Source organism: Klebsiella sp. Q2 (genome assembly GCF_009900705.1).
Classification (GTDB): Bacteria; Pseudomonadota; Gammaproteobacteria; order Enterobacterales; family Enterobacteriaceae; genus Klebsiella; species Klebsiella quasipneumoniae.
On the sequence record NZ_JAAABE010000006.1, the window covers coordinates 288358 to 344896 of the forward strand.

General features: G+C 59.1%; 55 protein-coding genes and 2 pseudogenes (2 of these 57 running past the window's edge). 40 read left to right on the forward strand and 17 right to left on the reverse strand.

Features of this window, described 5'->3' with window-relative positions:
- The 3 genes from GT756_RS21920 to GT756_RS21930 form a co-directional block, all read right to left on the reverse strand.
- On the reverse strand, positions 1-85 hold the 5' portion of the coding sequence (locus tag GT756_RS21920; RefSeq protein WP_004886440.1) for a PTS sugar transporter subunit IIA. The gene continues 338 nt to the left of window position 1, outside the view; only the first 85 of its 423 coding nucleotides appear in the window; its start codon is at positions 83-85; its stop codon lies off the left edge, out of view.
- A 99-nt stretch (positions 86-184) separates the two neighbouring features.
- Complete coding sequence (locus GT756_RS21925) at positions 185-2950, reverse strand: sigma 54-interacting transcriptional regulator (RefSeq protein ID WP_160125063.1); 2766 nt, start codon at positions 2948-2950, stop codon at positions 185-187.
- A gap of 99 nt (positions 2951-3049) precedes the next feature.
- Entirely contained in the window at positions 3050-3880 is an 831-nt protein-coding gene (locus GT756_RS21930; RefSeq protein WP_160125064.1) for a GNAT family N-acetyltransferase, read from the reverse strand.
- Between the two features lie 32 nt (positions 3881-3912).
- Here GT756_RS21930 and GT756_RS21935 point away from each other — a divergent pair, with 32 nt between their 5' ends.
- Positions 3913-4446, forward strand: a complete 534-nt coding sequence (locus tag GT756_RS21935) for a GNAT family N-acetyltransferase (RefSeq protein ID WP_004886433.1) — start codon at positions 3913-3915, stop codon at positions 4444-4446.
- A gap of 29 nt (positions 4447-4475) precedes the next feature.
- Here GT756_RS21935 and GT756_RS21940 read toward each other — a convergent pair whose 3' ends face one another.
- From GT756_RS21940 to GT756_RS21960, 5 genes are all read right to left on the reverse strand, one after another.
- Positions 4476-5486: an Ldh family oxidoreductase gene (locus tag GT756_RS21940; RefSeq protein WP_017899114.1), complete on the reverse strand. Its 1011-nt coding sequence runs from the start codon at positions 5484-5486 to the stop codon at positions 4476-4478.
- Positions 5487-5497: 11 nt separating this feature from the next.
- Positions 5498-7099, reverse strand: coding sequence for an APC family permease (locus GT756_RS21945; RefSeq protein WP_065802801.1), 1602 nt, complete (start codon positions 7097-7099; stop codon positions 5498-5500).
- 15 nt (positions 7100-7114) lie between these two features.
- Complete coding sequence (locus GT756_RS21950) at positions 7115-8719, reverse strand: aldehyde dehydrogenase (NADP(+)) (protein ID WP_065802802.1); 1605 nt, start codon at positions 8717-8719, stop codon at positions 7115-7117.
- Positions 8720-8733: 14 nt separating this feature from the next.
- A complete protein-coding gene (locus tag GT756_RS21955; protein WP_064151050.1) occupies positions 8734-9654 on the reverse strand; it encodes a dihydrodipicolinate synthase family protein in 921 nt (306 codons plus the stop codon).
- A gap of 151 nt (positions 9655-9805) precedes the next feature.
- Positions 9806-10630 carry an AraC family transcriptional regulator gene (locus tag GT756_RS21960; RefSeq protein ID WP_017899117.1) on the reverse strand — a complete coding sequence of 275 codons (825 nt, stop codon included), beginning with the start codon at positions 10628-10630 and terminating at the stop codon, positions 9806-9808.
- A 310-nt stretch (positions 10631-10940) separates the two neighbouring features.
- Between GT756_RS21960 and GT756_RS21965 the strand changes: the two genes are divergently transcribed.
- Genes GT756_RS21965 through GT756_RS21980 form a run of 4 tightly spaced genes read left to right on the forward strand, consistent with a single transcriptional unit; the run spans position 10941 to position 14497 of the window.
- Positions 10941-11888, forward strand: a complete 948-nt coding sequence (locus tag GT756_RS21965) for a 4-hydroxyproline epimerase (protein WP_004204193.1) — start codon at positions 10941-10943, stop codon at positions 11886-11888.
- Positions 11885-12994, forward strand: coding sequence for an FAD-binding oxidoreductase (locus tag GT756_RS21970; RefSeq protein WP_064189456.1), 1110 nt, complete (start codon positions 11885-11887; stop codon positions 12992-12994). The genes GT756_RS21965 and GT756_RS21970 overlap by 4 nt, the downstream gene beginning before the upstream one ends.
- The gene (locus GT756_RS21975; RefSeq protein WP_004204189.1) at positions 12991-13254 is read left to right on the forward strand and encodes a (2Fe-2S)-binding protein; all 264 of its coding nucleotides are present in this window, start codon (positions 12991-12993) and stop codon (positions 13252-13254) included. The genes GT756_RS21970 and GT756_RS21975 overlap by 4 nt, the downstream gene beginning before the upstream one ends.
- On the forward strand, positions 13235-14497 hold the full coding sequence (locus GT756_RS21980; protein WP_074195281.1) for an FAD-dependent oxidoreductase: 1263 nt from the start codon (positions 13235-13237) through the stop codon (positions 14495-14497). Before GT756_RS21975 ends, GT756_RS21980 begins: the two co-directional genes overlap by 20 nt.
- A 3-nt stretch (positions 14498-14500) precedes the next feature.
- Here the strand turns inward: GT756_RS21980 and hpaR are convergent, their stop codons facing one another.
- Positions 14501-14941, reverse strand: a complete 441-nt coding sequence (hpaR, locus tag GT756_RS21985) for a homoprotocatechuate degradation operon regulator HpaR (RefSeq protein ID WP_002887503.1) — start codon at positions 14939-14941, stop codon at positions 14501-14503.
- A 64-nt stretch (positions 14942-15005) separates the two neighbouring features.
- On the opposite strand from hpaR, the pseudogene GT756_RS26010 reads away from it, so the two are divergent.
- The 17 genes and pseudogenes from GT756_RS26010 to GT756_RS22065 all read left to right on the forward strand — a co-directional run bounded on the left by GT756_RS26010 (position 15006) and on the right by GT756_RS22065 (position 30637).
- Positions 15006-15170: pseudogene (locus GT756_RS26010) on the forward strand (hypothetical protein).
- 57 nt (positions 15171-15227) lie between these two features.
- A pseudogene (locus GT756_RS21990) lies at positions 15228-15839 on the forward strand (fumarylacetoacetate hydrolase family protein); the annotation flags it as partial.
- Between the two features lie 17 nt (positions 15840-15856).
- Positions 15857-16621 carry a fumarylacetoacetate hydrolase family protein gene (locus tag GT756_RS21995; RefSeq protein WP_004204184.1) on the forward strand — a complete coding sequence of 255 codons (765 nt, stop codon included), beginning with the start codon at positions 15857-15859 and terminating at the stop codon, positions 16619-16621.
- Entirely contained in the window at positions 16618-18084 is a 1467-nt protein-coding gene (hpaE, locus tag GT756_RS22000; RefSeq protein WP_064178547.1) for a 5-carboxymethyl-2-hydroxymuconate semialdehyde dehydrogenase, read from the forward strand. Before GT756_RS21995 ends, hpaE begins: the two co-directional genes overlap by 4 nt.
- A 1-nt stretch (position 18085) precedes the next feature.
- Complete coding sequence (gene hpaD, locus GT756_RS22005; protein ID WP_002887492.1) at positions 18086-18943, forward strand: 3,4-dihydroxyphenylacetate 2,3-dioxygenase; 858 nt, start codon at positions 18086-18088, stop codon at positions 18941-18943.
- A gap of 9 nt (positions 18944-18952) precedes the next feature.
- Positions 18953-19333: a 5-carboxymethyl-2-hydroxymuconate Delta-isomerase gene (locus GT756_RS22010; RefSeq protein WP_160125065.1), complete on the forward strand. Its 381-nt coding sequence runs from the start codon at positions 18953-18955 to the stop codon at positions 19331-19333.
- 108 nt (positions 19334-19441) lie between these two features.
- On the forward strand, positions 19442-20245 hold the full coding sequence (gene hpaH / locus GT756_RS22015; RefSeq protein WP_004204180.1) for a 2-oxo-hept-4-ene-1,7-dioate hydratase: 804 nt from the start codon (positions 19442-19444) through the stop codon (positions 20243-20245).
- 10 nt (positions 20246-20255) lie between these two features.
- A complete protein-coding gene (hpaI, locus tag GT756_RS22020) occupies positions 20256-21053 on the forward strand; it encodes a 4-hydroxy-2-oxoheptanedioate aldolase (protein ID WP_017899125.1) in 798 nt (265 codons plus the stop codon).
- A 21-nt stretch (positions 21054-21074) separates the two neighbouring features.
- Entirely contained in the window at positions 21075-22433 is a 1359-nt protein-coding gene (hpaX, locus tag GT756_RS22025) for a 4-hydroxyphenylacetate permease (protein WP_004204177.1), read from the forward strand.
- Between the two features lie 9 nt (positions 22434-22442).
- Positions 22443-23333: a 4-hydroxyphenylacetate catabolism regulatory protein HpaA gene (gene hpaA, locus GT756_RS22030; RefSeq protein ID WP_004204176.1), complete on the forward strand. Its 891-nt coding sequence runs from the start codon at positions 22443-22445 to the stop codon at positions 23331-23333.
- Between the two features lie 223 nt (positions 23334-23556).
- Positions 23557-25119: a 4-hydroxyphenylacetate 3-monooxygenase, oxygenase component gene (hpaB, locus tag GT756_RS22035; RefSeq protein ID WP_002887473.1), complete on the forward strand. Its 1563-nt coding sequence runs from the start codon at positions 23557-23559 to the stop codon at positions 25117-25119.
- Between the two features lie 19 nt (positions 25120-25138).
- Complete coding sequence (locus GT756_RS22040; RefSeq protein ID WP_064189454.1) at positions 25139-25651, forward strand: 4-hydroxyphenylacetate 3-monooxygenase reductase subunit; 513 nt, start codon at positions 25139-25141, stop codon at positions 25649-25651.
- Between the two features lie 295 nt (positions 25652-25946).
- Positions 25947-28097, forward strand: a complete 2151-nt coding sequence (locus GT756_RS22045; protein WP_004204173.1) for a carbon starvation CstA family protein — start codon at positions 25947-25949, stop codon at positions 28095-28097.
- A gap of 110 nt (positions 28098-28207) precedes the next feature.
- Positions 28208-28411, forward strand: a complete 204-nt coding sequence (locus GT756_RS22050; protein WP_004204171.1) for a YbdD/YjiX family protein — start codon at positions 28208-28210, stop codon at positions 28409-28411.
- 11 nt (positions 28412-28422) lie between these two features.
- Complete coding sequence (gene yjiA / locus GT756_RS22055) at positions 28423-29379, forward strand: GTPase (RefSeq protein WP_094334268.1); 957 nt, start codon at positions 28423-28425, stop codon at positions 29377-29379.
- A gap of 392 nt (positions 29380-29771) precedes the next feature.
- Positions 29772-30317 carry a YfaZ family outer membrane protein gene (locus GT756_RS22060; protein WP_004204167.1) on the forward strand — a complete coding sequence of 182 codons (546 nt, stop codon included), beginning with the start codon at positions 29772-29774 and terminating at the stop codon, positions 30315-30317.
- A complete protein-coding gene (locus GT756_RS22065; RefSeq protein ID WP_004204165.1) occupies positions 30317-30637 on the forward strand; it encodes a hypothetical protein in 321 nt (106 codons plus the stop codon). The genes GT756_RS22060 and GT756_RS22065 overlap by 1 nt, the downstream gene beginning before the upstream one ends.
- A 48-nt stretch (positions 30638-30685) precedes the next feature.
- Here the strand turns inward: GT756_RS22065 and GT756_RS22070 are convergent, their stop codons facing one another.
- Positions 30686-32056 carry an NAD-dependent succinate-semialdehyde dehydrogenase gene (locus GT756_RS22070; protein ID WP_101839052.1) on the reverse strand — a complete coding sequence of 457 codons (1371 nt, stop codon included), beginning with the start codon at positions 32054-32056 and terminating at the stop codon, positions 30686-30688.
- Positions 32057-32215: 159 nt separating this feature from the next.
- On the reverse strand, positions 32216-33130 hold the full coding sequence (locus GT756_RS22075; RefSeq protein ID WP_043522348.1) for an Rpn family recombination-promoting nuclease/putative transposase: 915 nt from the start codon (positions 33128-33130) through the stop codon (positions 32216-32218).
- A gap of 215 nt (positions 33131-33345) precedes the next feature.
- On the opposite strand from GT756_RS22075, the gene GT756_RS22080 reads away from it, so the two are divergent.
- From GT756_RS22080 to GT756_RS22115, 8 genes are all read left to right on the forward strand, one after another.
- The gene (locus tag GT756_RS22080; RefSeq protein ID WP_146412493.1) at positions 33346-34161 is read left to right on the forward strand and encodes an AraC family transcriptional regulator; all 816 of its coding nucleotides are present in this window, start codon (positions 33346-33348) and stop codon (positions 34159-34161) included.
- 47 nt (positions 34162-34208) lie between these two features.
- Positions 34209-34871 (forward strand): LysE family translocator, encoded by a 663-nt coding sequence (locus tag GT756_RS22085; protein ID WP_049092928.1) that lies wholly within the window; start codon positions 34209-34211, stop codon positions 34869-34871.
- Positions 34864-36156, forward strand: a complete 1293-nt coding sequence (locus GT756_RS22090; protein WP_023319661.1) for a DUF445 domain-containing protein — start codon at positions 34864-34866, stop codon at positions 36154-36156. Before GT756_RS22085 ends, GT756_RS22090 begins: the two co-directional genes overlap by 8 nt.
- 53 nt (positions 36157-36209) lie before the next feature.
- Positions 36210-37457, forward strand: coding sequence for a multidrug efflux MFS transporter MdtM (gene mdtM / locus GT756_RS22095; RefSeq protein WP_167878480.1), 1248 nt, complete (start codon positions 36210-36212; stop codon positions 37455-37457).
- Positions 37458-37482: 25 nt separating this feature from the next.
- Positions 37483-37722, forward strand: coding sequence for a DUF2164 domain-containing protein (locus tag GT756_RS22100; protein ID WP_004204157.1), 240 nt, complete (start codon positions 37483-37485; stop codon positions 37720-37722).
- A 96-nt stretch (positions 37723-37818) separates the two neighbouring features.
- Positions 37819-38970, forward strand: a complete 1152-nt coding sequence (locus tag GT756_RS22105) for a double-cubane-cluster-containing anaerobic reductase (protein ID WP_049116146.1) — start codon at positions 37819-37821, stop codon at positions 38968-38970.
- 9 nt (positions 38971-38979) lie between these two features.
- Positions 38980-39747 (forward strand): putative 2-hydroxyacyl-CoA dehydratase activator YjiL, encoded by a 768-nt coding sequence (gene yjiL / locus GT756_RS22110; RefSeq protein ID WP_004204155.1) that lies wholly within the window; start codon positions 38980-38982, stop codon positions 39745-39747.
- Positions 39744-39998: a DUF3343 domain-containing protein gene (locus tag GT756_RS22115; RefSeq protein WP_004204154.1), complete on the forward strand. Its 255-nt coding sequence runs from the start codon at positions 39744-39746 to the stop codon at positions 39996-39998. Before yjiL ends, GT756_RS22115 begins: the two co-directional genes overlap by 4 nt.
- On the opposite strand, the gene GT756_RS22120 is transcribed toward GT756_RS22115, so the two are convergent.
- From GT756_RS22120 to GT756_RS22135, 4 genes are all read right to left on the reverse strand, one after another.
- Positions 39995-41059, reverse strand: coding sequence for a DUF2955 domain-containing protein (locus GT756_RS22120; RefSeq protein WP_004204153.1), 1065 nt, complete (start codon positions 41057-41059; stop codon positions 39995-39997). The two genes, GT756_RS22115 and GT756_RS22120, sit on opposite strands and share 4 nt — an antisense overlap.
- Entirely contained in the window at positions 41049-42116 is a 1068-nt protein-coding gene (locus tag GT756_RS22125) for an HlyD family secretion protein (protein WP_004204152.1), read from the reverse strand. The genes GT756_RS22120 and GT756_RS22125 overlap by 11 nt, the downstream gene beginning before the upstream one ends.
- Before the next feature lie 6 nt (positions 42117-42122).
- Positions 42123-42587 carry a MarR family winged helix-turn-helix transcriptional regulator gene (locus GT756_RS22130; protein WP_004204151.1) on the reverse strand — a complete coding sequence of 155 codons (465 nt, stop codon included), beginning with the start codon at positions 42585-42587 and terminating at the stop codon, positions 42123-42125.
- 163 nt (positions 42588-42750) lie between these two features.
- Entirely contained in the window at positions 42751-42915 is a 165-nt protein-coding gene (locus GT756_RS22135) for a DUF1127 domain-containing protein (RefSeq protein ID WP_004204150.1), read from the reverse strand.
- A gap of 177 nt (positions 42916-43092) precedes the next feature.
- Between GT756_RS22135 and GT756_RS22140 the strand changes: the two genes are divergently transcribed.
- The 6 genes from GT756_RS22140 to GT756_RS22165 all read left to right on the forward strand — a co-directional run bounded on the left by GT756_RS22140 (position 43093) and on the right by GT756_RS22165 (position 52479).
- Complete coding sequence (locus tag GT756_RS22140; RefSeq protein WP_004204148.1) at positions 43093-44505, forward strand: PLP-dependent aminotransferase family protein; 1413 nt, start codon at positions 43093-43095, stop codon at positions 44503-44505.
- A 216-nt stretch (positions 44506-44721) separates the two neighbouring features.
- Positions 44722-45888, forward strand: coding sequence for a restriction endonuclease (locus GT756_RS22145; protein WP_023319655.1), 1167 nt, complete (start codon positions 44722-44724; stop codon positions 45886-45888).
- 63 nt (positions 45889-45951) lie between these two features.
- Complete coding sequence (locus tag GT756_RS22150; RefSeq protein ID WP_160125066.1) at positions 45952-47571, forward strand: class I SAM-dependent DNA methyltransferase; 1620 nt, start codon at positions 45952-45954, stop codon at positions 47569-47571.
- The gene (locus GT756_RS22155; RefSeq protein WP_126065895.1) at positions 47561-48904 is read left to right on the forward strand and encodes a restriction endonuclease subunit S; all 1344 of its coding nucleotides are present in this window, start codon (positions 47561-47563) and stop codon (positions 48902-48904) included. Before GT756_RS22150 ends, GT756_RS22155 begins: the two co-directional genes overlap by 11 nt.
- 95 nt (positions 48905-48999) lie before the next feature.
- Positions 49000-52263, forward strand: coding sequence for a type I restriction endonuclease subunit R (locus GT756_RS22160; RefSeq protein ID WP_160125067.1), 3264 nt, complete (start codon positions 49000-49002; stop codon positions 52261-52263).
- A gap of 12 nt (positions 52264-52275) precedes the next feature.
- On the forward strand, positions 52276-52479 hold the full coding sequence (locus tag GT756_RS22165) for a hypothetical protein (RefSeq protein WP_231792818.1): 204 nt from the start codon (positions 52276-52278) through the stop codon (positions 52477-52479).
- A gap of 63 nt (positions 52480-52542) precedes the next feature.
- On the opposite strand, the gene fosA is transcribed toward GT756_RS22165, so the two are convergent.
- Both fosA and GT756_RS22175 read right to left on the reverse strand, forming a co-directional pair.
- Entirely contained in the window at positions 52543-52965 is a 423-nt protein-coding gene (fosA, locus tag GT756_RS22170; RefSeq protein ID WP_160125068.1) for a FosA5 family fosfomycin resistance glutathione transferase, read from the reverse strand.
- Positions 52959-53867, reverse strand: coding sequence for a LysR family transcriptional regulator (locus GT756_RS22175; RefSeq protein WP_160125069.1), 909 nt, complete (start codon positions 53865-53867; stop codon positions 52959-52961). The genes fosA and GT756_RS22175 overlap by 7 nt, the downstream gene beginning before the upstream one ends.
- A gap of 86 nt (positions 53868-53953) precedes the next feature.
- Here GT756_RS22175 and GT756_RS22180 point away from each other — a divergent pair, with 86 nt between their 5' ends.
- From GT756_RS22180 to GT756_RS22195, 4 genes are all read left to right on the forward strand, one after another.
- Positions 53954-54736 (forward strand): NAD(P)H-dependent oxidoreductase, encoded by a 783-nt coding sequence (locus GT756_RS22180; protein WP_043522375.1) that lies wholly within the window; start codon positions 53954-53956, stop codon positions 54734-54736.
- Positions 54737-54877: 141 nt separating this feature from the next.
- Positions 54878-55462 (forward strand): TetR/AcrR family transcriptional regulator, encoded by a 585-nt coding sequence (locus tag GT756_RS22185; protein WP_017899140.1) that lies wholly within the window; start codon positions 54878-54880, stop codon positions 55460-55462.
- A 21-nt stretch (positions 55463-55483) separates the two neighbouring features.
- Positions 55484-56290, forward strand: a complete 807-nt coding sequence (locus GT756_RS22190; RefSeq protein ID WP_032455482.1) for a winged helix-turn-helix domain-containing protein — start codon at positions 55484-55486, stop codon at positions 56288-56290.
- Positions 56287-56539, forward strand: partial view of a FidL-like protein gene (locus tag GT756_RS22195; protein ID WP_160125070.1) — the beginning only. It continues 266 nt past the right edge of the window; only the first 253 of its 519 coding nucleotides appear in the window; it begins with the start codon at positions 56287-56289; its stop codon lies beyond the right edge, outside the window. The genes GT756_RS22190 and GT756_RS22195 overlap by 4 nt, the downstream gene beginning before the upstream one ends.

Below are 56539 nucleotides of genomic sequence, written 5' to 3' on the forward strand. Positions count from 1 at the left end.
GCTGTTTACCGAGGATCAGCTCCACAGAGTTCAACAAACCGTTAGCAAAGGTGCCGTGGCTGGCAAAAATATAGTGTCGTTTCATCCTTACCTCGAAAGCGCATTCCACTGCTTTCTTAATTGCAACCGACGTGCCAGAAACAGTGGCGCGTCGGCTAACGTAAGGATAAAAGGGGGAGAAGCGTTAAAACTCTTGATCTTCCTGAATAAATTCCGTTTCCCGCGTCAGGATGTCGTGAATGTAATAGAGCTCGACAACGGGAATTTTGACACTATATCCGCTCTCTATGACACTAAAGGCCTCGCGCAGCGTAGCCAGCTCGCGATCCGGACACTGCCTTCCCGAATAATGGGTTGGGGAAGCGTGGCGAATTAACCGCTCTATCAGACAGCTGATGTGCACATACAGCGCCACCTTACGTTCGTTGGGCACCTCGTACCCGGCCAGATGCTCATAGCGCAGCAAAAACTGTTCAACCTGGTTAATCACCTTCGCGGTATCAAGGATCGTCACCGACTCAATCACTCGCCGCAGCGAGAAGTTTTTCAGGATCAGGTTGTTGATCTCGCTAACCTGCTCCGCCGTCGCCAGTTCGCCGAAGATACGCATCAGCGGGCGACTTCCTTCGCCGGAAATCAGCGAATCCAGCGAGATCCACGGGAGATCGGCAAGATGCGGATCGAGGGTGCCGACGATCGCCAGCACCTCGTAGCGGCTGAGCATCGGCTCCCGCCGCGCGGGATCGGCAAGGGTCTCCACATCACAGGCCACAATATCAATGCCAAGCGCTTCAGGGATGCTGGCTTTTAACAGCGCCGACAGGTTCGCCGCCGCGCCCAGTCCGGTGGCGCAGGTGGTCAAAATCGCCCGCGGTTTATCGGTCTGCGGGTAATAGAGTTGGTGCTCAACCGCCAGATCATCGCCGATCTCGCGGACGATATCTTCCAGCATATCGCCGTGCAAAATCCGCTCCCCGACGTACATCGCCATGCCGGTGGAGACATTGTTAATAATCGCCACCGGCGTGTTCAGACGACGATTAAAATGGCTGTGAATAGCGTTCAGGGATCCCATATCGACCAAAATGATCAGCCCTGACGCCAGCGCGTGGCGCTCAATGTAGGCCATCACCTGATTAGCGATAGCCTCCGGCGTCACGTCGAGCGGCATGTCGAATGACTCAAACAGCGGGCTTTTCAGCAAGCGGTTCGCCACGCTGGCAATGCTGCTGGCGGTGGCGTAACCGTGAGCGAGAATAATCGCCCGGGTCACCTGCTGCTGGCTAATAGCGCCATTTTTCTGGAACCACAGCACCAGCAACAGCAGGTCAATACGTTGGGGCTCAATATCCAGCTTCAGCGCCAGCGCGTCGAGGATCGCTTCGCAAAAGCGATACAGCAGCGGGAATTTGTTTGCCAGAAAATCCGCCAGCAGACGGATTTTCTCATTGCTCATCGTGGACGGCGCCTGACGGGATCGATGGATCAGGTAGTGGCTCAGGGCGTAAAGACAGTTACCGTTAAACTGGATATTGAAGCGTTTTTCCAGGCGATAATACTCCTCCCGCACCTGATGGGCGATCAGCAGCAACATCTGCGAGCTACTGGCATCCTGGTTATCAAAGATCAGCCGATCGAAGAGGGTTTCAATCTCCTCCCCCATGCTTCTTTGCGCCTCTTCCCAGACCGTTTTTTTATTCAGCACCGCTTCATGCAGCGCCAAAATCCGACACTGAACGTCATAGATCAGCCCCTGAATCGGGTCGCGCGCCCGCAGCAGCCAGACCAGGCTGGTCTGCGGCTCGATTAGCAGCGGCTCCTGCTGACCCATCGCTTCACTGAGCGCCGGCGTCGCCGCCATGATCGTTTCCGGCAGATCGTGCAGCGTCACGGTCAGCATCTCGCTGCCCGGAGACCTGGCCCAGGCTGATGCCACGGCGTACTTCACCACATTCTTCAGTTCGCCGACGTTGCCCCGATAAACGTACTGCGTCAGGACCTGCAAAAGCCGCGGCGTTAGCTGCAGCCGGGCGGCCAGCGTCCGGGCCTCCTGCCAGAAAAACTGCAGCGTTAGCGCCTCCTTCTCCTCTCGGCTGCGGTGTTGAAGATCGGGCAAGCTGACCAGGATCGGAATACGACGAAGAAAGGTGGTCAGAAAGGTGCTGTGAATCTCTTCGGTGGTGGCAAACACCAGCCGCAGCGAAATCGGCAGGCCTTGAGCGGTCTCCCCCACCCGGTAGATCTCCTTGCGATCCAGCCAGGTGAACAGCTTCTCCTGCCCCTGAGCATCCAGGCGGTGGACCTCGTCGAGAAACAGCATCCCGCCGTTTGCCGCCTCGAACGCCCCGGCTTTATCGCTCTGCGCGCCGGTAAACGCGCCTTTGACGTAGCCGAACAGGTTGGCGGCCAGCAGCTCCGGATTACTGGCATACTGCGCGCAGTTGAAGCTCACGAAGGGCGCATCGGGCGCCAGCAGGCCCTGGGCGATCGCGAACTCGTGCATCAGCTCCGCCATATAGCTTTTACCGGTCCCGCTGTCGCCGGTGATCAGCAGCGGTAGCCCGCCGTTGGGATAAAACAGCGCGGTTTTCATCTGCTCAATCGGTTTACGCAGGCTGCCGTCATGCCCGGTCAGCAACGAAAAATGGTCCGCCTGTTCCGGCTGGCGGTCACTCTCCGCGAGCAGCTCCGCCATGCTGGCGTACTCGCTGCGGGAAAGGGGGAAGAACTGTTGGCAGAAGGCTTTTTTATGCAGAAAATAGACCGGCCGGGTGTTGATCTTCACCAGCACGTCCTGGGCGACCAGCTGATTGAGATAATGGCTGGCGGTATTTCTTTGCATCGCGAATCGCTGAGCCAGCCAGCTGGCGGTGAACACTTCGCTCAGGTTATCCGGATCGAAAAAATCGGTCTGATTTTGCAAAAAAGCCAACAGTTCCGTTTTACGCATTACATCCCCCTCGTCGCCATTACGAAGAGATATGATGCGGCAAAAGAGAGGCTTATCGGCGCCCCGTGCTGTTTTTTGCGGCCCAGCGCACACTCCCGCTTAAGCGAACTTTGCTGCGGTCAACTCCATCGTCATTTCATACTGCTGCAGCGATAGCGGTGAATATCCCGCCGCGGCAAACAGCGGCGTAAAGGTTTCCGGGACCGTCACCGAAGTGCCGATACCCGGGAACTGCTGCGCCAGCGCCATCAGCAGCGCCCGTGCCAGCCCCTGGCGACGGGCGGCGGGTTCAACCCATAAAAACTGCAGTACAGGCCGTGAACCCGAGGTGCCCAGTACCGCGAAGGCGCGCTGTTCCAGCGTCACGACGCGGCATGGCAGGGTGGCGAAGGTAAGCGGATCCATCAGCCAGGGGAGCTGACTGTTACTCTCCTCAACGGCGCGTCTAAGCAGCGCCAGGGTGGGATAAGGCTGTAACACGCCTGGCGCCGCAGCCTGAGGCTCTGCGCTCAGGTAGCCGCAGAGCCCATGGCGCCGCGTAAAGCCTAACGACTGATACAGCGCGACGGCCACATGGTTATCGCGGATCACCTCCAGGGAAACCGTCTCGATCCCCTGCTGCTGCAGAAGCATCAGCAGCTCCTGCATCAATTTCCGTGCAAGACCTTTGCCGCGCCAGGCCGGACGCAGGGCAAAGGCCGCCAGGCGAGCCATATTCCCCCGACGCGCGACGATCGCGATCGCCGCAGGTTCATCTCCGGCCAGCCAGACGCGGGAATCGATCAGGCTCATCCCCTCGGCGCTAAAGCGCTGAACAAATCCCTCCACCGACTGGGTCACCGGTACCAGATAGTCTGCAAAACAGGCGTTAAGAATATCCGTTAACTGCACGCTGCTGAACTGCGTGGCGGGAACGGCGGTCAGCTCCATACATTTCTCCCGAAGGCTGCTATGCTGAGGTGATGAAAACTAACACAATAACTGCCGGCGCCGGATTACGCCTGACCGAGGAGAGTGATATCGCCCTTCTGCCGGCCATTGAACGTTCCGCCGCTCAGGCTTTTCGTCAGATCCCCGCTCTCGCCTGGCTGGCGGACAGCGAGGTGATTAGCGTTGCGCGCCATCATGATTATCTGGAAACGGAACATAGTCTGCTGGCGGTGGCCGCCGGGCAACCGGTGGGTTTTATTCTGACCGAACCGCTCGACGATGCCTTATTTATCGTCGAAGTCGCCGTCCACCAGGCCTGGCAGCATCAGGGCATCGGGCGGATGCTGCTGGAGCAGGTTATCGACGGCGCCCGGCAAATGGCTTACCCGGCGGTGACCCTCACCACCTTCCGCGACGTGCCGTGGAATGCGCCGTTTTATACCCGTCTGGGATTCGCCATGCTCGATGAACTGACCCTGCCCGCCGGGCTGGCGGCGAAAAGAGAACAGGAGACCCGGCACGGCCTGCCGCCGGAGACGCGCTGCGCCATGCGCCTGGCGCTCTGATGTTCGGCCCCGCCGCGCTCTGCGCTTTGCTACGGCCGCAAGGCGCAAATCTCATCATATAAGGCGCGGCTGATAGCCACTCCCTGCTGCTCACTCTGCTGGCGACAGGCGAACCGCCGCTCGCCCGGTAACCGTGCCCCTTGCTCCTGCATCCCGCTGAACAGGGTTTCGGCGCGCGCCAGCTGCTCCTGTGCCTGCTCGCCGAGAAAGCGCTGCGGATCCAGCGCCAGAATCAGCTCTCCGCCGTAGGGTAAACCGCCCGCGCCGTTATCCCACGCCAGTGATTCGGCGCTGGTCATATCGCCGATAAGCGGCCCGGCCAGCAGCTCAACCATTGCCGCCAGCGCCGAGCCCTTATGGCCGCCGAAGGTTAACATCGCGCCGTTCAGCACCTCTGTGGCATCGGTGGTCGGCTGCCCCTGGCTGTCGATTCCCCACCCTTCCGGTAGCGCTTTGCCGGCGCGCTGATGCAACTGGATCTCGCCGCGCGCCGCGGCGCTGGTCGCCATATCAACAATAAACGGCGGCTTGTCCCGCCGCGGCCAGCCAAAGGCGATAGGGTTGGTGCCGAACAGCGGACGGGTGCCGCCCGCCGGGGCGACCCAGGCGTGGCTTGGCGTACAGGCTAGCCCCACCAGCCCTGCCTCGGTCAACGGCTCAATATCGGCAAACAGCGCGGAAAAATGGACGCAGCGGTTAATCGCCAGCGCCGCAATGCCGCTGTGCCGCGCTTTCTCCAGCAGCTGCGGCAGCGCGCGCTCGTAGGCCAGCAGCGAAAAGGCGCCCCCTGCATCCGCCCGCACAATCGCCGGCGCCTGGTCGTGGATCTGCGGCTCGGCATCAGGCGATACCTTACCTTTACGTAAGGTATCGACAATGCCCAACAGCCGCCACAGGCCGTGGGAAGCGCAGCCGTCGCGCTCCCCGGCAGCCACGTTACGGGCGATGGCCGCCGCGTGGTCGGCGCTGAATCCATTGGCGCTGAGCACCGCCAGCGCCAGGTCATAAGCTTCTGGTAACGATAGAGTTACCGACTCCATACTGTTCTCCTTTACTCTTCTTCGTCTCCGCTAAAATTAGCCTGCGGCAGACAGCTGCGCGCGCCCCAGTAATAAATCCCCAGCGACATTGCCGCCACCAGCACCGTATCCCAGGGGTGACCAATCACATTAAGCCCGCCGAAGCTGCCCAGCCAGGAAAAGAGGATAATCAACGCATAAAAAGCGATCAGCCACAGCGAAGACTTCACCTGCTGCGCCAGACTCACGGTATGTTCCGGCACCTTGCCTTTGCACATCACGTACACCACAAACATCACGATCTGCAGCCCCAGCAGCCACGAGAGCGTATTCCAGCCGGACCAGTAGACGATCAGCGCCGAGACCATAAACGACACCGGGCCGATGATGGCGAAGGCGCGCACGCGGAACGGCCTCGGCAGATCCGGGGCGTTGCGGCGCAGCCCGGCGGCGGTCACCGGGGCGATGGCGTAGCTCAGCACCAGGGCAGCCGACACCACGCTAATTAACTGTTCCCATGAGGGGAATGGCAGCGTCCAGAAAATCGACAGCCCGAAGGTCAGCCACAGCGCCGGGCGCGGAATACCGGACGCTTTATCGATATGGGTAAAGGCTTTAAAGAAGGTGCCCGCCTTCGCCCAGCCGTAGATCACCCGCGGCGTCGCGTTCATGTAGATATTGCCGGTGCCGCTCGGGGAGATGATCGCATCGCTAATGACCATAAAGGCCAGCCAGCCCATGCCGAGGGTAATGGCGATATCGCGATACGGCAGCGAGAACTGTTTGCTCACCTCGGCCCAACCGCCGCTTAGCATCTCGGTGGGGATACTGCCAAGGAACGCCAGCTGCAGCAGCACGTAGATAATCGTTGACAGCACCACTGATAAAATCAACGCAATAGGGATAGTCCGCTGCGGCTTTTGCACTTCGCTGGCCACCGAGATAATCGGCGTCAGTCCCAGATAGGCGAAGATAATTCCTCCGGCGCTGATCGCCGCTTCCACCCCGGACATACCGAACGGCGCAATGCCCTGCGCGTGCAGGTTCTCCGGTTTAAAGAAGGCGAACAGCGTCACCACCACCAGCAGCGGCACCAGAAACTTGAGCACGCTGATGAAGTTGTTCGAGCGGGCGAAGGTCTTGACGCTGTAGTAATTCAGCGCAAAGAAGAAACAAAGCAGCAGGAACTGCACTACCCACCCCAGCAGAGTCGGCGAGCTGGAGCCCGGCTGGGTCAGCGCCGGAAACCAGGCCGCGGCGTATTGCCGGGCGGCGACGATTTCTATCGAGATCAGGCTGGAGAAGGCGATCAGGGTGATGAACCCCAGCAGATAGCCCATCAGCTCGCCGTGGGAAAAGACCGGGTAGCGGATAATGCCGCCGGCGCGCGGCAGCGCCGCCCCCAGCTCACAGTAGACAATCCCCAGCAGCAGTACCGCAAAGCCGCCGATCACCCACGACGCGATCCCGGCCGGACCGGCAATGGATGCGACGTGGCTGGCGGCGAATAACCATCCCGAGCCGAAAATCGCGCCCAGGCCGATAAAGGTGAGGTCGGTCAGGGTCAGCTGTTTTTTAAACTTACCCGACTCAGCAACGCGGGTTTGACTGTTATGCGTAGTGTGAATGGTCATGGTGATGCCCTTGCGTCAATGAGAGGAGGAAATCGCTTCCCGGGTCCACTGGCCGTTGACCAGGCGCAGCAGGTTCAAAGGGTTCGCATCCTGCAGCGCTGGCGGTAACAGGGCGGCCGGCGCATTCTGCAGGCAGACCGGGCGCAGAAAACGCTCAATCGCCCGGCTGCCGACCGACGTCCCGCGCGCATCGGTCGTCGCCGGCCACGGGCCGCCGTGGACCATCGCATCGCACACTTCCACGCCGGTGGGATAACCGTTAAACAGCACCCGTCCGGCCTTCTCACACAGCAGCGGTAGCAGGTTGGCCGCCAGCGGGCCGTCGTCCGCTTCCGCGTGCAGCGTCGCGGTGAGCTGTCCCTGCAGCGCTTTCACCACCGCCTGTAGCTGGACCGCGTCGTCCACTTCCACCAGCAACGATAGCGGGCCGAAAACTTCGGTCTGCAGCAGCGTATCCTGCGCCAGCAGATCCTCGACCTGAGCCTGCCACAGCTGGGTCTGCGCCTGCCCGGCGCCGGCGGCGAGGCCGCTCGCCAGCCTCTCGATACGCGGGTGCGCCGCCAGGGCCGCCACGCCCTGGCGGTAGTGCTGGAGGGTCGGCGCATTGAGCAACACCTGCGGCGCAGAGCCCGCTACCGCCGCGCACAGCGCCGACTTAAAGCGTTCCAGCCCGGCGCCGCGCAGCGCCAGAATCAGCCCCGGACGGGTACAGAACTGGCCGCCGCCGAGGGTGAATGACGCCACCAGCTCGTTCGCCAGCGCCTCGGCCCGCGTCTGCAGCGCCTGCGGTAGAATAATCAGCGGGTTAATCGCCGACATTTCAGCAAACAGCGGGATTGGCTGCGAACGCTGCTGCGCCATTTGATACAGCGCCTTACCGCCGGCCAGTGAGCCGGTAAAGCCAACGGCCTGAATCGCCGGATGGCGGACCAATTCGGCGCCGATATCAGTCCCGAAAATCATATTGAAGACGCCGCCGGGTAACCCGCATCGCGCGACCGCCCGGACGATCGCTTCAGCGGTCAGCTCGGCGGTGGCCATATGGCCCGGATGGGCCTTCACCACCACCGGGCAGCCAGCCGCCAGCGCCGAGGCGGTATCGCCGCCAGCGGTGGAAAAGGCCAGCGGAAAGTTGCTGGCGCCAAACACCGCCACCGGCCCTAACGCCTGCTGATACTGGCGCAGGTCCGGGCGCGGCAGCGGTTGACGGTCGGCTAAGGCGGTATCAATACGGGCGGCGAAGGTATCCCCGCGCAGGATCACGCCAGCAAACATCCGCAGCTGGCCGCTGGTGCGCGCCCGCTCGCCCTGCAGCCGCGCCAGCGGCAGCGCGGTCTCCTGTTCGGCGAGTGCAAAAAACGCTTCCCCCAGCGCGTCCAGCTCATCGGCAATGGCGCAGAGAAAGCGCGCCCGCTGCTGCGGCGTGGTTTGTGAATAAACGGCAAACGCCTGCTGTGCCGCCTCCGCGGCCTGGGCGGCCTCCTCGCGTGAAGCCGGATAAAAGCGATGGCCGGTGGCTTCCCCATCCACCGCCCGCAGGCTCAATAGCGTCGCCTCGCCGCTGGCAACGCGGCGGCCGGCAATAAACTGCCGTCCCGCCATGGTCTGAGATGCATTCATACTGACTCCTGGGTTCAGAGGCCGACGTCCGGCAGGGCTGGACGAGTCGCCAGCGCCTGTTCCACGATCGCCACCACCTGCTGGCGCGTTTCCCCTTCCAGCGCCAGACGCGGCGGACGGGTCACGGCGCTGCCGCGTCCGAGTAGCTCTTCGCACAGCTTGATGCACTGCACCAGATCCGGACGCGCATCGAGATGCAGCAGCGGCATGAACCAGCGGTACAGCGCCATTGCCTCTTCGTAACGCTGTTGGCGGGCGAGACGGAATAACGTTTCCCCTTCGCGCGGGAAGGCGTTGGACATTCCGGAGATCCACCCTTCCGCGCCGACGGCGATACTTTCCACCACCACGTCATCCAGCCCGGCAAACAGCACGAAGCGATCGCCAACGGTGTTACGCAGGTCGATAAAGCGGCGGGTATCGCCGGAGGAGTCTTTAAAGCAGACGATGTTGTCGCAATCGGTCAGGGCGGCGAGAATGTCCGGCGTCACGTCGTTTTTGTATATCGGCGGGTTGTTGTAGACCATGATCGGCAGGTCGGTGGCGGTGGCCACGCTGCGGAAGTGGGCGGCGGTTTCATGCGGTTTTGAGGAGTAGACCAGCGCCGGCATCACCATGATCCCGTCGACGCCGACGCGCTCCGCCTCTTTCGCCATCTTCTGGGCAAAGGCGGTGGTGAACTCGGCCACCCCGGCGATCACCGGAATTTTGCCGCCGGCGGCATCTTTCGCCACTTCGATAATCTGCAATTTTTCATCAGTGCTCAGGGAGGTGTTCTCCCCGACGCTGCCGCACACCACCAGTCCGGAAACGCCATCTTTGACCAGGTTTTTCATCACCGCGTGGGTGGCGTCTAAATCGAGGGAGTAATCGCTACGAAACTGTGTGCTAACCGCCGGGAATACGCCGCTCCAGTGAATCGCTTTATTGCTCATGCTCGGTTCCTTGTCGTCATTTTGTTAAGTCGAGGTGAATGATTGGTGAATATTCACTGACAGATTGACGCGTCGCGGAACCGGCGGCTTGTCGGTTTTCCCTTAATCCGATGACGAAATTAGCACAGTCGACAAAAGTGTGAGCCAGCCGTTATCCCTGCAGCGTCAGGCGAAAATCGCGCGGCGTCGAGCCGGTCATCGCTTTGAACTGGCGGCTGAAGGCGCTGTGATCGGTATAGCCGCACTGCAAGGCGATATCGGTAATCGGCGTATCGCCGGCCAGCAGTTCGGTGGCTTTTTCCAGACGCACTTTGTGGATCATCTGCCGCGGGGTGAGATGAAAGATCCGCTTGCAGTAGCGCTCGATCTGCGCAATCGACATCCCGCTTAGGGCGGTCAACTCTTCCATGGCGATCGGCCGGTGATAGTGGCGGCGGATATGATCGTCGACGATCGCCAGCCGCTGCCACGCCGGATGGCGGGCGTGGGCCTCCTGCAGATCGTGAGAGATCCCGGCCATGCCGATCACCTGACCGCGGACATCGCGCAGCGCCAGCTTCTGCGTCAGGCACCAGCCTCGTTCCCGGCCATTGTAGAGATGCATTTCCAGCTGGTCGCGCAGGGTCACGCCCTCCCGTAATACCCGAAGATCCTGTTCGGTGTACCCCTGCCCCAGCGTGGAAGGAAAGACGTCGGCGGAGGTTTTCCCCAGCAGCGAGGAGACGGTTTTGAAACCGCAGCGGCGGGCCAGCGTCAGGTTCGCCAGCAGATAACGCGCCTCGCGGTCTTTGATAAAAAAGACCACGTTGGGGATGGCATTGAGCAGGGGGGCGATCAGCGCCAGGGCATTGAGCAGCGCCGGCATATTCTCCGGCCGCTGGCGCGCCAGCCCTTCGCAGATCTGGCTCAGCTCATCGACCGCCAGCTCCGGTTGATTAACAGCGCGCGGCGGCGCCGCTTCAGAAACACCGATCATAGGGCTTCCTCATGGTAAGTGACCGAAGGATATTTATTCACTTCCTGTTAACACCTCAAGCGGTAACCGCCGGTTTTGCGATCCTGGATCCGCTTTACGCCTTCCCCTGGTTTATCCACTGGCGCAATCGCCACTTTCGGTTTACCACGCCATTAACCAAATGATTAATAAGAAATAACTATGCAACGTATGCACATCACCCCGGCACGATTATGCCGATTTCGTCATTATCTCTGCCGAAAGTGCTCAAGCCGCCCGCCCCGGGTTGCGCCAGCATGATGAAACATGTTGTTAACTTTCGGAGAGCAGAATGACCGCGCCACGCCCCCCTATTGCGCTGAGAGCCATTGATTCACACACCGGCGGCGAACCCACCCGCCTGATCGTTGACGGCTTCCCCGACCTCGGCGGCGGCAGCATGGCGCAGCGCCGCGACCGTTTCGCCCGTGACTTCGATCGCTGGCGTCAGGCGGTGATTCTCGAACCGCGCGGCAACGATGTGCTGGTCGGCGCGCTGCTGTGCCAGCCGGTCTCGGCGGCGGCCACCGCTGGCGTCATTTTCTTCAACAACGCCGGTTTTCTGAATATGTGCGGCCACGGCACCATCGGGCTTATCGCCTCGCTGGCGTGGCTTGGCCGTATCCAGCCAGGCGTACATCTGATTGAAACCCCGGTCGGCGACGTAAGCGCAACGTTGCACGACGATGGCAGCGTATCGGTGCAAAACGTCCCGGCCCGCCGCTGGAAAAAGCAGGTCCGCGTGGAGACCGCGCTCGGCCCCGTCGTCGGCGATATTGCCTGGGGCGGCAACTGGTTTTTCCTGATCAACGATCACCCGTTCGCCATTACCCCGGAGCACATCCCACAGCTCACCGACTACGCCTGGGCGGTGCGTGAGGGGCTGGAAGCCGCGGGGATCCGCGGCGACGACGGCGGCGTTATCGATCATATCGAGCTGTTCGCCGATGACGATGCCGCCGACAGCCGCAGCTTCGTACTCTGTCCGGGAAAGGCCTGGGATCGTTCGCCGTGCGGCACCGGCACCAGCGCCAAGCTGGCCTGCCTGGCGCAGGATGGCAAACTGCAGCCGGGAGCGATCTGGCGCCAGGCCAGCATCATCGGCAGCCAGTTTACCGCCAGCTACCAGCGCGCCGCCGCGGGCATCATCCCCACGATCCGCGGCGAAGCCTGGGTGTGCGGCGATAATCAGTTGATCCTCAACCCGGACGATCCCTTTTGCTGGGGGATCGCCCCGTGAAGTCGTGCGATGTCATCGTGATCGGCGCCGGGATCATCGGCGCCGCTTGCGCGTGGCAGCTGGCGAAGCGGGGGCAGAGCGTGACGCTTATCGACGACGGTCAGCCCGGCGCGACAGCGGCCGGTATGGGCCATCTGGTGTGCATGGATGACGACCCCGCCGAACTGGCGCTGTCGGCGTGGTCGCTGGCGCGCTGGCGCGCCATCACGCCGCGGATGCCCGACGCTTGCGCCTGGCGCGGCTGCGGCACGCTGTGGCTGGCGGATAGCGAAGAAGAGATGGCCGTCGGGGGCGAAAAACAGCGGCGGCTGGCAGGCTATCAGGTCCACAGCGAGCTGCAGACCCCGCAGCAGATCGCCGGGCGCGAACCGCTGCTGCGCAGCGGGCTGGCCGGCGGGCTATGGGTGCCCGGCGATGGTATCGTCTACGCGCCGAACGTCGCCCGCTGGCTGGTGGCCGATGCCGGAGACCATCTCACCTGCCTGCGCGACAGCGCGCAGGCGATTACCGAACCACAGGTACAGCTCGCCAGCGGCAAACGGCTACAGGCGCGGGCCATCGTGGTGGCCTGCGGACTTGAAGCCAACGCGCTGTTAGCAGAAAACTGGCTGCGGCCGAAAAAAGGCCAACTGGCGATAACCGATCGCTACGGGCCGCGGGTGCATCACCAGCTGGTTGAACTGGGTTACGGCGCCAGCGCCCACGGCGGCGGCACCTCGGTGGCCTTTAACCTGCAGCCGCGGCCCACCGGCCAGCTGCTGATTGGCTCGTCGCGCCAGTTTGATAACCGCGAGCGCCAGCTGGATCTCCCCTTGCTGGGGCTGATGCTCGATCGCGCCCGCCATTTTGTGCCGGCGCTGGCGACGCTGAATATCATCCGCTGCTGGAGCGGCCTGCGCGCCGCCTCACAGGATGGCAATCCGCTGATTGGCCCGCATCCCACGCGCCGCGGTGTATGGCTGGCGCTGGGCCATGAAGGGCTGGGCGTCACCACTGCCCCGGCGACGGCTGAGCTGCTGGCGGCGCAGATCCTCGGTGAACGCTGCCCGCTGGCGCCTGAGGCCTGGCTCCCGACCCGTCTGTATCATCAGGAGGCGATCGCATGAATAACACGCTCAATATCACCGTCGATGGCGAAGCGCTGACGGTGCCGGAAGGGATCAGCGTGGCGGCGGCGCTGGCGTTGACCGGCGATCCCACCACCCGCCAGGCGGTTAACGGCGACCCCCGCGCGCCGTTTTGCGGCATGGGGATCTGCCAGGAGTGCCGGATCACCGTCGACGGCCGGCGGGTGCTGGCCTGCCAGACCCTGTGCCGGGCCGGCATGCAAATAGAAAGGAGCCGCTATGCACACGCTGCGCTGTGACATTTTAATCCTCGGCGCCGGCCCCGCCGGCATGGCGGCCGCGCTCTCTGCCGCCGCCTGCAATAAGCAGGTCATTATTCTCGACGATAACCCCGCACCCGGCGGGCAAATCTGGCGGGCCGGCCCGCAGACGACGCTGCCCGCCCTGGCCCGGCGCTACCGCGACGCCATCGCCGCGTCTGCCGCCATCCGGATGGTGAACGGCGCGCGACTGATTGCCCGCCCCTCCGCGCGCAGCGTGCTGTTTGAAACCGCCGACGGCGGGGGCGTGGTTGACTGGCAGAAACTGATCCTCTGCTGCGGTGCGCGCGAGCTGTCGCTGCCCTTTCCCGGCTGGACCTTACCCGGCGTGACCGGCGCGGGCGGCCTGCAGGCGCAGATCAAGCAGGGCCTGTCGCTGAAAGGAGAAAAGGTGGTGATTGCCGGCAGCGGCCCGCTGCTGCTGGCGGTGGCGGATACGGTGAATAAGGCCGGAGGCCAGGTAACGAATATCATTGAGCAAGCGGCGCTCCCGGCGCTGCTGCGCTTCGCCAGCGGGCTGTGGCGCTGGCCGCAGAAGCTGCGCCAGTTAGCGACGCTGGCCCCGAAAGGCTATCTTAGCGGCGCCCAGGCGATCCGCGCCCACGGCACAACGCGGCTGGAGGCCGTGACATTGCGCCAGCGCGGCGTCGAGCGGACTATCGCCTGCGATCGGCTGGCCATCGGCTACGGGCTGGTGCCCAATATCGAGACGGGGCTGCTGTTCGGTTGCGCCACGGCGCAGGAGGCGATCCAGGTTAACCGCTGGCAGGAGACCAGCATCGCAGATGTCTACGCCGCCGGGGAGTGCACCGGTTTCGGCGGGAGCGAGCTGGCGCTGGTGGAGGGCGAAATCGCCGGGTATGCCGCCGCCGGTGCCAGCCAGCAGGCCCAGGCGCGATTTGCCCGTCGCGCCCGCTGGCAGCGCTTCGCCGCGGCTATCAACCGCACCTTCCAGCTGGCAGAGTCGTTGAAAAACGCGGCGACGCCGGAGAGCCTGCTGTGCCGTTGCGAAGATGTGCGCTGCGGCGACGTGGCTGCCGCCGACGACTGGCTGCAGGCCAAACTGACCCAGCGCTGCGGAATGGGCGCCTGTCAAGGGCGCACCTGCGCCGCCAGCGCCCGCTGGCTGTATGGCTGGCCGCTGCCGCAGCCGAGAGAGCCGCTGTCCCCCGCCCGCGCGGAAACGCTTATTGCCCTCGCCAGACTGAGTACCGAGCCGTAACCGCTACTCTTCTTCATCACCGCGCCCGGCAGGGACGCCAAGCGCAATAAACTCCTCCAGCAGCGAGGTCAGTTGCTGCAGCTTTTCCGTGGTGAACTGAGCCTCCAGCAGACGATAGGTTTCTTCCACCTCCGCCTGGGCGCTTTCGTACAGCGCGGTTCCGGCAGGCGTCAGCGAGACGTATAGCTTGCGCTGATCGTTAACCGGCTTCAGGCGCAGCACCAGTCCATCCCGCTCCATACGCGTCAAAATACCGGTCAGACTGGGGCGCAGGATACAGGCGCGAAAAGCCAGATCGTGAAAGTCCATCGACGGACGTTCGGCGAGGATCCGCACGATCCGCCACTGCTGTTCGGTGAGATTGTGTCGTTTAACGATCGGTCGAAAGTAGGCCATCGCCGCTTCACGCGCCTGCAACAAGGCAATGGTTAATGAATCATGCATAGTTTCCCCTCAACGGCCTCATCTAAAACTTATTAACAAATTAATAATTAGCGTTAATCCTGCCATGTACAACCGGTTTCTGCACCTGAAAAGTACCAGTCTTTCCCTGAAAAATATTCAACTCGTTGATTAATAATAAATAAGTTACTGATATGTAAATATTGTGTTAATCAGATCACAAAACATTCACTTCCAGTTGCTAAACCTCAGCGCAAAGCATAAAAGATGATCATTAATATATTAACGAAATCCCTTTGAACCGAAATCAGTCCCAGAGGAGTGGTGAATGAAAGGTACCATCTTCGCCGTTGCGCTCAATCATCGCAGCCAGCTCGACGCCTGGCGCGAGGCGTTTCAACAGGCCCCCTACAAGACGCCGCCGAAAACCTCGGTCTGGTTTATCAAGCCGCGCAATACCGTGATTGGCGATGGCGAGGCGATCCCCTATCCGCCGGGTGAAACCGTGCAAAGCGGCGCCACCGTGGCGCTGATTGTCGGCAAAACCGCGCGCAAGGTGGCGGAAGAAGAGGCGGCGAACTATATCGCCGGCTACGCGCTGGCTAACGACGTCAGCCTGCCGGAAGAGAGTTTTTATCGCCCGGCGATCAAGGCCAAGTGCCGCGATGGCTTCTGCCCCGTCGGCGCGCTGTCGCCGGTGCGCAACGTCGATAACCTGACCATCATCACCGAAATCAACGGCCGCGAAGCGGACAGCTGGCATACCGGCGATCTGCAGCGTAACGCCGCGCAGCTGCTGAGCGCCTTGAGCGAGTTCGCCACCCTCAATCCCGGCGACGCGATCCTCATCGGTACGCCCCACTCCCGCGTCACGCTGCGCCCCGGCGACCGGGTACGTATCCTCGCCGACGGTTTCCCGACGCTGGAAAACCCGGTTGTCGCAGAAGGAGAGCTGGCATGAAACAGGCACGCATTGAATGGCAGGGACAGGTACGCGACGTGCTGGTCGATGAACGCGACCAGGTGCGCCTGGACGATGGCACGGTATTAAAAGGAGGTGAATTCCGTTGGCTGCCGCCCGCCGACGGCACGCTGTTCGCGCTGGGGCTGAATTACGCCGACCACGCCAGCGAGCTGGAGTTTAAGCCGCCAACCGAGCCGTTGGTGTTCATCAAAGCGCCAAACACCTTTACTGGCCACCAGCAGCAGTCGGTACGCCCGGATAACGTCGAATACATGCACTACGAAGCCGAACTGGTGGTGGTGATCGGTAAAACCGCGCGCCGCGTCAGCGAAGCCGAGGCCATGGACTATGTCGCCGGCTATACCGTGTGCAACGACTACGCGATCCGCGACTATCTGGAAAACTACTATCGGCCGAACCTGCGGGTGAAAAGCCGCGACACCCTGACGCCGATCGGCCCGTGGATCGTCGGCAAAGAGGCGATCCCGGATCCGCATAATCTGGCGCTGCGCACCTGGGTCAACGGCGAGCTGCGCCAGCAGGGCACCACCGCCGATCTGATCTTCAGCATCCCGTTCCTCATCGCTTACTTAAGCGAATTTATGACCCTGCAACCGGGCGACATGATCGCCACCGGCACGCCGAAGGGGCTGTCCGACGTGGTGCCGGGCGACGAGGTGATCGTTGAAGTCGAGGGCGTGGGCCGCCTGGTCAACCATATCATCAGCCAGCAAGCGTATGAGGAGACACTGTCATGAAAAAAATTAACCATTGGATCAACGGTAAAAACGTTGCCGGCGCAGACTATTTTCATACCACCAACCCGGCCACCGGCGAGGTACTGGCTGAAGTCGCCGCCGGCGGTGAAAGTGAAGTCCATCAGGCGGTAGCGGCGGCGAAAGCGGCCTTCCCGAAGTGGGCTAACCTGCCGATGAAAGAGCGCGCGCGCCTGATGCGCCGCCTGGGGGATCTGATCGATCAGAACGTCCCGGAGATCGCGGCGATGGAAACTGCCGATACCGGCCTGCCTATCCACCAGACCAAAAACGTGCTGATCCCGCGCGCCTCACACAATTTCGAATTTTTCGCCGAAGTGTGCCAGCAGATGAACGGCAAGACCTATCCGGTCGACGACAAGATGCTCAACTACACCCTCGTGCAGCCGGTTGGCGTCTGCGCGCTGGTGTCGCCGTGGAACGTGCCGTTTATGACCGCCACCTGGAAGGTGGCGCCGTGCCTGGCCTTAGGCAATACCGCAGTGCTGAAAATGTCCGAGCTATCTCCGCTGACCGCCGATCGTCTGGGCGAGCTGGCGCTGGAGGCCGGGATCCCGGCTGGCGTGCTCAACGTGGTGCAGGGCTATGGCGCCACCGCCGGCGACGCGCTGGTGCGCCATCATGATGTGCGCGCCGTCTCCTTCACCGGCGGCACCGCCACCGGGCGCAACATCATGAAAAACGCCGGGCTGAAAAAGTACTCCATGGAGCTGGGCGGCAAATCGCCGGTGCTGATTTTTGAAGATGCCGATATCGAGCGCGCGCTCGACGCCGCGCTGTTCACCATCTTCTCGATCAACGGCGAACGCTGCACCGCCGGCTCGCGCATCTTTATTCAGCAGAGTATTTATCCGGAGTTCGTCAAGCGCTTCGCCGAGCGCGCCAACCGCCTGCGCGTGGGCGATCCGACCGATCCGAATACCCAGGTCGGCGCGCTGATTAGCCAACAGCACTGGGAGAAAGTGTCCGGTTACATTCGCCTCGGCATCGAAGAGGGGGCCACCCTGCTGGCCGGCGGCGCGGATAAGCCGTCCGACCTGCCGGCGCATCTGAAAGCCGGCAACTTCCTGCGCCCGACGGTGCTGGCGGATGTCGACAACCGCATGCGCGTCGCGCAGGAAGAGATTTTTGGCCCGGTCGCCTGCCTGCTGCCGTTCAAAGACGAAGCGGAAGGGCTGCGCCTGGCTAACGATGTGGAATACGGCCTGGCGTCGTATATCTGGACCCAGGACGTCAGCAAAGTGCTGCGTCTGGCGCGCGGTATTGAAGCCGGGATGGTGTTCGTCAACACCCAGAACGTGCGCGACCTGCGTCAGCCGTTCGGCGGCGTGAAGGCCTCCGGCACCGGCCGCGAAGGCGGCGAGTACAGCTTTGAAGTATTCGCCGAAATGAAAAACGTCTGCATCTCGATGGGCGACCATCCGATCCCGAAATGGGGAGTCTGATATGGGTAAGTTAGCGTTAGCAGCAAAAATCACTCACGTGCCGTCGATGTATCTGTCTGAGCTGCCCGGGAAAAACCACGGCTGCCGCCAGGGCGCTATCGACGGACATAAAGAAATTGGCAAGCGCTGCCGCGAAATGGGCGTCGATACCATCATCGTGTTCGACACCCATTGGCTGGTCAACAGCGCCTACCACATCAACTGCGCCGACCATTTCCAGGGCGTCTACACCAGTAACGAACTGCCGCATTTTATTCGCGACATGACCTACGACTACGACGGCAACCCGGAGCTGGGCCAGCTCATCGCCGACGAGGCGGTGAAGCTCGGGGTACGCGCCAAAGCGCACAATATTCCGAGCCTGAAGCTGGAGTACGGCACCCTGGTGCCGATGCGCTACATGAACAGCGATAAGCACTTCAAGGTGGTGTCTATTTCCGCCTTCTGTACCGTTCACGACTTTGCCGACAGCCGCAGGCTGGGCGAAGCGATCCTCAAAGCCATTGAGAAATATGACGGCACCGTGGCGGTGCTGGCCAGCGGCTCGCTGTCGCACCGCTTTATCGACGATCAACGCGCCGAAGAGGGGATGAACAGCTACACCCGCGAGTTCGATCATCAGATGGATGAGCGGGTGGTGAAGCTGTGGCGCGAGGGCAAATTTAAAGAGTTCTGCACCATGCTGCCGGAGTACGCCGATTACTGCTACGGCGAAGGCAACATGCACGACACGGTGATGCTGCTCGGCCTGCTGGGCTGGGATAAATATGACGGCAAGGTGGAGTTTATCACCGAGCTGTTCGCCAGCTCCGGTACCGGCCAAGTTAACGCCGTGTTCCCGCTGCCGGCGCAGGCGTAAGGGGGCCCTATGCCGCATTTTATCGCCGAATGTACCGACAACATCCGCGAGCAGGCCGATCTGCCCGGGCTGTTCGCCAAAGTCAACGAGGTGCTGGCCGCCACCGGCATCTTTCCGATCGGCGGGATCCGCAGCCGCGCCCACTGGCTCGATACCTGGCAGATGGCCGACGGCAAGCAGGATTACGCCTTTGTCCATATGACGCTGAAGATCGGCTCCGGGCGCAGCCTGGAGAGCCGTCAGGACGTGGGAGATATGCTGTTCGCGCTGATCAAATCCCACTTTGCCGCGCTGATGGAGAGTCGCTACCTGGCGCTGTCGTTCGCCATGGAAGAGCTCGACCCGACGCTGAACTACAAACAGAACAACGTGCACGCGTTATTTAAATAATGTGCAAATTGCCCGGTGGCGCTGCGCTTACCGGGCCTACAACGGCCATGAATTTGTAGGCCGGATAAGCGAAGCGCCATCCGGCAATACAATGCCACAGGAATCACTATGCTCGATAAACAGACCCGAACCCTGATTGCCCAGCGGCTGAATCAGGCCGAAAAACAGCGTGAACAGATCCGCGCGATCTCGCTGGATTATCCGTCGATCACCATTGAGGACGCTTACGCCGTCCAGCGCGAGTGGGTCGAGATGAAGATCGCCGAAGGCCGCGTACTCAAAGGCCACAAGATCGGTCTGACCTCAAAAGCCATGCAGGCCAGCTCGCAGATCAGCGAGCCGGACTACGGCGCGCTGCTTGACGATATGTTCTTCCACGACGGCAGCGATATCCCCACCGACCGCTTTATCGTTCCGCGTATCGAAGTCGAGCTGGCCTTCGTGCTGGCCAAACCGCTGCGCGGCCCGAACTGCACGCTGTTTGATGTCTACAACGCCACCGACTTCGTTATTCCGGCGCTGGAGCTTATTGACGCCCGCTGCCACAACATCGATCCGGAAACCCAGCGCCCGCGCAAAGTGTTCGACACCATTTCCGATAACGCCGCCAACGCCGGGGTGATCCTCGGCGGCCGCCCGATTAAACCCGACGAGCTGGATCTGCGCTGGATCTCCGCCCTGCTGTACCGCAACGGCGTGATTGAGGAGACCGGCGTCGCCGCCGGGGTGCTCAATCACCCGGCCAACGGCGTGGCCTGGCTGGCCAACAAGCTGGCGCCGTACGATGTTCAGCTCGAAGCCGGGCAGATTATTCTCGGCGGCTCCTTTACCCGTCCGGTACCGGCACGCAAGGGCGATACCTTCCATGTCGACTACGGCAATATGGGCGCCATCAGCTGCCGCTTTGTCTGAGGAGAGCAACATGAACAACGCTTTTAAAGCGGCGCTCAAGGCCGGGCGTCCGCAAATCGGCCTGTGGCTTGGGCTGTGCAGTAGCTACAGCGCCGAACTGCTGGCCGGCGCCGGCTTCGACTGGCTGCTGATCGACGGCGAACATGCGCCCAACAATGTACAAACGGTGCTAACCCAGCTTCAGGCCATCGCGCCCTACCCTAGCCAGCCGGTAGTCCGCCCATCGTGGAACGACCCGGTGCAGATCAAACAGCTATTGGATATCGGCGCGCAAACCCTGCTGGTGCCGATGGTGCAGAACGCCGACGAAGCGCGGCTGGCGGTCAGAGCCACTCGCTACCCGCCCGCCGGCATGCGCGGCGTCGGCAGCGCGCTGGCCCGCGCCTCACGCTGGAACCGCGTGCCGGATTATCTCCACCAGGCCAACGACGCCATGTGCGTCCTGGTACAGATTGAGACCCGTGAAGCGCTGAAAAATCTGCCGCAGATCCTCGATGTCGACGGGGTGGACGGGGTGTTTATCGGCCCGGCGGACCTCAGCGCCGATATGGGTCACGGCGGCAATCCGCAGCACCCGGAAGTACAGGCCGCCATTGAAGATGCCATCCAGCAAATCCGTCAGGCCGGTAAAGCGCCGGGGATCCTGATGGCCAATGAACAGCTGGCGAAGCGCTATCTCGAACTGGGCGCGCTGTTCGTCGCCGTCGGCGTCGATACCACCCTGCTGGCCCGCGGCGCAGAAGCGCTGGCGGCCCGGTTTACCCACACCGCAACGACCACAACCGATAACAATAAATCCGTCTATTGAACGGATAATGTGGAGCGCAACATGACTACCTCTACCCTGCAACACAATGATAATAAATCCGTTGAAGTAGAAAACCGGGTGATCAAAAAGCTGTTCCGCCGCCTGATCACCTTCCTGTTCGTTCTCTTTGTTTTCTCATTTTTGGACCGCATTAACATCGGCTTCGCCGGCCTGACGATGGGCAAAGACCTCGGTCTGACCTCCACCATGTTCGGCCTGGCGGCGACGCTGTTCTACGTCACCTACGTGCTGTGCGGGATCCCCAGCAATATCATGCTGGCGAAAGTTGGCGCGCGCCGTTGGATCGCCGGGATCATGGTGGTCTGGGGGATCGCCTCGACCTGTACCATGTTCGCCACCAGCCCGCATACGCTGTACATCCTGCGCATGCTGGTCGGCATCGCCGAGGCTGGTTTCCTACCAGGGATCCTCGTCTATCTGACCTGGTGGTTCCCGGCCTACCATCGCGCCCGCGCCAACGCCCTGTTTATGATCGCCATGCCGGTGACGATGATGCTCGGCTCGATACTTTCCGGCTATATTCTGGCGCTCGACGGCCTGTGGAACCTGAAGGGCTGGCAGTGGCTGTTTCTGCTGGAAGGCCTGCCATCGGTGGTGCTTGGCGTCGTCACCTGGTTCTTCCTCAACGACACGCCGGATAAAGCCAACTGGCTGGATAACGAAGAGAAACAGGCGCTGAAGGCGATGATCGATCGCGAACGGGAACATGCGGCGATCGTCCCGGCTTCGCCGCGTTCCACGCTGCGCGAAGTCCTGACGCCAGCGGTGCTGATGTATACCCTGGCCTACTTCTGCCTGACCAATACCCTCAGCGCCATTAATATCTGGACGCCGCAGATCCTGCAGAGCTTCAACACCGGCAGTAGCAACATCATGATTGGCCTGCTGGCGGCGATCCCGCAGTTCTGCACCATTTTCGGCATGATCTGGTGGAGTCGCCGCTCCGACCGGCGCAAAGAGCGCAAGATGCATACCATCCTGCCCTACCTGTTCGCCGCGGCGGGTTGGCTGCTGGCTTCGGCAACGCACCACAGCCTGATCCAGCTGATCGGCATTATTATGGCTTCGGTGGGATCCTTTACCGCGATGGCCATTTTCTGGACCACCCCGGATCGGGTGATCAGCCTGCAGTCGCGCGCGGTGGCGCTGGCGGTGATCAACGCCATCGGCAACGTCGGCTCTGCCGTCAGCCCGCTGTTGATCGGCATTTTGCGCGATACCACCGGCAGCTTTAGCTCCGGGCTGTGGTTTGTCGCCGGGCTGCTGATCGTCGGCGCGCTAGTGCTCACCCGCATTCCAATGAGCCAGCGTGAGGACGCCGCCGCCGCGCCGGGCTTAGCGGCGCAAAAAGGCCACTAAGGAGCGGGTATGTGTCAGCATTCCATCGCCAACATCGACATCAATAAAGATTACGACGAGAGCCTGGGTACCGAAGAGGTGCACTATCAGTCGTTTGCCCGTATGGCGGCCTTTTTTGGCCGCGACATGCAGGCGCATCGCCACGACCGCTATTTTCAGATGCACTTTCTTGATACCGGGCAGATTGAGCTGCAGCTTGATGACCATCGCTACTCGGTGCAGGCGCCGCTGTTTGTGATAACGCCGCCTTCGGTGCCGCACGCCTTTATTACCGAGTCCGATAGCGATGGTCACGTGTTGACGGTGCACGAAGAACTCATCTGGCCGCTGCTGGAGGTGCTTTATCCCGGCACGCGGGAGACCTTCGGCCTGCCGGGGATCTGCCTGTCGCTGGCGGATAAACCCGACGAGCTGGCGGCGCTGGCGCACTACTGGCAGCTGATTCGCCGGGAATCTACCGCCCAGTTGCCGGGGCGCGAGCATACCCTGGCGCTGCTGGCGCAGGCGGTCTTTACCCTGCTATTGCGTAACGCAAAGCTCGACGATCACGCTGCCAGCGGCATGCGCGGCGAGCTGAAGCTATTCCAGCGCTTTAACCAGATGATCGACAGCCACTACCATCAGCACTGGACGGTACCGGATTACGCCAGGGAGCTACACCTGACCGAATCGCGGCTGACCGATATCTGTCGCCGCTTTGCCAACCGTTCGCCGAAGCGGCTGATATTCGACCGCCAGCTACGCGAGGCGAAGCGGCTGCTGTTGTTTTCCGATAGCGCGGTTAATGAGATAGCCTGGCAGCTGGGGTTTAAAGATCCCGCTTATTTTGCGCGCTTTTTTAGCCGCCAGGTCGGCTGCTCGCCCAGCAGCTACCGGGCGCAAAAAGTACCGGTATCGTAAGTCCCCGCTGGCGCTGCGCCTGCCGGACGATGGCCCACAGGTCGGGTCAGCGCCGCGCCAGCCGGCAAAAGCTGCAGAGATCACAAAATTCACTCCCGCCTGAAAAGTACCCGTCGTTGTCGCAAACGTCCCTTCACGACAAGCGCAATAACCGCTTCAATTAAACAACAAAAACAAAACATATATTTAACATTATTTTCCGATAAATACTGAAGAGGCCCCTATGAAACCTGAAGATTTCCGCGCCGACGCGAAACGCCCGTTAACTGGCGAAGAATATTTAAAAAGCCTGCAGGATGGCCGCGAAATTTATATCTACGGCGAGCGCGTGAAGGATGTCACCACCCACCCGGCCTTCCGTAACGCCGCGGCTTCTGTCGCGCAACTGTACGATGCGCTGCACAAACCGGAGATGCAGGATTCCCTGTGCTGGGGCACCGATACCGGCAGCGGCGGCTACACCCATAAATTCTTCCGCGTGGCGAAAAGCGCCGACGATCTGCGCCAGCAGCGCGACGCCATCGCCGAGTGGTCACGCTTAAGCTACGGCTGGATGGGCCGCACCCCGGACTACAAAGCCGCCTTCGGCTGCGCGCTGGGCGCCAACCCGGCGTTTTACGGCCAGTTCGAGCAGAACGCCCGCAACTGGTACACCCGCATTCAGGAAACCGGCCTGTACTTTAACCATGCGATCGTCAACCCGCCGATCGACCGCCACAAGCCGGCTGATGAAGTGAAGGATGTCTACATCAAGCTGGAAAAAGAGACCGATGCCGGGATCATCGTCAGCGGCGCGAAAGTAGTCGCCACCAACTCGGCGCTGACCCACTACAACATGATCGGCTTCGGCTCCGCACAGGTGATGGGCGAGAACCCGGACTTCGCGCTGATGTTCGTCGCGCCGATGGATGCCGAAGGGGTGAAGCTTATCTCCCGCGCCTCCTATGAGATGGTCGCCGGCGCGACCGGGTCCCCGTACGACTATCCGCTCTCCAGCCGTTTCGACGAGAACGACGCGATTTTGGTCATGGATAAAGTGCTGATCCCCTGGGAGAACGTGCTGATTTACCGCGACTTTGACCGCTGCCGTCGCTGGACCATGGAGGGCGGTTTCGCCCGCATGTATCCGCTGCAGGCCTGCGTGCGCCTGGCGGTGAAACTGGACTTTATCACCGCCCTGCTGAAGCGTTCTCTGGAATGTACCGGTACCCTCGAATTCCGCGGTGTGCAGGCCGACCTTGGCGAAGTTGTGGCGTGGCGCAACATGTTCTGGGCGTTAAGCGATTCCATGTGCTCGGAAGCGACGCCGTGGGTCAACGGCGCATGGCTGCCGGATCACGCCGCGCTGCAGACCTATCGCGTGATGGCCCCGATGGCCTACGCCAAGATCAAAAACATCATCGAGCGCAACGTCACCAGCGGCCTGATTTATCTGCCGTCCAGCGCCCGCGATCTGAACAACCCGCAGATCGACCAGTATCTGGCGAAGTACGTGCGCGGCTCCAACGGTATGGATCACGTTGAACGCATCAAGATCCTCAAACTGATGTGGGACGCCATCGGCAGCGAATTCGGCGGCCGCCACGAGCTGTATGAAATCAACTACTCCGGTAGCCAGGATGAGATTCGCCTGCAGTGTCTGCGCCAGGCGCAGAGCTCCGGCAATATGGACAAGATGATGGCGATGGTCGACCGCTGCCTGTCCGAGTACGACCAGAACGGCTGGACGGTGCCGCATCTGCACAATAACGCTGATATCAACATGTTGGATAAGCTGCTGAAGTAATTCGCAGCGGGAGGTCATAATGCAATTAGATGAACAACGCCTGCGTTTTCGCGATGCCATGGCCAGCCTGTCGGCGGCGGTGAATGTGGTCACTACCGCAGGCGAAGCCGGCCGCTGCGGGATTACCGCCACGGCGGTGTGCTCGGTGACGGATACGCCGCCATCGGTGATGGTGTGTATCAACGCCAACAGCGCGATGAACCCGGTGTTTCAGGGCAACGGCAAGTTGTGCATCAACGTGCTGAACCACGAACAGGAAATCGTGGCCCGTCATTTCGCCGGGATGACCGGGGTGACGATGGAAGAGCGGTTTGCCCTCAGCGGCTGGCAGCACGGCGCGCTCGGGCAGCCGGTGCTGAAGGGCTCGCTGGCCAGTCTCGAAGGCGAGATTAGCCAGGTGCAAACCATCGGTACCCACCTGGTATATCTGGTGGAGATCCGCAATATTACCCTGAGCCCGCAAGGCCACGGCCTGATTTACTTTAAACGCCGTTTCCACCCGGTGATGATGGACATGGAAGTCGCGGTGTAATGGCCTCGCCTGCTCCTCCCCGGTTGGGGAGGAGCGTTAACCAACAGAGTCGCAGGCCACAATCTCCTGTGATCACAATCACATAATCCAGCCCTGTTCACTTCGTAGCCAACCGCTTACCCCCTCCAGTAACCGCTTAACCCCCTATACAACCACTCACCGATTTACCCAACTTTACGCGCGCGTAGTTCTGGCAAGATCGAAGCCAGCCTAGCTAATCAATACCTCCATTAACCCTTACTTAAAACCAGACGGCTTCGGCCAATTATTCATCTAATTAACGCCAGGTTTTACTATGGATACCAAAAAACTACTCAAGCACATACCCTGGGTGATTCTCGGAATCATCGGGGCATTTTGCCTCTCAGTCGTCGCCCTGCGCCGCGGTGAGCACGTCAGTGCCCTGTGGATCGTCGTGGCGTCGGTTTCCGTATACCTCGTCGCCTACCGGTATTACAGCCTGTATATCGCGCAGAAGGTGATGAAGCTTGACCCGACGCGCTCGACGCCGGCGGTCATTAATAACGATGGCCTGAACTATGTGCCGACCAACCGCTACGTGCTGTTTGGCCACCACTTCGCCGCGATCGCCGGCGCCGGCCCTCTGGTGGGCCCGGTGCTTGCCGCGCAGATGGGCTATCTGCCTGGCACCCTCTGGCTGCTGGCCGGCGTGGTGCTGGCGGGGGCAGTACAGGACTTTATGGTGCTGTTTATCTCCTCGCGGCGTAACGGCGCCTCGCTGGGCGAGATGATCAAGCAGGAGATGGGGCCGGTTCCGGGCTCTATCGCCCTGTTTGGCTGCTTCCTGATTATGATCATCATCCTCGCGGTACTGGCGCTGATCGTAGTGAAAGCGCTGGCGGAGAGCCCGTGGGGCGTCTTTACCGTCTGCTCGACGGTGCCTATCGCCCTGTTCATGGGTATCTACATGCGCTTCCTGCGCCCGGGCCGCGTGGGTGAAGTGTCGGTTATCGGTATCGTGCTGCTGGTGGCCTCCATCTGGTTCGGCGGCATTATTGCTCACGACCCCTACTGGGGCCCGGCGCTGACCTTTAAAGACACCACCATCACCTTTACCCTGATTGGCTACGCGTTTATCTCCGCCCTGCTGCCGGTATGGCTGATTCTGGCGCCGCGTGACTATCTGGCTACTTTCCTGAAAATCGGCGTTATCGTCGGCCTGGCGCTGGGGATCGTTATCCTCAACCCGGACCTGAAAATGCCGGCAGTGACCCAGTACATTGATGGCACCGGCCCGCTGTGGAAAGGTGCCCTGTTCCCGTTCCTGTTTATCACTATCGCCTGCGGCGCGGTCTCCGGCTTCCACGCGCTGATCGCCTCCGGCACCACGCCGAAGCTGCTGGCCAACGAAACCGATGCCCGCTTTATCGGCTATGGCGCGATGCTGATGGAATCTTTCGTGGCCATCATGGCGCTGGTCGCGGCATCGATTATCGAACCGGGTCTCTACTTCGCGATGAACACCCCGCCGGCGGGCCTTGGCATCGTCATGCCGAACCTGCACGAAATGGGCGGTGAAAACGCGGCGATGATCGCCGCGCAGCTGAAAGAAGTGACCGTCCACGCGGCGGCGACCGTCAGCTCCTGGGGCTTCGTGATTTCACCTGAGCAGATCCTGCAGACGGCGAAAGATATCGGCGAACCTTCGGTACTGAACCGCGCCGGCGGCGCGCCGACGCTGGCCGTCGGTATCGCCCACGTGTTCCATAAAATCATCCCGATGGCGGATATGGGCTTCTGGTACCACTTTGGTATCCTGTTTGAAGCGCTGTTTATCCTCACCGCGCTGGATGCCGGTACCCGCGCAGGCCGCTTTATGCTGCAGGATCTGCTGGGTAACTTCGTGCCGTTCCTGAAAAAAACCGACTCGCTGGTCGCCGGGATTATCGGTACCGCGGGCTGCGTCGGGCTGTGGGGCTACCTGCTGTATCAGGGCGTGGTCGACCCGCTGGGCGGCGTGAAGAGCTTGTGGCCGCTGTTCGGTATCTCTAACCAGATGCTGGCCGCCGTGGCGCTGGTGCTTGGCACCGTGGTGCTGGTCAAAATGCAGCGCACCAAATATATTTGGGTCACCGTGATCCCGGCTGCGTGGCTGCTGCTGTGCACCACCTGGGCGCTGGGCCTGAAGCTGTTCAGCACCAACCCGCAGATGGAAGGCTTCTTCTTTATGGCTCAGCAGTATAAAGAGAAGATCGCCGCCGGCGGCGAGCTGACCGCGCAGCAGATTGCCAACATGAATCATATCGTGGTCAACAACTACACCAACGCCGGGCTGAGTATCCTGTTCCTGGTGGTGGTGTACAGCATCATCTTCTACGGCATCAAAACCTGGCTCAACGTGCGCAACAATAAGGTGCGCACCGACAAAGAGACCCCGTACGTGCCGGTACCGGAAGGCGGTGTGAAGACCTCGTCACATCATTAACTCTGATGCCGGATAGCGCTACGTTTATCCGGCCTACAAACAAGCGCATTAACGTAGGCCGGATAAGGCGCGAGTCGCCATCCGGCTTTATTCGTTATCTGGAACTTACAATGTTTGGTAACTTAGGTCAGGCTAAAAAATATCTCGGTCAGGCGGCGAAAATGCTGATTGGCATTCCGGATTACGACAACTACGTCGCCCATATGCAAACCAACCATCCGGATCAGCCGTACATGACTTATGAAGAATTCTTCCGCGAACGCCAGCAGGCCCGCTACGGCGGCGACGGCAAAGGCGGCGTCCGCTGCTGTTAATGGAGGCAATAATGGCACCGATTGCAGTCACCCTACTCACCGGTTTTCTCGGCGCAGGAAAAACCACCCTCCTGCGCCATATCCTGAATGAGCAGCACGGTTTCAAAATCGCCGTGATTGAAAATGAATTTGGCGAAGTCTCCGTTGACGATCAGCTGATCGGCGACCGCGCCACGCAGATCAAAACCCTGACCAACGGCTGCATCTGCTGTACGCGCTCCAACGAACTGGAAGACGCCCTGCTCGATCTCCTCGACAGCCGCGATCGCGGCGAAATCGAGTTTGACCGGCTGGTGATTGAGTGCACCGGCATGGCCGACCCGGGGCCGATTATCCAGACCTTTTTCTCCCATGAGGTGCTTTGCGAGCGCTATCTGCTGGATGGCGTGATCGCCCTGGTGGATGCGGTCCATGCCGACCAGCAGATGGATCAGTTCACCATTGCCCAGTCGCAGGTGGGCTACGCGGACCGCATATTGCTGACCAAAACTGATGTTGCCGGCGATACCGAAAAGCTGCGCGAACGCCTGGCGCGCATCAATGCCCGGGCGCCGATTTATACCGTCATTCATGGCGATATCGATCTAAGCCAGCTGTTTAACACCAGCGGCTTTATGCTGGAAGAGAAGGTCGTTAACAGCACACCGCGTTTCCACTTTATGGCCGAGAAGCAAAACGACGTGTCATCAATCGTGGTTGAGATGGATTACCCGGTGGATATCAGCGAGGTATCACGGGTAATGGAAAACCTGCTGCTCTCCTTCGCCGATCAATTGATGCGCTATAAAGGGATGCTGTGGATCGACGGCGAGCCGAATCGGCTGCTGTTCCAGGGCGTGCAGCGCCTCTACAGCGCCGACTGGGATCGCCCGTGGGGCGATGAAACGCCGCATACCACGCTGGTGTTTATCGGCATTCAGTTGCCGGAAGAGGAAATTCGCGCGGCGTTTGCCGGGTTACGACGCTAACCTACCCGCCTGCGCGCTAAGGCGCAGGCCCCCTTCTCTCACCGCACATCGTCAAAGACAGGAACAAAACGTCGTCATCGCGTCGAAAAATGTAAATCAACGTTTTTATAAGTAACAGTAGAAACACTTTTGGAAATAATAAGAAACTAAATGAATAGGATCCTTAATAATTAATGCCCGCCCTGTTCAGTTTCTGTTTAGCTCTCCCATTAAACCTCTGCTAAACAGACCAAATTTCATGATTGACCTCGCCGTAACCCAACGTCTTTACAACATTATCAAAACACACCGCTGACAAAACCAGCATAAAAAATCGACGTAAGTCACATTTGCAGAGGTAAACATCGATTGTTAAGGTGCCCTCAGACAAATTTAATGACGAGGAGCAAACCATGAAAAAGCTTAACATCCTTATTGTTGCTGCCCTGACCGCGGTCTCTGGTTCCGCCATGGCAATGGGGTTTACCGTTGAACAAGGTAAGAATTTTACCAACCTGAATATGGAAATGGGTAAATCCTCTTCCGGCCTGTATGCCGAAAGCCACTGGCTGAAGAATACCGATGACGGTAGCCAGACCGGCGGCGTTGGCGCGGGTTACAATCTGGAAGTGGGCCCGGTGATGCTCAACGCTGGCGCGAAAGCTATCTATCTGGGACCGAAAAAAGGCGATAACGGCGTCGCGTTTCCGGTCGGCGGCGGGGTGAACGTGGCCCTGACCGACAGCATCCACGTATTTGGCGAAGGGTATGTCGCGCCCGACGGCCTGAACAACAGCGTGAAAAACTATGTTGAAGCGAACGGCGGCGTGAGCTGGTCCCCGGTTGGTCCATTGACCCTGAAGGTGGGTTACCGTCACGTGAGCGTTGACGGCAAAGAGGGCCGCCCAAACCACACCCTGATTGACGGCGCCTACGTAGGCGGCGGGGTTACCTTCTGATGAAATCACGTCTCGCCGCGCTCTCTGCGCTGAGCCTGGCGTTGCTGCTGACCGGCTGCACTCAGTATACCTGGGTGAAGCCGGGTTTAAGCGATGCCGAGATGCATAAAAAGCTCACCGAATGTGAAGCGCAGGCCCTGGTCGATCTCCCTCCGGATAACGTGGTGACCGGATCCAGTTCAGAAAAAACGGACAAAAAGCAAAAGAAACAGGATGTTGAAACAAGTTATACGGTAGAAGACGCGAATGAATATCAGCGGGAGACCTTAGTCGACAGCTGTATGTTCAAAAGCGGCTGGGATAAAGTCGAAGTGCAATAAATCTATTATAAAAAAACCTGCCGGATGGCAGGTTTTTTTATGGCCGGCCTAGCGGCGCACCACCACCAGCTTCTGGTTCACGAACTCTTTGATCCCGAGATCGGAGAGCTCCCGGCCATAACCGGAACGCTTCACGCCGCCAAACGGCAGTTCGGGCGCGGTATCGGTCAGCCAGTTGATATAGACCATCCCGGTTTCAATGGCGGATGCCATCCGTTTGGCGCGTTCGATGTCCTGACTGAACACCGCGCCGCCCAGGCCATAGTGAGAATCATTGGCAAGCGCAATCGCCTCCTCATCGTTTTTCACCACATAGATCTGCGCCACCGGGCCAAAGAACTCTTCGAAGTACGCCGGGTTGTCACGGGTGATACCGGTCAGGATAGTGGGTTCAAAGAAGTTGCCTTCCCGCGCCACCGCTTTGCCGCCCAGATGCAGCGTGGCGCCGTTTTTGACCGCCTCGTCCACCTGCTTGCTCAAGGTTTCCAGCGCATCTTTAGAGGAGAGCGGCCCCAGCGTGGTGCTTTCATCCAGCGGATCGCCTATTTTTACCTGGCGAAACGCCTCGCTAAATTTCGTCAGAAACGACTCAGCGATGCTCTCATGCAGGATAAACCGCTTGGCGGCAGTACACACCTGGCCGGCGTTATTCAGCCGCGCCTGGACGCCGATTTTCACCGCGCGATCGAGGTCGGCATCGTCGAGCACCACAAACACATCGTTGCCGCCGAGTTCCAGGGTCGATTTCTTAATATGCTTCGCCGCCTGCGCCGCCACCACGCTGCCGGCTTTTTCCGACCCGGTCAGCGCCGCGCCCTGCACACGGTCGTCGGCGATAATCTTCGCCACCTGATCCTGAGAGATAAACAGGTTGGTCCACGCCCCTTCCGGTGCGCCGGCCTCGCGCACCAGATGGGCAAAGGTCTCCGCGCAGTGCGGTACGATGCTGGCGTGTTTGGCGATAACCGGGTTACCGGCCGCCAGGTTTGGCGCCAGGACGCGCATCAGCTGGTAATAGGGGAAGTTCCACGGTTCCACCGCCAGTAAGACGCCAATGGGGTGGTGCTCAACCCAGGCTTCACCCAGTTCGGAGGGATACTTCACCGGCGCCAGCATCGATTTGGCGTTATCGGCGTAATAGCGGGCGATTTGCGCGCACAGTTTCACTTCGCCGCGGCTCTGCTTAATGAGTTTCCCCATCTCCTGGCTGGCGATTTTCGCCAGATCTTCCACCCGGCTGTCGATCAGATCCGCCAGCTTATGCAGCACCGCCAGGCGCGGTTCAATATCGCCTTTCGCCCAGGCCGAATGATAGAGCGCATCCGCCTGCCGCAGCGCCGCCTCCACGTCCGCATCGCTGTGCGCCGGGTACGTTTTAATAAGCTGATTGTTCGCAGGATTCACCGTCTGATAGGCCATATCGCATGTCTCCTTGTTATCGCTATAAAGGCAGTCAAAAATGCCGTTAAGGATATTAAGGGTAGTCGAGATGGCTGGCGATGCGGGTAAAGTTAGGTATATCCGGAATATTCCATAACGATGGCTAACCGGGGCGACCGTCAGGCCGCCCCGGCGTTATCAATGCGCCAGCGCGGCGACCTCATCGGCGGTCAGGCCGGTGATTTTCACCACCGTCTCGCGGGCAATGCCGTCGGCCAGCATCCTCTGGGCAATGCGCAGCGCTTCAGCATGCTGTCCCTCCTGCCGGCCTTCCCGTTTGCCTTTTCTGCGGCCCACTTCCTGTATTCGTTCGGCGATGGTCATCAATCTCTCCCTGTGCTGAGGAACCCGTTGCGCCACTTTATGGATAAACCGGCCAAAGCGGCGCGCGTTGCCAGTGTGCAGCAGATAATTAAACAGCGTTTTTATCTGCCTGTCATTAGCGTCACCGCTAAGTAAAATCGTCGTCAGTTGCTCAACAATACCCATTAAATCGCGCTGGCGAATATGCTTCTGTATCAGCTCGAGTAATGCCACGCGCCGGTGACGAACGATCTCATCGTCGGGGATCACCGTGATATCCACCAGCGGAAAGGGCGAGGCATAAAGCTCCCTCGCCAGCGGTGGATCGGCAAAGCAGTCCAGCCAGTTGAGCGACCACGGGTATGGCGTGGTCGCTCCGTGATAGAACAACATCGGCACCACCAGCGGCAGTCTGGTATGACCGCTATCCAGATGGCGCTGCATCGCGGCGATGGCGTAGCGCATCAGGCGGAAGGCCATCTGCGCATCCGGCGAGCTCTGATGTTCGATAACCACATAAATGTAGCCCTCGCCAGACGCGGTTTTGAGTGACCACAGCACATCGGAGTACCAGGCCCGCAGGCTCTCCTCGATAAAGCTTGCCGACTCCAGCTGTAAGGTATCGAGGTCGCAGCGCTGACGCAGCGCAGGCGGTAGATGGATCGCCAGGAAATCACGCGCGATGTCGGCCTGAGTGAGAAACTGTTTAAACACCGCATCATGCGGCGTCGAGGTGGTGCCCTTTGCCATCGGCTCATCCCTGCCTGCTTATCCTGCAGGGACTCTACCTCCCATGAATGTCGCTGACACCCCGGAAACCGGAGTTTTACGTTCCGCGACGAAAACATATTTCCCCGGACTGCAAGCGCGACATCCTTTTTCGACGCGGTACGCAAATCCCGGCGGGCGACAGCCTCGGCGCAGCATGCTATAAACGATTTATCCCCTCAGCAAAGGTCGATGCGGTGAACCATACCCGAGATATTCCCCAAACCTTCTGGCGAGACGATCGCCTGCCGTGGCTGGAGCTGCGCAGCACCTGGCGCAGCCGTCAGGCCTATAAGCGCCACAGCCACCCGCAGCTCTCGGTGGGGGCGATTATCGACGGTGAAACGCGCTGCCTGTGCAATGGACAGGAATATCTCCTGCAGCCCGGAGATCTGATCGTGATCCCGCCGCACGCGCCGCATAGCTGTAATCCGCTGCGTGACCAGCCGCGCAGCTATCATATGCTGTACCTGGAGGCGGCATGGTGCCATGCGCAGCGTCCGGATATTCCCCCTACCGTCAGCATGGCTTCGCCGCAGCCGCTGCTGCGCGACAGCCCTCTCTTTGCCTGCTTCCAGCAGATTGTCGCCCTGATGAGCCGCGGCTGCATTGAGCAACTGCCAGCCCGGGTGGCGCAGCTCCTGCATGCGCTGCCGCTGTGCGCCGCCGCGCCGCAGGCGCCACATCACGTCAGCGCCCTGCTGTTTCAGCGCCTGGCGACAGATCTGCCGGCGCCGCCATCGCTGGATAAGCTAGCCCACGATAGCGCGCTACGTAAAGAGACCGTTATCCGCGCCGTGAAACAGGATACCGGCCTGACGCCCGCCAGTTTGATCAATATGGCGCGCATCGAATATGCGAAAACGCGCTTACGCGCCGGGGACCCTATCGCCGACGTCTGCTATCAGGCCGGCTTTGCCGATCAGAGCCATTTCCATAAAACCTTCGTCAGCTATACCGCCGCCACGCCGCGGCAGTATGCGCACAGCAGATCAATTTCCGACAATAAGTAATTTTCCACCTGGCGTAGGGTGGCCTCAGCACCATTATCGAGGCCACTATGCATACCTTATCGACTCTCTTCCCCGCCGCCTTCCCGGCGTTAGCCCTGTCCCACTTTGTCGCCCTGCTCAGCCCGGGCCCCGATTTTTTTCTACTGGTCGGTTACGCTGTACGCTACCGGATCCGCGGCAGCCTCGGACTGTGTCTCGGCATCGCCGCCGGCAATGCGTTGTATATTGTTCTGGCCATCGTTGGCTGGGGACTTCTGCGCCAGGCGCCGCTGCTGTTTTTACTCATCGAGCTGTTGGGCGCGGGCTACTTACTGTGGATTGGCAGCCTGCTGATTCGCAGCCGTCCCGCGGCGCTGGCGGTGGAGAGCGTTCGCACATCGCGTCCGGGGTTCGGCAAGCAGCTACTGCTGGGGCTGGGGTCATCGCTGCTCAACCCCAAGAATGCGCTGTTTTATCTGGCGCTGATGACTTCCCTGCTGGGGCCGGCGGTCACCCTGCTGCAGCAAACGGTGAGCGGGCTGTGGATGGTCAGCGTGGTGTTCTTCTGGGATTTACTGCTGGTGAGCGCGATTGCGCTGCCGCAGGTGCAGCGCCGCCTGAGCGCTATCGTCTGGCGGGTCGAGCGGGCGGCGGGGGCGATCCTGATGATGTTCGGTCTGTGGATTATCTGGCGATTTTTGCACGACCTCGCCGTCAGGTTATATGCTTAAGTTTATGGAAAAACTCGCTGAACTGAAACGCGCCAAACTGCTGGCGCTGTCGCTGCTGCTGATCGCCGCCGCGCTATTTATCACCACCCTGCTGCTGCCGCCGACGCCGTGGGTCAGCGCACTGAAGGCCATTTCCGAAGCGGCGATGGTCGGAGCGCTGGCCGACTGGTTTGCGGTGGTGGCCCTGTTTCGCCGTATTCCGCTGCCCTTTGTCGCCCGCCATACCGCGATTATCCCGCGCAACAAAGATCGCATCGCCGACAACCTCGGCCGCTTCGTTGAGGAGAAATTCCTCGATACCCCGTCGCTGGTGGCGCTGATCCGCCGCTATCAACCAGCGCTGATGCTCGGCAACTGGTTCAGCCAGCCTGAGAACGCCCGGCGGGTTGGCCAACACCTGCTGCAGGTGATGAGCGGTTTTCTCGAACTGACCGATGACGCCCGCATTCAGCGCCTGCTGCGGCGCGCGGTGCATAAGGCGATCGATAAGGTCGACCTGACGCAGACCAGCGCCATGATGCTGGAGGGGCTGACCCGCGACAACCGCCATCAAAAGCTGCTGGATTCGCTGATAAATCAGCTGATCGCCCTGCTGCAGCGCGACAGCTCCCGCGCTTTTATCGCCCGCGGCATCGTACACTGGCTGGAGACCGAACATCCGCTGAAGGCCAGGCTGTTACCCACCGAGTGGCTCGGCGAGCACAGCGCCGAGATGGTCACCGACGCCGTGAATACCCTGCTGGACGAAGTCACCCACGATCGCACCCACCAGATCCGCCAGACCTTTGACCGCGCGACGCAAAAGCTAATCGATAACCTGAAATCCGACCCGGAACTGGCGCAGAAGGCCGATAACATCAAAGCCTGGCTGAAAAACGATGAGACCTTCAACCGCTATCTTGGCGAAGTGTGGGGAGACCTGCGCGGCTGGGTAAAAAACGATATCAGCAGCGACGACTCGCGTATCAAGCAGCGCATCGCCGAGGCCGGCCAGTGGTTCGGTGAAACCTTACTCCGCGACGACGCGCTGCGCGAATCGCTCAACGAACACCTGGAGCAGGCGGCGCATCGGGTGGCGCCGGAGTTCGCCGCCTTCCTCACTCGACATATCAGCGACACGGTGAAGAGCTGGGACGCCCGCGATATGTCGCGGCAGATCGAGCTCAACATCGGTAAAGATCTGCAGTTCATCCGCATCAACGGCACCCTGGTGGGGGGAACTATCGGTCTGTTGTTGTGGCTGCTCTCGCAGATCCCCTCGCTGCTGCATCTGCATATTGGTTAGCAATGATACTATCTGAACAATAGCGCTGATAAATATTCCACAGGGAGGGCGAGATAATGCACCGGATGACCCACTGGCTAACCCGGCACGCCGCCGCGCTGTTCTTCCCGGCGGCGCTCATTCTGTATGATTTTTCCGCCTATCTCACCACCGACCTGATCCAGCCGGGGATCCTCCACGTGGTGCGGGATTTCAACGCCGATGTGGCGCTGGCTCCAGCCTCGGTAAGCCTGTATATGGCCGGCGGCATGGCGCTGCAGTGGCTGCTGGGGCCGCTCTCTGACCGAATCGGACGGCGTCCGGTACTGCTCACCGGCGCGCTCATTTTCACCCTCGCCTGCCTGGCGACGCTGTTCACCACCTCCATGACCCAGTTCCTGATTGCCCGCTTCGTGCAGGGCACCAGCATCTGCTTTATCGCCACCGTCGGCTACGTCACCGTGCAGGAAGCCTTTGAGGAAAAAAGGTCGATCAGGCTGATGGCGGTGATCACCTCCGTCGTGCTGGTGGCGCCGATCGTCGGCCCGCTCTCCGGCGCGGCGCTGATGCATTTTATCCACTGGAAAGCGCTGTTCGGCATTATCGCCGCCATGGGGCTGGTGGCCTGGCTGGGGCTGCTGTTGACCATGCCGGAGACGGTGCGCCGGGGCGAGGTGCCGTTCAGCCCCCTGGGCGTACTGCGCGATTTTCGCAACGTCTTTCGCAACCGCATCTTTTTGCTCGGCGCCGCCACGCTGTCGCTGAGCTATATTCCACTGATGAGCTGGGTGGCGGTATCGCCGGTGATTTTAATGGACGCCGGCGGGCTGACCACCAGCGAGTTCGCCTGGAGCCAGGTGCCGGTCTTCAGCGCCGTCATCATCGCCAACCTGTCGGTGGCGCGCTGGGTAAAAGATCCCACCCGCCCGCGCTTTGTCCTCAGCGCGGTGCCGGTACAGATGCTCGGCCTGGCCATCCTGATCGTTGGGAATCTGGTATGGCCGCACGTCTGGCTGTGGTCGGTGCTCGGCACCTGCTTCTACGCCTTCGGCATCGGGCTAATTTTCCCGACGCTGTTCCGCTTTACCCTCTTTTCCAACGACCTGCCGAAAGGCACGGTCTCCGCCTCGCTGAATATCGTGATCCTCAGCGTCAGCGCCTTATCGATTGAAGGCGCGCGCTGGCTGTGGTTCCATGGCGGGAGACTGCCCTTCCACCTGTTAGCGGTGGCCGCCGGGCTCATCGCCGCCTGCTGCCTCGCCGGACTGTTACGCCACCAGCGTCAGTGTGCGCAAGCGGTCATTGAAGCCCGGCAGTCGTGACCCCTTTTACGGAGAAAGCCCCATCATGAGTGAGATTGAACTCAGCCCGGCGCAGCGCGACCTGCTGCGCGACAGGCTCAGCAAGTACTGCGAAGAGACGTTTAACCTCGAGCTGGAGCAGTTTGACGCCGAATTTTTTGTCGACTTTATCGCCCAGGAGCTGGGGCCGCTGTTTTACAACGCCGGTATCGAAGAGGCCATCCGCACCCATCTGGCATGGAGCGAGCGGATCCAGGAAGAGATGGATTTAAAGAAGGTCTATTAACGCCGCGCGCAGACGCAGGAGATCAATAAAAGCACACAATCAACAGGGTTATAATGGCGACTCTTTCAGCATCTCCCGTGTACGGGGAAGGAAACCATGTCGCTTATCACCGATCTACCCGCCATTTTTGACCAGTTCTCGGAAGCTCGCCAGAAGGGCTTTCTCACCGTCATGGATCTTAAAGAGCAGAACGTGCCGCTGGTAGGCACCTACTGCACCTTTATGCCTCAGGAGATCGCTATGGCGGCGGGGGCCGTGGTGGTCTCGTTGTGCTCCACCTCCGATGAAACCATCGAGGAAGCGGAAAAAGATCTGCCGCGCAACCTCTGCCCGTTAATCAAAAGCAGCTACGGCTTCGGCAAAACCGATAAATGCCCCTACTTCTATTTCTCTGACCTGGTGGTCGGGGAAACCACCTGCGACGGCAAAAAGAAAATGTACGAGTATATGGCCGAGTTCAAGGCGGTCCACGTGATGCAGCTGCCGAACAGCGCCAGCGACGCAGCCTCCCGCGCCCTGTGGAAAGCGGAGATCCTGCGCCTGCAGCAGGTGATTGAGGCGCGGTTTGGCGCGCCGATTAGCGAGGCGGCGCTGCGTGAAGCCATCGTGCTGAAAAACCGTGAACGCCGGGCGCTGGCCCACTTTTATCGTCTCGGGCAGCTCAATCCGCCGGCGCTCAGCGGCGGCGACATCCTGAAAGTGGTGTACGGCGCCACCTTCCGCTTCGACAAAACCGCGCTGATTGACGAGCTCAACGCCATGGCGGAGCGCATCCGTCAGGAGTGGCGGCAGGGTAAACGGCTGGCATCCCGCCCGCGCATTCTGATCACCGGCTGCCCGATCGGCGGCGCGGCGGAGAAAGTGGTTCGCGCCATCGAAGAAAACGGCGGCTGGGTGGTAGGCTATGAAAACTGCACCGGCGCGAAGGCCACCGAGCGCTGCGTGGCGGAAGAGGGCGACGTCTACGACGCCTTAACCGACAAATATCTCGCCATCGGCTGCTCCTGTATTTCCCCCAACGACCAGCGCCTGCAGCTGCTGAGCCAGATGGTGGAGGAGTACCAGGCCGACGGGGTGATCGACGTCATTCTGCAGGCCTGCCATACCTATGCCGTGGAATCGCTGGCCATCAAACGCCATCTCCGCCAGCAGCACGACCTTCCTTATATGGCGATAGAAACCGACTATTCGACAGCGGACCTCGGCCAGCTCAGCACTCGCGTCGCCGCCTTTATCGAAATGCTATAAGGAGCACGCGTGATCTACACGGTTGGTATTGATTCCGGCTCCACTGCCACGAAAGGCATCCTGCTCGCGGACGGGGTGGTTACGCGTCGTTTCCTCTGCCCGACCCCCTTTCGCCCCGCCGACGCCATCCATGAGGCCTGGGAGACGCTGCGCGCTGGCCTCGCGGAAACGCCCTTTTTAACCCTCACCGGCTATGGTCGCCAGCTGGTAGATTTCGCCAATAAACAGGTGACGGAGATTTCCTGTCATGGCCTCGGCGCCCGCCTGCTGGCACCGGACACCCGCACGGTGATTGATATCGGCGGCCAGGACAGCAAGGTTATCCAGCTGGATGCCGGGGGCAACCTCAGCGACTTTCTGATGAATGACAAATGCGCCGCCGGCACCGGCCGCTTTCTGGAGGTCATTTCACGCACCCTCGGCGCCAGCGTCGAACAGCTGGACGCCATTACCGACGGCGTGGAACCGCATGCCATCACCAGCATGTGTACGGTATTCGCCGAATCGGAAGTCATCAGCCTGCGGTCGGCGGGGGTCGCGCCGGAGGCGATTCTGGCGGGGGTGATTAACGCCATGGCCCGGCGCAGCGCGAACTTTATCGGCCGCTTATCAGCGCAGGGGCCGCTGCTGTTTACCGGCGGCGTCAGCCGCTGCGCCGCCTTTGCCCGCATGCTGGAAAGCCATGTCGGCATGGCGGTGACAACCCATCCCGACGCCCAGTTCGCCGGGGCGATCGGCGCGGCGCTGATCGGCCAGCGCCAGCGGAGGCGCGGATGACAACGTTTCTGTTTTTATTTCATTCCACGGTGGGAGTGGTGCGAACGCGCAAAGCCCTGCAGGCGGCGGGAATGACCTTCGAGGTCAAAGATATTCCCCGCCAGCTGCGCAGCGGCTGCGGGCTGTGCATCCTGCTTGAGGGGACGGAAGCCGACGCGCGAGCCTGGATCGTCCCGGAACAGACGGCGGCGTTATATCAGCAGGACGGGGAAGCGTGGCGCTGTCTCGCCACCTTCCCACCGGCAGGTTAATCGCTTACCACAAAGCGCGTCGCCGCAAAGCAGTTCAGCAGACGGTGCATAAGAAAAACCAGGGTCAGCGTGACCACCAGCGAGACCGTCACCGAGGTGATGCGGTACAGATCGCTGAACACCAGATCCTGATAGGGATGCAGGTTTTGGCCAAACATAATGCCGATGGTGGTAATGCTGGCGAAGCCCACCCCGGCGCCCACTTTCTCCATCACGTGCAGGCGGGCGCTAAAGGCCAGCCCGAGGCCAATCAGCGGCATCATCAGGATCATGTGATTGCTGAAGTCATAGATAATCAGCTGCACCACCAGAATATAGAGACAGGCCAGCACCACCCCCGCCACGCGCCAGATCGAGCTGATCACCGCCCCGCGATAGTGCATCGGGAACAGGATCAGGATCCCGGCCATCAGCGCCGACAGCGAGTCGCTGAGATCGCAGATCTGAAACACCACGAAGATGATCGTCGCCACCGTGCCGGAGAGCAGCGACTCGTGGCGGATGCGGGCGGCGTCTTTTTCAATGCGCGGCGGCGGCTTGCGCGGTTCGACGTCCGGGATCAGGTAATGCAGCAGCGCGCTCAGCGCCACCGCCAGCACGCACGCTTCCATGTTGGAGAACATCAGGGTGTGCCAGTTGCTGGTCGGGTAGCTCATAAAGTTGAGCATCGTGCTCTGACACACCACCCCCATCGACCCCAGCAGAAACAGCGGCCCCTGGCTCATAAAGCGAAAACGCATCACGTACAGGGCAAACACCACCAGCGTCATGATCACCGGCCATTGCGACAAATAACCGACAATCAGCACCATTTCGACGCAGTTCACCGCCGCGCTGAACACAAACTGGCGGGCGACGTGGCGGTTGAACACCGGCACCAGCGACATCAGCATCAGCGGATACACCACAAAAAATACGCCGTACTGCACGTCGTAGAAGGTGGAGATGCTGAGCGCAATGGTCCCGGCCACGGCGATACGCACCGTCTGGCGAAAATCATTCGCCGTGTAGACGATATTGCCGTGCGGGGTAAAGACGTGCGCCAGGGTATTAATAGACATAGTGCAACCAGCTCACCAGATGAATCTGCAGGCCGGCGAAGGTGCGGGCGAAAGGTCCCTCGCTATTGTACAGCTGCACCGTGGCGCGGGCGCCGGTCGGCAGCGGTTTCGCCAGCGGCTGATCCAGCGCGACGTGAATGCGCATTCGCTGGGCATCACGCACCCAGCGGGTGGACTGTTCCGGCTGCGACAGCTGCCCGTTAACCGCCTCTTGCCCCGCCAGAATCCCGGCATCGCTGCTGGTCACGTGCGCCGGGAAAACTTCCCCCGGCAGGGCGTCAAAAACCACCGCCGCATCGGTGTTTACCGCGGTGTGGCGCAGGCTCTTCTCACGGAAGTCAGCGACGATATCGGTATTGTTGTTGACCAGCGCCAGCACGGCCGTCGCCGCGGTGGCGTAGATCCCCGGGTTAAGCTGCAGGTTGCTGACCATGCCGTCAGTTTCCGCACGCACTTTGGTCCAGGCCAGGTTCAGCTGCGCCTCCTCCAGCGCGTTGCGGTATTTCTGCAGGGTGACGTTGCGCTTATCGTCGCGCTCGCCGCGCTGGATCAGCAGGTTCTGGATCTGCGCGTTCAGCGCCGAGACCGACTGCTCGCTGGTCTGCCAGGTGGTCCGCACTTTGTCGAGATCGGACTGCGAGACGTTCTGCATGGTGCTCAGGCGCTGATAGCGATCGAGCGTGACCTTATCGTTACGGGCGGTGTACTGCGCGGTGCGCAGGTTGGCGCGGGCGGCGGCGATTTGCGCGTCCAGCTGCTGGTTGCTCAGCTTCGCCTGTTCAAGGGCGATCTGTGCCGCTTCAACTTTATTAATGAATGGCGTCGGGTCGAGCTCATACAGCAGGTCGCCCTTTTTCACCTGGCTATTGTTATGCACGTAGACGTGCGAGACATAGCCGGAGACCCGCGACGAAACCGGGGTCACCACGCGCATGACGGTGGAGTCCGGCGTCAGCGGGATCCAGATATCGGCAACGATAAACCAGGCGAATATTCCCAGAAAAGCGGCAATACTCACCCGTACCCAGCGGGCAAATTTTTGTTCAGGCGTCATCATAGTGTGTTAGATCTTGTTATCTTCTTCGCGGATATTCCGCAAACGGCAGGCGATTTGATTTAACGTGGCGCTGAAGGTGACGAGGTCGGCCTCCGGGATGGTCTGGGTTACGCGCTCCTGATAGGTCTCGATCACGCGGCTCAGTTTTTCCAGAATAGCCCGCCCCTCGGCGGTCAGCGTCAGCAGGCGAATGCGTTTGTCATATGGCGATGTGGAACGCAACAGATAGCCCTGCTTTTCCAGTAATGAGAGGGTGCGCGTCAGCGGCGGCAGTTCAATCCCCTGCACCTCCGCCAGTTCGCTGACCGAGACGTTGTCCCCCAACTGATGCAGTTGCATCAGCACCGTCCAGCTGGACTGGGTGAGTCCCGTATCGGTGATAGCGGAGTCAATAATCGCGCGCCACTGGCGCACCACCATGGCCATCCGCATCCCCAGCGGGCGGCGGGCAAACAGTTCGTCTTCAGTCACAGCTTTTCCTCTCATTGTTGAGAAGAAAATAATACTTATCAGGGTAAGTATCAAGAAACGGAAGGTCACGTCGCATCAATTGATAAATTTCGTGAATGATTCCCCGGCATCGCCAGCGCTTACCGGGGCAAAGAAGAAGTGATGCCTGAAAAAAAAGCACTTTTTAATTGATCTGATCCCGACGCAGGCCGATATCTTTCAGCTGTTCGTCGCTCATTTTCTGCAAAGCTCTGCGCGTTTGCTCCTGAAGCCACCATTTTTTGACAAACCGTGCCAGCAATACGAAACCGATAAATGGCTGTCTTGCCCTGTTCTCATGAAATTCCATCCTCTACCTCCTCACCTTGCCAGAGACTTTATCTTCACGGATTTGGGGGTAAGGAATACAGATTCACAAAACACTTTTCTTTAACATACAGATTGGCTAAAACGTACAGCAGACCGCAATTTTTCCTGCCATCTGTACTGGTTATTCCATCTGTATGGCGACAATTAAGGATACAGCATGACCCGCTATCAACATCTTGCGACGCTGCTGGCCGAACGCATTGAACAGGGCCTGTATCGCCACGGCGAAAAGCTGCCGTCGGTGCGCAGCCTGAGCCAGGAGCACGGCGTCAGCATCAGCACCGTCCAGCAGGCCTATCAGCTGCTTGAGCAGCAGCAGATGATTGTGCCGCAGCCGCGATCGGGCTATTTCGTCGCCCCCCGCAAGGCCCAGCCGCCGGTGCCGCCGATGTCGCGTCCGGTGCAGCGTCCGGTGGAGATCACCCAGTGGGATCAGGTGCTGACCATGCTCGACGCCCGCTACGATAAAACGATCATCCCCTTCGGCGGCGGCTCGCCGGACGTGACGCAGCCAAGCCTGAAGCCCATCTGGCGCGAACTGAGCCGGGCGATCCAGCACAACCTCACTGAGGTGTTGAACTATGACGAATTGGCCGGGCGCCGCGAGCTGCGGGAGCAGATCGCCCGCCTGATGCTCGACGGCGGATCGGTGGTGACTGCCGACGATCTGGTGCTCACCAGCGGTTGCCACAGCGCGCTGTCGCTGGCCCTGCTGTCGGTGTGCCAGCCAGGGGACATCATCGCCGTGGAATCCCCCTGCTACTACGGCACCATGCAGATGCTGCGCGGACTGGGATTAAAAACGATTGAGATCCCCACCGATCCGGAAACCGGGATCAGCATCGAGGCCCTGGAGTTGGCGCTGGATCAGTGGCCGATCAAAGGGGTGATCCTGGTGCCGAACTGCAACAACCCGCTGGGGTTTATCATGCCGGACGCCCGCAAGCGCGCGGTGCTGAACCTGGCCCAGCGCCACGATATCGTTATTTTCGAGGATGATATCTACGGCGAGCTGGCTACCGAATATCCGCGCCCGCGCACGATTCACTCCTGGGATATCGACGGCCGGGTGATGCTCTGCAGCTCCTTTACCAAAACCATCGCCCCCGGCCTGCGCATCGGTTGGATAGCGCCCGGGCGCTACTACGACAAGCTGCTCCAGATGAAGTACGCCGCCAGCGGCACTAACGTCCCTTCAACACAGCTGGCGGCCTTTAACTTTATTCGCGAAGGCCATTATCACCGCCACGTGCGGCGGATGCGGCAGATCTATCAGCGCAATATCGAGATCTACACCTGCTGGCTGCGGGAGTTTTTCCCGTGCGGGATCTGCGTCACCCGGCCGAAGGGCGGTTTTATGCTGTGGGTGGAGCTCCCGGAGCAGGTGGATATGGTCTGCGTCGCCAAACAGCTGTGCCGGCTGAAGATCCAGGTCGCGCCGGGGTCGCTGTTTTCCGCGGCGGGCAAGTATCGCAACTGCGTCAGGATCAACTGCGCCCTGCCGCCGACCGAGAAACATAAAGCGGTGATGGTGAAGCTGGGAGAAGCGGTGAAGGTGGCGATGGAGTGAGGTTTAGCCTGCTCTCCCCGGTGGCGCTGCGCTTACCGGGGCGACGGGGCCAGTAGCCCGGAAAAGGCGCAGCAAGCGCAGCCTCCGGGATAAACACACTCACCATCAGCCAGGCGAGCAATAGAATGAAATTAAACGAATTTAATGATAGCCGGCCCGCCATTAGCCTTTATAAAATGGCATGATGCCGTACATTGCTTTAGCGAAGGAATTGCCATGCGAAATTACAAAGTCATTACTCCGTTATTCCCGACCTACGACCAGACCCGAGCGATGATGAAAGCCGTAGCAGGATGCTCAGTAAAATCGGTCCGTAATATGATCTCCGCCATTCAGGAACAGACTGGCACCCCGCAAAACCCGGTAGACTGGTCAGAGCCGGACCACTGGATTAAGGAACGACTGAGCGGAGAAGATGCCAAAATAGCCTGGCAAATCTGGAATACCGATAACCATATACTCAACCCCCGCCACAGCTATGGTTGTTATATGTTTATCAACAACCCGCTATTCGATTTGATGCAGACCGACGAGGATGGCGGCTGGCATCCCAGTGAACAGGGACGTTTATTCCTCGCTCACGATGAAGCGACGCTGCGTAAACTGGACGATATCGAAGGCATGCTGCAGCTACTGGAATTGCTCGCCGGTCGCGAACAGGCCCGGCGCGCCGATCTGCTTCCGGAATGGCAGGCTTTCTTGCATCAGCACTCTAAATTCGCCTCTCCAAGTTCAGTTAAAACAACGCTCTATGCCCGGCTTTACAATCTGGTCGAGCGCGAACTTATTACTCGTGAAGGGATGAGCTACAAAATCACCGATGCCGGTAGAAAATGGCTTGGCAAAGCGCTGCCTGAGCGCCGAACCGATCCGCGCAAAGAGCTGCTGGATGCGGTTAAACGCTATAACCAGCAGCAAAAGGAATTACTGCGCGAGCAAATATCCACCATGAATCCCTACAAGTTTGAGCATCTGGTCGGCCAGTTGCTGGAAGCAATGGGCTATGAGCAAGTCGAAGTGACCAAAGCCTCCGGCGATAAAGGAGTGGATGTGGTCGGTAAAGTGCAGGTTGGCATCACCACCATTACCGAAGTGGTGCAGGTGAAGCGGATGCAAAACACTATTACCCGCCCGTTTATCGATCAGCTGCGCGGTGCATTGCCCTACCACAAAGCCATTCGCGGCACGCTTATCACCACCGGAAAATTTGCGGCAAAATGCGCAGAGGCGGCGCTGTTCCCCGGTGCCGCGCCGATTACGCTGATCGACGGCGATCGTCTGCTGGAGCTGCTGATTGAAAACAACGTCGGGATCAGACGCAGTAATGCCGTTGAATTGCTCGACGTAGACTTACAGCTGTTTGATGAGCTGGAGATTGAGTAGAGGGCGAACTTCACCGCTTTTATCGTTACAATAGCCACCAAATTTTTCCAGAACGAGTTCATCATGGCCAAAGCACCAACCAAAAAAGCCAAAGCAAAGAAAGGCTTTGAAGACACATTATGGGATACCGCGAACCAGCTTCGCGGCAGCGTGGAATCCTCCGAGTACAAGCACGTGGTGCTGAGCCTCGTGTTCCTCAAATTTATCAGCGATAAGTTTGAAGCCCGCCGTCAGAAGATGAAAGACGGGGGACAGGGCGATTTCCTTGAGATGGAAGTCTTCTATCAGCAGGACAACATCTTCTATCTGCCGGAAGAGGCGCGCTGGTCGTTCATCAAGCAAAATGCCAAGCAGGACGACATTGCGGTACGTATTGATACTGCGCTCTCCACCATTGAGAAGCGCAACCCGACGCTGAAAGGCGCGCTGCCGGACAACTACTTCAGCCGCCAGAATCTGGAAACCAAGAAGCTGGCGTCGCTTATCGACACCATCGATAACATCGAAACGCTGGCCCACGAAACCGACGTCGAAGCGCTGTCGAAAGAAGACCTGGTCGGTCGCGTGTACGAATACTTCCTAGGCAAGTTTGCCGCCACCGAGGGCAAAGGCGGCGGCGAGTTCTATACGCCAAAATGCGTGGTGACGCTGCTGACCGAAATGCTCGAACCGTTCCAGGGTAAAATTTATGACCCCTGCTGCGGCTCAGCGGGGATGTTTGTCCAGTCGGTGAAGTTTGTCGAAAGCCATCAGGGGAAAAGCCGCGATATCGCCCTGTACGGTCAGGAGCTGACGGCCACCACCTACAAGCTGGCGAAGATGAACCTCGCGATTCGCGGCCTTTCCGCCAACCTTGGCGAGCGCCCGGCGGACACCTTCTTCAGCGACCAGCACCCGGATCTGAAAGCCGACTATATTCTGGCCAACCCGCCGTTTAACCTGAAAGACTGGCGAAATGACGCCGAGCTGACCAAAGACCCGCGCTTTGCCGGCTACCGCACGCCGCCAACCGGTAACGCTAACTACGGTTGGATTCTGCATATGCTTTCCAAGCTGTCGGCCAACGGCACCGCCGGTTTTGTGCTGGCGAACGGCTCGATGAGCTCCAACACCAGCGGCGAAGGCGAAATCCGCGCGCAGATGATCGAAAACGATCTCATTGACTGCATGATCGCCCTGCCCGGTCAGCTGTTCTTCACCACCCAGATCCCGGTGTGCCTGTGGTTTATGACCAAGTCGAAGGCAGCCGATCCGGCCAAAGGCTATCGTAACCGTCAGGGTGAGACGCTGTTTATCGATGCGCGTAACCTTGGCACCATGATCAACCGCACCACCAAAGAGCTGACGGCGGACGATATCGCCGCCATCGCCGATACCTACCATGCCTGGCGCAGCACGCCGGAAGAGCTGGCCGAGCGCGTGAAGCGCGGCGACAGCAAGCTGGCGCAGTACGAAGATCAGGCCGGGTTCTGCAAGGTTGCGACGATTGCAGAGATCAAGGCTAACGACTATGTGCTGACCCCGGGCCGCTACGTCGGTGCCGCTGAACAGGAAGACGACGGCGTGGCGTTTGAAATCAAAATGCGCGAGTTGTCGCAGACGTTGTTTGCGCAGATGAAGCAGGCGGAAGAACTGGATAACGCGATTCGCCAGAACCTGGAGGCGCTGGGTTATGGTTTATAATTCCCCATTAGGAAAAACTAAATTTCCTCTAGCCCCGGTTTCTGATGGATGTACTTTCATATCCGGTTATGCATTTAAGAGTAAAGATTTTACAGATATTGGATATCCTGTTATTAAGATTAAAAATATTCATGACGGGTTTGTTACTCTTGAAGATAGTCACTGCGTTACTTCCAAAACAGTTGAAGGTCTAAAAAAATTCAGATTAAATAATGGTGATGTATTAATCGCAATGACAGGGCAAGGCAGTGTTGGGAGAGTTGGTCGCTTATCTTTTAATGGAGATAAAGCCCCCTATCTAAACCAACGTGTAGGTAAATTCATTGCCGATGAAAAAAAACTCAACATTAGCTATTTATATTATATTTTAACAACTAAGCAGTATCAAAACATATTGTTTAACAATGCTTCGGGAAGCGGACAACCAAACCTAAGCCCTGCAGTTATTCAGTCAATATTAATTCCCTATCCTGAATATCATTTGCAATGTAAAATGGCAAAGATACTGGATGAAATTAACGATCGAATAATTAAAAATAACGCTATTAATAACACCCTAGAACAAATGTCCCAAACCCTGTACAAATCCTGGTTTGTGGATTTCGACCCGGTGATTGATAACGCGCTGGATGCGGGAAATCCCATTCCGGAAGCGCTGCAATCTCGCGCCGAACTGCGTCAAAAAGTTCGCAATAGTGCAGATTTCAAACCACTTCCGGCGGATATTCGTGTGCTGTTCCCGGCTGAATTTGAAGAAACAGAGTTGGGCTACGCACCAAAAGGTTGGGTGACAAATCGGCTGGAAAATATTTTAGAGTTGGCTTACGGAAAAGCACTTAAAAAGACAGAAAGAACCAACGGTAATTATCCTGTTTATGGTTCTGGCGGTGTCGATGGCACCCATAATGAGTATCTTGTTAAAGGGCCAGGGGTTATTGTTGGGAGGAAAGGTACTGTTGGTTCATTACATTGGGAAAACAAAAATTTTTACCCCATCGATACGGTATTTTTCGTAAAACCCAAAGAATACTACCCCCTTGTTTACTGCTATCAACTGTTGAAAACACTGGGATTAGAGAATATGAATACTGATGCAGCAGTCCCAGGGTTGAACAGAAACAATGCTTATCGTCTTGAGGTCGTTACACCAACACAATCCATCATTGCCAAATTCACAAATATAATCCAGACAATCCAGCATAAAATGGATTCAAATCATAATGAAACAGAGAATCTAACCGCCCTCCGCGACACCCTGCTCCCCAAACTTATCTCCGGCGAGCTGTCCCTGGAGGATCTACCAGATTTAGTAACCCAAACTGAACCCGCTTAATGCATTTTGCCCCTGTTAAATCAGGGGCTTTCTGGTAAGGTTTTCTTTAGTTACAGGAACCTTTACCAGAAAAACAGCCAGGGCCGGAGCGAGATATGCATCTCTCATTCAGTGAAGCGAAGCTAGAACAAGCCATTATCGAACTGCTACAGGAACAGGGCTATAAGCACCTGATCGGCGATGATGTGCCGCGTTCAAGCCTCGATCAGGTGATTATCGAAGACGATCTTCGCCACTATCTCGCCTCTCGCTATCAGATTGACGGCATCACCGAAGCGGAAATCCAGCGGCTGATTAAGCAGCTCACCACGCTGCCCGCCTCCGATCTTTACGAAAGCAATAAAACCTTCTGCGCCTGGCTGGCGAATGGTTTCTTGTTTAAACGCGACGATCGTCAGCAGAAAGATCTCTATATCGAACTGCTCGATACCCGGCATCTTTCTGCGGCACTACATGAATTATTCAATGCCGAAGAGGTTCCGCTGCAACAGGCAGCAGAACCGTCGGCGACCTATCTTGTCAAGCCGCTGAACCGTCTTAAGGTCGTCAATCAACTGACCATCTCCGGCAAAGAAAACCAGCCGCGTATCCCGGACGCCATTCTGTATATTAATGGCCTGCCGCTGGTGGTCTTTGAATTTAAAAGCGCGGTGCGCGAGCAGGAAGCCAATATTGGCGATGCGTATAAACAGCTCTGCACCCGTTATCGCCGCGATATTCCGCAGCTGTTTGTCTATAACGCGCTGTGCATTATCAGCGATGGCGTCAATAACCGCATGGGCAACCTGTTTGCGCCGTATGAGTATTTCTACTCCTGGCGCAAAGTCACCGGCAATGAAAACCGCGAGCAGGACGGCATCCCCTCCCTGCATTCGATGATTCAGGGACTGTTTCACCCGGTCCGTCTGCTGGACGTGATCAAAAACTTTATCTGCTTCCCGGATAAAGCCAAACACGAAGTAAAAATTTGCTGCCGCTACCCGCAGTACTATGCGGCGCGCAAGCTGTACTACAGCATCGAACGGGCGCGTAAACCTTACGGCGACGGCAAGGGCGGCACCTACTTTGGCGCGACCGGCTGCGGCAAGAGCTACACCATGCAGTTCTTAACCCGTCTGCTGATGAAAAGCGTCGAGTTCGCCAGCCCGACGATCGTGCTGATCACCGACCGCACCGATCTGGACGATCAGCTCTCGGCGCAGATGTGCAATGCCAAAAACTATATCGGCGACGAGACCGTGGTGCCCGTAACCAGCCGTGAGGATCTGCGGGAAAAGCTGGCCGGTCGCAACAGCGGCGGCGTCTTCCTGACCACTATCCATAAATTTACCGAAGACACTGAACTGCTCTCCGAGCGCAGCAATATCATCTGTATTTCCGACGAAGCGCACCGCAGCCAGGTCAACCTCGATCAGAAAGTGATCGTCGATAAAGAAAACGGCAAGGTGCGCAAAACTTACGGTTTCGCCAAATATCTGCACGATTCGCTGCCACAGGCCACCTATGTTGGTTTTACCGGTACCCCTATCGACGCCACGATGGAAGTCTTTGGCAACATCGTCGACAGCTACACCATGACCGAATCCGTGCAGGATGAGATCACCGTGCGCATCGTCTATGAAGGCCGCGCCGCGAAGGTCATCCTCGATGCCCGCAAGCTGGAAGAGGTGGAAAAATATTACGAAGAGTGCGCCAATGCGGGCACCAACGAGTGGCAAATCGACGAGAGCAAAAAAGCCAGCGCCACTATGAACGCCATTCTCGGTGATGAAGACCGCCTGAAAGCGCTGGCGGAAGACTTTGCTAAACACTATGAAAAACGTGTCACCGAAGGCTCCACGGTGAAAGGTAAAGCGATGTTTGTCTGCGCCAGCCGGGAAATTGCCTGGGATTTCTATCGTCAATTAAAAGACTTTCGTCCGGCATGGTTTGCGGTGAAACAAGCGCCGGATGGTATAGAGCTTACCGAGCAGGAGCAGAAGGAACTGCCGCCATCCGAAATGGTCAAGATGGTAATGACCCGCGGCAAAGACGATAGCGTACAACTGTACGATTTGCTGGGCAGTAAAGAGTACCGCAAAGAGCTGGATAAGCAGTTCAAAAATGACAAATCAAATTTCAAAATCGCCATCGTGGTGGACATGTGGCTGACCGGTTTTGACGTACCGGAGCTGGACACTATTTATATCGATAAGCCGCTGCAAAAGCATAACCTGATCCAGACCATCTCCCGCGTTAACCGCAAGCTGGAAGGCAAAAGTAAAGGGCTGGTCGTCGACTATATCGGCATTAAGCGCCAGATGAACCAGGCGCTGGCGATGTATTCCCGCATTGACGCCATTAACTTTGAAGATATCCAGCAGTCAGTGATTGAGGTGAAAAACCATCTCGAACTGCTGGCGCAGGTTTTGCAGGACTTCGACAGCCGGGCTTACTTCACAGGAGAACCGCAGGCGCAGCTGGCCTGCCTGAATCAGGCGGCAGAGTTTGTCATGCGCACTCAGAAGACAGAGCGCCGCTTTATGGGGCTGGTGAAGCGCCTGAAAGCGGCCTACGACGTCTGCTGCGGCAGCGAAGCGCTTTCGCAGGCCGAGCGCGACTACATTCACTTTTATATTGCCGTGCGCTCCATCGTCTTCAAGCTGACCAAAGGCGACGCACCGGACGTGACCCAAATGAACGCCCGCGTACGCGAGATGATTGCCGATGCGCTGAAGGCCGACGGCGTGGAAGAGTTGTTTTTCCTTGGCGACAAAAAAGCGGAGTCGATCGATATTTTCGACGACGATTATCTGGCGCGAATCAATAAGATCAAACTGCCGGCAACCAAAATTCAGCTGCTGCAAAAGCTGCTGGAAAAAGCCATCAGCGACTTTAAAAAGATCAACCAGCTTCAGGGGATCAATTTCACCCGCCGTTTCCAGTCAATTATGGATAAATATAACGAACGCCGGGAAGATGATGTTCTCAATGGTGAAGAGTTCGATACCTTCAGTCAGGAAATGACCGATATTATCTACGATATTAAAACCGAAATGGGTACCTATGCCGAAATGGGGATTGATATCGAAGAGAAAGCTTTTTACGACATTCTGGCACATATGCGCGATAAGTATCAATTCACCTATGAGGATGACAAGGTGCTGGCGCTGGCGAAAGAGATGAAGGCGGTGGTCGATAACACCTCGAAGTATCCGGACTGGAGCAAGCGTGATGACATTAAAGCGAAACTGAAAGTGGAACTCATTCTGTTACTGCATAAGCATAAGTTCCCACCGGTGGCGAATGATGATGTGTATATAGGCGTACTGGCGCAGGCGGAGAATTTTAAGCAGCATCATATTAACACGCTGCACTAAGTTTACTGCAGGATGGCAGGTGATAAGCCGCTGCTGGCGAAGGTACGCCTGCGACTAAAAACACCTACATCCCCCCTGCATGTGGCGCTGATATCTCTGGTTTCCAGCCTCCGATTCGACGGCAATAGTAATAATCTAAGCCGTCTGGTGAACTTGTGCGCGCTGATGGGCTTCCTGGTGTTCAAGCGCAATGTCGAACTGAACCTCGAAGGTTAATACACGATGCTCATCTCCCCGGTGGCGCTGCGCTTACCGGGGCTACAGGTTCCCAGTTACCACTTACTCATCCTCAAAAAACACCATCCCCTTATACGGCTGTTCGCGGCAGGCGGCCAGACGCTGGACGAGGCTGCCGACGTGTAGCTCCAGCTTGTGGCCGTCGGGGTCGAGGAAATAGTGCGAGGCGCCTTCGCTACGGTTCAGCTTCCACACCGCCACGCCGACAACCTCAAGGCGAGCGGCGAAGCGGGCGAAATCCGCTTCGCTGATGCTAAACGCATAATGGGTGTAGTCGCTCTCCTCCGGCGGAGTGACACGCCGCTGCGGATCCAGCGACAGGCACAGCCACAGATCGCCGCAGGAGAGATAGGCGCCGCTGTCCCAGCGGGCGTGCAACGTCATGCCCAACAGCTGCTGATAAAACGCCACGCTCGGCGCCAGCTGGCTGACCGCCAGGGTCAGGTGATTAAGTCCGCTCAGCATGTCTGTTCCTCCAGTGAATTCACAATGAACTGGCGCAGCCATTGATGCGCCGGATCGCGGTGCCAGCGCTCGTGCCATAGCATCAGCATCTCAAAGCCGGCGACCGCCAGCGGCGGCTCGACGACGACCAGCCCGCTCTGCCCGCGCACCAGCCGCTCCGGCAACACCGCCACCAGATCGCTATTACGCAGGGTCTCCAGCATAAACAGGAAATGTGGCACGGAAAGGACAACCCGCCGCGTCAGGCCAAGATTCGCCAGCGCGGCATCGGTCGCCGCGCTGAAGCCGCCTCCGTCCGGGGAGACGATCGCTTGCTCCAGCTGACAGAACGTTTCCAGACTCAGCCCTTGCCGCAGCACCGGATGCCCGGCCCGGCCCGCCAGCACGTAGCGCTCGCGAAACAGCAGGCGCTGATGCAGCCCCGGCGGCGCGCCCTCGCGGGTATGGAAGCAGAGATCCACTTCATCGCTGGCCGCCTGCTGCTCCAGCCGCGCCGGCTGGAGTTCGAATACCGCCAGCCGACTGCCGGGAGAGGCCTGCCGTAGCCTGCCCAGCATCGGCATGAGGGTCGCCGAAGCCATATAGTCCGTCGCCGCCACCCGCCAGGTCTCCGCCGCCGCGGCCGGATTAAAAGGTGCCACCGGCGCCACCGCCTGCTCCAGCGCGGCTAACGCAGCGCGCAGCGGCTGGCGAAGCTCATCGGCGCGGGCGGTGGGCTGCATGCCGCGCGGGCCCGGCATCAGCAGCGGGTCGGCGAACATCTCCCGCAGCCTAGCGAGTTGAATACTGACCGACGGCTGCGACAGATTCAGCCGCTGCGCCGCCCGGGTAACGTTATTTTCACTGAGCAGCACGTCGAGCGTGCGCAGCAGATTGAGATCCAGACGATGTAAATTAATCACAGCTATACCTGGGATTTAAGTAATTAATTTCTACTATAGCGCCAGCTTTCCTACTCTGCAGCTCTTCCCACTTCAGAGGTGATGTTATGAAAGTACTGCTGATTTACGCCCATCCGGAACCGCGCTCCCTCAATGGCGGTTTAAAAAATTTCGCCATCCGTCATCTGCTGCAGGCCGGTCATGAAGTCCAGGTCTCCGATCTCTACGCCATGCGCTGGAAGGCCGGGTATGACGCCGACGACAGCGGCGCGCCGCCGGTCGGCGAGTTCTGGCGTCCTACCCTGGACTCCAGACAGGCCTTTGCCCAAGGTACTCAAAGCGCGGATATCGCCGCCGAGCAGGAAAAGCTGCTGTGGGCCGATACGGTGATTTTTCAGTTTCCGCTGTGGTGGTTCTCGATGCCCGCGATCATGAAAGGCTGGATCGACCGGGTGTACGCCTGGGGCTTTGCCTATGGTGTCGGCGAGCACAGCGACCGCCACTGGGGCGATCGCTATGGGGAAGGCACCTTCGTCGGCAAGCGGGCGATGCTGATCGTCACCGCCGGCGGCTGGGCGGAACACTATTCACCGCGCGGGATCAATGGCCCCATCGACGACATTCTGTTCCCCATTCAGCACGGTATGCTGTTCTATCCCGGTTTCGAGGTGCTTCCGCCGCTGGTGTTTTACCGCACGGACAAAACCGATGCCGCGCAGTTCGCCGACCAGTGCGCCACCCTGGCCGAGCGGCTGGACACGCTGTGGCAAACCGAGCCCATTCCATTCCGCCGGCAGAATCATGGCGACTATCTGATCCCGTCGCTAACGCTGCGCCCGGAGCTGGCGCCGGGGCAAAGCGGCCTGGCGGTGCACCTGGCAACGAAATAAACCTCAACGCGATAGCCCTTCCGGGTTATCGCTTTCATTAATATGACAATTTGTGAGCCTCCACGCATTAACGGCATCGCATCGCGCGAAGCCGCCTCTCATATTGATAGCGATCAAAAATAATCATACCGTCTGGTCGGTATGATTCCGGCCATGAACATGGAAGCCCAGCATCGTAAAAAAGATCCCGTCCGTCTCCACCGTCAGCTGCTTGAATCGGCGGCGATGATTGCCGGCCGGGACGGTATCGCCGCCCTGTCGCTGAACGCTGTCGCCCGCGAGGCTGGGGTCAGCAAAGGCGGCCTCCTGCACCATTTTCCCAATAAGCAGGCGCTGATTTTCGCTCTGTTCGCCAGGCTGCTGGCGATTATGGAAAAGGCGATTAGCGAACTGATGGCCGCCGATAACATCGCTTACGGACGCTTTACCCGGGCCTATTTGCACTATCTGTCCAATCCGCAGTTGACGGACACGCACGAAAGCCGTCAGCTGATGGTGCTGTCGCTGGCGATGCCGGACGAACCGGTGCTGCGAAAATGCTGGCGCGACTGGATGCTGGATCATCTGGCGCAAGGCGATGCGCTGGATAACGGCCCAACCGGTACCCTGGTACGCTACGCCGCCGACGGTATCTGGTTATCTGAGCTGACCGAGGGGCGCACCATGAGCAGCGAACATCGCCAGTCGCTGGTGAACGATCTGACCAAAATGACGCTTCCCGCATGAAGCGAATAGAGTGAGGCCGCGATGCGCTACAACATCAATGCCCGTCTCATTTATGATGCAACAGACGGCACGCTAACCCTGCCCGGCAGCGATGAACCAGATAGCCAGCTATCCATCACCGCCAGCGCGCTGCTCTATTTTTTTCTCCGCCATACCGGCGTGGTCAGTCGCGATGAAGTGTTGAAAAAAGTCTGGGACGATAACGGCTTAACTTCTTCCAATAGCAACCTCAACCAGTATCTGAGCATGCTGCGCAAAACTTTCCGCCACTACGATATCGATAACATTATCGTCACCGTGTCGCGCGGCATGCTGCAGCTGAATCAGGATCTCAGCATCGAACTGCTCGACGCCGGGCCGGCGCTGGCCGATGTCGCCAGCCCGGCCGCGCCGCCTGGCGAACCCGCCGGGGCAGGAAGGGAAACCATACCGCCTGCCGCTTCACCACACGCGCGCGGAATGTGCTGGTATCTGGCCGGCGGCTGCCTGCTGGTCATCGCCCTGCTTCTGGTGGCATTCACGTTTGCCGGAACCCACGTCGCCCGGCCAATTAATCTGACGCTGATGAACCACAGCCAGTGCGAACTGCTCGCCAGCGATGAAATGCTGCGTTCGGTCTCGGCGACGGCCTACGGTAAGAACTTTGATGAGGTACGTCAGCGGCTGAAGCTCAGCTGCAAGCCGGGGGAGCGTTTTGTTTTCTTCTATGGCGACCGGCTGGAGACCAACGGCCTGGGCCGGGTATTTCTCGCCCACTGCGCGATGCACGAAGACAACCCGTTTAGCTATTGCGATAACTACTTTTACTACTCCTGGAAGCCGCAATGAGACTCGCGCCCCGCACCTTTTTCGCCTTCTCTGCCCTCGCGTTTATCGCCGCCGCCGGGTTTAGCGCCTGGCGTCTGCTGCCGGATGCCAACGACGGCGTGATGAGCTGCTCCACCAAAGCGATCATGCGTTTTGAAAATATGGAAAAAGAGAATGTGAACGGCAATATCCATTTTAATTTTGCCGCCAATGGCAACGGGTCCATGGTAGTGGAAGGCTATACCGATTCTGCCGCCGGCTGGCTCTACC

What these genes read in the sequence shown, in the direction of transcription:
- GT756_RS21925 (WP_160125063.1), bottom strand. Translation starts at nt 2,950, where the DNA reads ATGCGTAAAACGGAACTGTTGGCTTTTTTGCAAAATCAGACCGATTTT.
- GT756_RS21930 (WP_160125064.1), bottom strand. Translation starts at nt 3,880, where the DNA reads ATGGAGCTGACCGCCGTTCCCGCCACGCAGTTCAGCAGCGTGCAGTTA.
- GT756_RS21935 (WP_004886433.1), top strand. Translation starts at nt 3,913, where the DNA reads ATGAAAACTAACACAATAACTGCCGGCGCCGGATTACGCCTGACCGAG.
- GT756_RS21940 (WP_017899114.1), bottom strand. Translation starts at nt 5,486, where the DNA reads ATGGAGTCGGTAACTCTATCGTTACCAGAAGCTTATGACCTGGCGCTG.
- GT756_RS21945 (WP_065802801.1), bottom strand. Translation starts at nt 7,099, where the DNA reads ATGACCATTCACACTACGCATAACAGTCAAACCCGCGTTGCTGAGTCG.
- GT756_RS21950 (WP_065802802.1), bottom strand. Translation starts at nt 8,719, where the DNA reads ATGAATGCATCTCAGACCATGGCGGGACGGCAGTTTATTGCCGGCCGC.
- GT756_RS21955 (WP_064151050.1), bottom strand. Translation starts at nt 9,654, where the DNA reads ATGAGCAATAAAGCGATTCACTGGAGCGGCGTATTCCCGGCGGTTAGC.
- GT756_RS21960 (WP_017899117.1), bottom strand. Translation starts at nt 10,630, where the DNA reads ATGATCGGTGTTTCTGAAGCGGCGCCGCCGCGCGCTGTTAATCAACCG.
- GT756_RS21965 (WP_004204193.1), top strand. Translation starts at nt 10,941, where the DNA reads ATGACCGCGCCACGCCCCCCTATTGCGCTGAGAGCCATTGATTCACAC.
- GT756_RS21975 (WP_004204189.1), top strand. Translation starts at nt 12,991, where the DNA reads ATGAATAACACGCTCAATATCACCGTCGATGGCGAAGCGCTGACGGTG.
- GT756_RS21980 (WP_074195281.1), top strand. Translation starts at nt 13,235, where the DNA reads ATGCACACGCTGCGCTGTGACATTTTAATCCTCGGCGCCGGCCCCGCC.
- hpaR (WP_002887503.1), bottom strand. Translation starts at nt 14,941, where the DNA reads ATGCATGATTCATTAACCATTGCCTTGTTGCAGGCGCGTGAAGCGGCG.
- GT756_RS21995 (WP_004204184.1), top strand. Translation starts at nt 15,857, where the DNA reads ATGAAACAGGCACGCATTGAATGGCAGGGACAGGTACGCGACGTGCTG.
- hpaE (WP_064178547.1), top strand. Translation starts at nt 16,618, where the DNA reads ATGAAAAAAATTAACCATTGGATCAACGGTAAAAACGTTGCCGGCGCA.
- hpaD (WP_002887492.1), top strand. Translation starts at nt 18,086, where the DNA reads ATGGGTAAGTTAGCGTTAGCAGCAAAAATCACTCACGTGCCGTCGATG.
- GT756_RS22010 (WP_160125065.1), top strand. Translation starts at nt 18,953, where the DNA reads ATGCCGCATTTTATCGCCGAATGTACCGACAACATCCGCGAGCAGGCC.
- hpaH (WP_004204180.1), top strand. Translation starts at nt 19,442, where the DNA reads ATGCTCGATAAACAGACCCGAACCCTGATTGCCCAGCGGCTGAATCAG.
- hpaI (WP_017899125.1), top strand. Translation starts at nt 20,256, where the DNA reads ATGAACAACGCTTTTAAAGCGGCGCTCAAGGCCGGGCGTCCGCAAATC.
- hpaX (WP_004204177.1), top strand. Translation starts at nt 21,075, where the DNA reads ATGACTACCTCTACCCTGCAACACAATGATAATAAATCCGTTGAAGTA.
- hpaA (WP_004204176.1), top strand. Translation starts at nt 22,443, where the DNA reads ATGTGTCAGCATTCCATCGCCAACATCGACATCAATAAAGATTACGAC.
- hpaB (WP_002887473.1), top strand. Translation starts at nt 23,557, where the DNA reads ATGAAACCTGAAGATTTCCGCGCCGACGCGAAACGCCCGTTAACTGGC.
- GT756_RS22040 (WP_064189454.1), top strand. Translation starts at nt 25,139, where the DNA reads ATGCAATTAGATGAACAACGCCTGCGTTTTCGCGATGCCATGGCCAGC.
- GT756_RS22045 (WP_004204173.1), top strand. Translation starts at nt 25,947, where the DNA reads ATGGATACCAAAAAACTACTCAAGCACATACCCTGGGTGATTCTCGGA.
- GT756_RS22050 (WP_004204171.1), top strand. Translation starts at nt 28,208, where the DNA reads ATGTTTGGTAACTTAGGTCAGGCTAAAAAATATCTCGGTCAGGCGGCG.
- yjiA (WP_094334268.1), top strand. Translation starts at nt 28,423, where the DNA reads ATGGCACCGATTGCAGTCACCCTACTCACCGGTTTTCTCGGCGCAGGA.
- GT756_RS22060 (WP_004204167.1), top strand. Translation starts at nt 29,772, where the DNA reads ATGAAAAAGCTTAACATCCTTATTGTTGCTGCCCTGACCGCGGTCTCT.
- GT756_RS22065 (WP_004204165.1), top strand. Translation starts at nt 30,317, where the DNA reads ATGAAATCACGTCTCGCCGCGCTCTCTGCGCTGAGCCTGGCGTTGCTG.
- GT756_RS22070 (WP_101839052.1), bottom strand. Translation starts at nt 32,056, where the DNA reads ATGGCCTATCAGACGGTGAATCCTGCGAACAATCAGCTTATTAAAACG.
- GT756_RS22075 (WP_043522348.1), bottom strand. Translation starts at nt 33,130, where the DNA reads ATGGCAAAGGGCACCACCTCGACGCCGCATGATGCGGTGTTTAAACAG.
- GT756_RS22085 (WP_049092928.1), top strand. Translation starts at nt 34,209, where the DNA reads ATGCATACCTTATCGACTCTCTTCCCCGCCGCCTTCCCGGCGTTAGCC.
- GT756_RS22090 (WP_023319661.1), top strand. Translation starts at nt 34,864, where the DNA reads ATGCTTAAGTTTATGGAAAAACTCGCTGAACTGAAACGCGCCAAACTG.
- GT756_RS22100 (WP_004204157.1), top strand. Translation starts at nt 37,483, where the DNA reads ATGAGTGAGATTGAACTCAGCCCGGCGCAGCGCGACCTGCTGCGCGAC.
- GT756_RS22105 (WP_049116146.1), top strand. Translation starts at nt 37,819, where the DNA reads ATGTCGCTTATCACCGATCTACCCGCCATTTTTGACCAGTTCTCGGAA.
- GT756_RS22115 (WP_004204154.1), top strand. Translation starts at nt 39,744, where the DNA reads ATGACAACGTTTCTGTTTTTATTTCATTCCACGGTGGGAGTGGTGCGA.
- GT756_RS22120 (WP_004204153.1), bottom strand. Translation starts at nt 41,059, where the DNA reads ATGTCTATTAATACCCTGGCGCACGTCTTTACCCCGCACGGCAATATC.
- GT756_RS22125 (WP_004204152.1), bottom strand. Translation starts at nt 42,116, where the DNA reads ATGATGACGCCTGAACAAAAATTTGCCCGCTGGGTACGGGTGAGTATT.
- GT756_RS22135 (WP_004204150.1), bottom strand. Translation starts at nt 42,915, where the DNA reads ATGGAATTTCATGAGAACAGGGCAAGACAGCCATTTATCGGTTTCGTA.
- GT756_RS22140 (WP_004204148.1), top strand. Translation starts at nt 43,093, where the DNA reads ATGACCCGCTATCAACATCTTGCGACGCTGCTGGCCGAACGCATTGAA.
- GT756_RS22145 (WP_023319655.1), top strand. Translation starts at nt 44,722, where the DNA reads ATGCGAAATTACAAAGTCATTACTCCGTTATTCCCGACCTACGACCAG.
- GT756_RS22150 (WP_160125066.1), top strand. Translation starts at nt 45,952, where the DNA reads ATGGCCAAAGCACCAACCAAAAAAGCCAAAGCAAAGAAAGGCTTTGAA.
- GT756_RS22155 (WP_126065895.1), top strand. Translation starts at nt 47,561, where the DNA reads ATGGTTTATAATTCCCCATTAGGAAAAACTAAATTTCCTCTAGCCCCG.
- GT756_RS22160 (WP_160125067.1), top strand. Translation starts at nt 49,000, where the DNA reads ATGCATCTCTCATTCAGTGAAGCGAAGCTAGAACAAGCCATTATCGAA.
- GT756_RS22165 (WP_231792818.1), top strand. Translation starts at nt 52,276, where the DNA reads ATGGCAGGTGATAAGCCGCTGCTGGCGAAGGTACGCCTGCGACTAAAA.
- fosA (WP_160125068.1), bottom strand. Translation starts at nt 52,965, where the DNA reads ATGCTGAGCGGACTTAATCACCTGACCCTGGCGGTCAGCCAGCTGGCG.
- GT756_RS22180 (WP_043522375.1), top strand. Translation starts at nt 53,954, where the DNA reads ATGAAAGTACTGCTGATTTACGCCCATCCGGAACCGCGCTCCCTCAAT.
- GT756_RS22185 (WP_017899140.1), top strand. Translation starts at nt 54,878, where the DNA reads ATGATTCCGGCCATGAACATGGAAGCCCAGCATCGTAAAAAAGATCCC.
- GT756_RS22190 (WP_032455482.1), top strand. Translation starts at nt 55,484, where the DNA reads ATGCGCTACAACATCAATGCCCGTCTCATTTATGATGCAACAGACGGC.